We start from the raw sequence: 49,072 nt of genomic DNA, 5'->3' as shown, positions 1-49,072 counted from the left end.
CATCATATCACAAGGATGTAGCTAGAGTAAAGTTAGCGTTGTGGTTTAATAAGGTTGAGCATAAAGAGTCTCCACACTTTAAAACTGTAATAAACACCTTTAAGAATCACTACGAAAGAATACTAAACTTCTTTGAGTCTCGATTCACTAATGCATCTGCAGAGTCTTTCAACGCAAAGCTTAAACAGCTAAGAGCTACTTTCAGAGGAATTACAGACACTAAGTTCTTCCTCTTTAGAGCAACAGAGCTATTTGCTTAATATGTTAAATCCCCAAGAATATGATATGATCCATATTAAATCCCCAAGAATATGATGTGAGCCGGTATGAGCCTTGGGGAGCCCTTTTATTGTATGAGATAAACATATAAAAAGAGAGAACCTAAGTAATTAACTTAGATTCTCTCTATAGAGCGGAAGACGGGGCTCAAACCCGCGACCCTCAGCTTGGAAGGCTAATGCTCTATCAACTGAGCTACTTCCGCAATTTTTAGTGGGCAAAGATGGATTCGAACCACCGTAGGCGTAAGCCAGCAGATTTACAGTCTGCCCCATTTGGCCACTCTGGTATTTGCCCCACTCAATTATTTTTGTAAGGTTTTATTCCTTAATTGCGTTGCAAAGATAACTGCTATTTTTTAAACCTCCAAACAAAATCAATCATTTTTATTGCAGTAATTGCACATTCGTCTCCTTTGTTGCCGTGTTTACCTCCAGCGCGATCTAGTGCTTGCTCCATGTTATTAGTAGTTACTAAGCCGTAAATAACTGGTACATTGCCAGTTTCGTTAAGCGTAGTGATGCCTTGAGTTACTCCAGCACATACATAATCAAAATGTGGAGTTTCTCCTTTAATTACGCATCCTAGAATGATTACAGAATCGACTTCAGTATTATTAATGAACTGGTTTGCTCCAAAAGTTAGTTCAAAACTACCTGGAACAGTTTCTATATGGATGTTCTCGTCAGTGGCACCATGTTTTTTTAGGGTCTCAACGGCTCCTTGTAAAAGTGGTCCTGTTATGTTTTCATTCCATTCAGATACTACGATTCCAAATTTCATATTCTTAGCACTAGGTACTGTTGTAGGATCGTAAGATGATAAGTTGTGAAATGCTGTTGCCATGTCAATTATTATTTAAATTAATCTAAACTAAAAAGCCACCCCTTTTGTCATAAACAATTGAGGTAGCTTTATATAATTATGAAAGATATTTATCAATTCAGTTGAGTTGTAGCTCTTTCGATGTATTTGTCGATATCAAAAGAGATAGGAGAATCAAAATAGTTATTCTTGATTATTGTATATTGCTCAATAGCTTCTTTGTATTTACCATTGCTTTCCAATAGGATACCTGCTTGGCGAAGAGCTACAGGGCTAATTGTTGAATTGTTAGCTAGTGAAGCAGACTTTTTAAGCGTTTCAATCGCTTTGTCCACTTGATTCACTTCAACATAACAGTTGCCTAATGCCATAAGGCTAGCAGGATATACCATTAAGTCTTTAGCACTAAATTTTTCTAGGTAATTGATTGCATTCTCGTACTGACCAAGTTTTTGGAATGAAATACCAATATAGTAGTTTGCTAAATTACCAGCTTTAGTACCACTGTATTCTTTTTCAAAACCTATTAAGCCATCAAAAGTAATACTGTCACCATTAAGAGCCAATTCATATTGACCATTATTGAAATATTCTTCACCTAGAAAAATTGCTACCTGAGCTTTTTCTTCTTTAGGCGTAGCATAAGCATTTTTGTAGATCAAAAACACAGCTATAATAACTAAAATACCAATGAAGCCACCGATGAGACTTTTCTTGTTTTTAGAAAGAAATACTTCTGATGTACCAAGAGCTTCTTCTACATTTATATTGCTCTCTTCGTTTTTGTGCTTTGTCATTTTATATGTCTATTTTATTAATTTCAACTTAGTGTATTTTGGATAACAAAAGTACTTTTTTTATAGATATAAATAAAATTTAGTTCTATCTTTTTTCTAGTTCCTCAGCGAATGCATATTATTCTTTGTATTTTTGCAGCCAAACACGGAATCAAAATGGTTATTACGCATATATCGGTCTTGAATTATAAGAATTTAGCTGAAGCTGAATTGGATTTGTCTTCAAAATTGAATTGCTTTTTGGGCGAAAATGGCATGGGTAAAACAAATATCCTTGATGCGATATATTATCTCTCTTTTTGCAAAAGCTCAATCAATTCAGTTGACTCTCAAAATATCCGTCATGGTGAAGATTTCTTTGTTATTCAAGGCTTTTATGACTCTGTTGAGGGAATTACTGATGAGGTTTACTGTGGTCTTAAGCGCAGGAAGAAAAAGCAATTTAAGCGTAATAAGAAGGAATATTCAAGACTTTCTGACCATATTGGATTGATCCCCCTTGTTATGGTTTCTCCCGACGATTCTCAGTTAATCCAAGGTGGGAGTGAGGAGCGGAGACGTTTTTTGGATGTGGTTATCTCTCAATACGATAAGGAATATTTAAATTCTCTAATTCAATATAATAAGGCTATGCTTCAACGGAATAGTTTGCTGAAAAGCGAAAATCCCGTTGATCATCAGTTGTTTGAGGTGCTTGAAGAGTTGATGGCTGAGGCAGGTACTCGTGTCTTCCAAAAAAGGAGTGAGTTTATATCCTCTTTTATTCCAATGTTTCAAAGTTATTACTCAATTATATCGCAAGACAAAGAAACGGTATCCTTAGAGTATAAATCGGATAGTTTTGAACAAAACCTGTTAGAAACTTTGCGTGAGAGTAGATCTCGAGATTTAATTGTGGGTTACTCTCTTAAAGGTATTCACAAAGATGATTTGATTATGTCTTTGGGCGACTTCCCCATCAAGCGCGAAGGTTCTCAAGGACAGAACAAAACTTATCTTGTAGCTTTGAAGTTGGCTCAATTTTCTTTCCTCAGAAAGATAAGTAATAAGGTACCTTTGTTGTTACTTGACGATATTTTTGATAAATTGGATGCGCTGCGTGTTGAGCAGATTATGCACTTGGTTTCGGGTGATGAGTTTGGGCAAATCTTTATAACTGATACCAATCGAAGTCACTTAGATCAGATCTTACACAAAGTGCAGAGTGATTATAAGTTGTTTACCGTAAGAGATGGAGCAATTAAACTCGAAGAAGAAAATCATTATGAGAAGAAATAACGCCGAGCAAATAGGTTCGATATTAAGACGTTACTTACGTCAAGAAAGTTTGGAGTCTCCTCTTAATGAGCAGCGACTGCTTGACTTATGGCCACAAATGTTAGGCCCTTCAATGGCTAAATACACCCGTCAAATCTATATTCGTAATCAGATTCTTTTTGTCAGCCTATCTTCTGCTGCTCTTCGTCAAGAATTAATGATGGGGCGTGAACTTCTTGTAAGGAAGCTCAATGAAAAAGTTGGGGCCAATGTGATCACAAACATCATCTTTCGCTGATATTTTCTATTCTATTTCTTGCTTAATATTACTTTACCTTTTTATTGGTGATGACCTTATTCATTGGGATATCTGTTGATTCTGTAGGGATAGTTTGTTCTCCTTGGTATTGAAAACCAAAGCATAACCCAATTTTAGGAGCGCTAATATTGGGCAGTAACTTGTCGTAATACCCTTTTCCGCGACCCAGTCTGTTTCCATGCTCATCGAAAGCCATTCCAGGAACTACTACTAAGTCTATTTGCTCGTAGGTGGTGAATAACTCTCCACATGGTTCCAAAATCCCATATGCTCCTTTTTTAAGATCTTGAAGGCTTGCATACTTTCTTAACTCTAGAATATCACCCACGACTACTGGCAATATAATCTGCTTTTGTTTGCTAAATTCTTGAACGAGCTTATGCGTGTTAACCTCATCGGGTAGGGAGTAGTATAACAAAACAACTTGTGCTTTGACCCACAAGGGGGCAAGCACAAGTTGTTGGATAATATCTTCAGAGAGAGCTATAAGCTCACTCTTACTGTATGTGGCTTTACGACTATTTACTAACTGTCGTAGAGCCTTTTTTTGTTGTCTCATCGGTTGTAGCAAGTTTTTCTGCAGGTGGTTTAGGGAATGATTCTCCTTTTTCAAGTACTTCCAATGCTTTTTGGAAAGTTGAATCCGCTTTGTTAATATACTTGATATGTGCCTCTATACCTAGAATGTTATATATAATGTTTGAGAACAGTGTTCTTTCAATAAAGTCTTTAGACTTATTGATCAGAAGATTTCTTCTCTGCACACCTTTTGAATCGGCAAACTGAACAAAGCGATCAAATATATGCTGTTTGAGCAGATACTTTTCAAGCTCTTCTTCATTGGTGTATTGGCTTAGCTTTTCTCTGTTTTTGTCGGTGTATTGGAAACTAAACTGCAAGATGAGTCTGCGCTTCAATACTTCGTTTAGATATGTATTGGTTTCAATCATATCTTGAGGGACAAATATATCGGGCATTACACCACCTCCACCATATACCTCACGGCCATTTAGTGTGTGGTAGAGTAAGCTGTCGTCTAGTTTAATGCTATCTTTAGAGTAGAGCTCTCCGTGCTCAATGCGGTGTAGTAAGTCCATTTGGTACTCTTGCTTGTCTCCTTTGGTATAAGGGCGTTGAATTGAGCGTCCAGATGGAGTATAATAGCGAGCAATCGTAAGACGCAGTAAAGAGCTATCGTTAAATGCAATTTCTTGTTGAACCAGTCCTTTGCCGAAAGATCTTCTGCCAATGATTGTTCCTCTATCGTTGTCTTGAATAGCAGCTGCAAATATTTCACTTGATGAGGCTGATGCTTCATCGATAAGAATTACAACTGGTATATTTTGGAATCCTCCCGACCCATTTGAATAAATGTTTTGACGACCCATTTTACGGCCTTCTGTAAAAACAATTAATCTTTCTTTGGGTAAGAATTCATTCACGATTTTGGCTACAATATCTAGATAACCACCAGTATTACCTCTTAAATCTATGATAACACCTTCACAATTTTGGTAGAGTAGAAGTGCCATAGAGTTGATTAGCTCGACATAAGTTGTACGGCCAAACTTGCTCAATTGTATGTATCCAATTTTATCATTAACCATGTAGGTAGCATCAATCGTATTCTGAGGGATATCGCCACGCGTAACTACAAAGTTGAGTAAGTCGGGTTCTCCGCTACGTTGGATTCCCAATTTGACTTGTGTGCCTTTAGGGCCTTTAAGAGTGCGTAGGGCTACTCGGTTATTGATCTTGCTTCCTACAAATAGGCTATCATCAACAGTAATTATTCGGTCCCCTGCAATAATTCCGACCTCTTCGGATGGACCTTGCTTAACCACACTATTGACGTAGATCGTATCTTCTTGGATCGTAAATTGAATACCAACTCCACTAAAGCTACTGTCTAGTTCCGATCCTACCTCTTCAGCATATATCTTGGGGATGTACACACTATGTGGGTCTAGTTCAGAGATGATATGAGGTAAAGCATCTTCTACCAACTCTGACATGTCTACTGTGTCGACATAATTCTCATCAATGATTCGAATAATGCTATTTAATTTGTTTGTCGGCGTTTGTGTTATAAAAATGCTTTTATTATGTGGTGAAGCATAATACATTCCTATAATTACACCTATAACGATACATATAGCTGCTATGATGGGTGTAAATACAGACCATTTTCTTTTACTCATATTCTCAGAATTCTTTTATGTTTTTAGTATTGCTCGTGATCTAGAAATACGACTTCGATACCTGCTCTATCCAACAGTTCAATTCCGTCATCGAGTCTATAGCTCTCGGAATAGACTATGCGTTTTATTCCCGATTGGATGATTAGTTTAGCACATTCTATACAAGGTGCTGCGGTAACGTATAGTGTAGCTCCATTGCTGCTGTTGTTTGAACGTGCAATTTTTGTAATCGCATTAGCTTCAGCATGAAGAACGTATGGTTTGGTTTTATTGTTTTGGTCTTCACAAATATTTTCAAAGCCTGAGGGAGTACCGTTATAGCCATCAGAAATGATCATTTTGTCTTTTACTATCAAGGCACCGACCTTTCTTCTAATGCAGTATGAGTTTTCAGACCAGATAATTGCCATTCGTAAATAACGAGAATCTAACTCTTTTTGTTTCTTGTTTGTTTCACTATCCACTTCTTCTTAATCTTTAAGAGTAATAAAGCCAATGAATTTTTTTACATTTTTATTTTCCTTGTCGTAGAACACAGAAAGGCTTTGGTCATCTCCTTGGTATTTGTATATTCTAAAGTTACTGTTGCCTTGTAATGCTCTGATAAATTCTTTGGCGAGTCTATCTGTTTCGCTGGCAGGCGTAATGTCGGCATTAAGCATCATTGACATTTCTTGATTTTTACCATTTGCAGACCATTTGCCTTTGAGAATAGTCTTAACCGCTCGACCTTTGAATGTGCCATGTATTCTACCGTTTTCGGGTTCTTCTTCGTAGTCAAATGTGATTTCATAGTTACCCGGTTCGTCTCTAAGCCTGACACTCTCTTCTTTAGCTTTTGCATTGCCATCCCAAAGATCTTGTTCTCTAGGATTGGTTTCTGTAGCTTCAAGTAGCATAGTCATCTTCTTGGTGTCCTTAGTAAATATCTTGACTACATCATCCGTATCGTTACAGCTACTCAGAGCTGTAACGATAAGAACGAGTGTTAATATGCTTGTAAGTCTTTTCATTTAGAAATTCCATTACGTTTTAGTAGTGCATCAATGCTAGGTTCTTGACCTCTAAAGTTTTTGTAAAGTATCATAGGGTGCTTTGTACCACCTTTAGATAGGATCTCTGTTCTGAATAAGTTGGCAGTAGCAGTATCAAATATTCCGTTTTCTTGGAATGCTGCATAAGCGTCTGCATCTAGTACCTCAGCCCATTTATAGCTGTAGTATCCTGCCGCATAACCCCCAGCAAAGATATGTCCAAACTGTGTGCTCATACATGCATTATCTATCACTGGTAAAACTTGTGCTTCACCCCAAGCTTTTTGCTCGAAATCTATAACATCTCCTTCAAAAGGTTCTTCTTGTGTATACCAAGCCATGTCAAGTAGTCCAAAGCTAACCTGTCTCATGCAACCGTAGCCTACGTTAAAGTTAGCAGCATCGACGATTTTTTGAACCATGCTATCAGGCAATACCTCGCCAGTTTCATAATGCTTAGCAAAGGTGTTTAAGTAGTCTTTCTCAGTTAAGAAGTTCTCCATAAGTTGAGAAGGAAGTTCCACGAAATCACGATAAACGCTAGTCCCACTTAGGGACTCGTAAGTTGTGTCGGCAAAGATACCGTGAAGTGCATGTCCAAACTCATGAAGGAAGGTATTTACTTCATCAAAAGTTAGTAGTGCAGGTTTGTTAGCAGTTGGCTTCGTAAAGTTCATCACAATAGAGATATGTGGGCGACTATTTTCACCTGTGGCTTCGTCAATCCATTGATCTTTGTAGCTTGTCATCCATGCACCAGCACGTTTGCCAGCTCTAGGATGGAAATCGGTATAAAGTACTGCTAAGAAACTTCCGTCCTTATCAAATACATCATACGCATGTACATCTGCATGATAAACGGGAATATCTTTATTTTCTTTGAAGGTCACACCATAAAGTTGAGTTGCTAGGCCAAATACTCCTTTTTTTACATTTTCTAGTTCGAAGTAGGGGCGTAATTGTTCCTCATCAAAGTTGAATTTCTGATTTTTAAGTTTCTCAGAGTAGAATGACCAATCCCAAGGCATAAGTGTAAAGTCTGCTCCTTGAGTTATTTTAGCTAGAGCCTCTACTTCTGCTACTTCTTTAAGAGCTGTAGGTTTATAGGCTTCAATTAAATCGTTGAGTAATTTGTAAACATTATCACTATTTTCAGCCATACGCTTTTCAAGAGTAAAATCTGCATACGATTTGTAGCCCAAGAGTTGTGCAATAGCCATCTCCGTATTTACAATTTCTTTTACTACTTCTAAGTTGTTGTACTCGTTGTCATGTGTACATTTCGTATTGTATGCCAAGTAAAGTTCCTTTCTAAGATCTCTGTCTTCTGCATAGCGTAATAAAGGGATATAGCTTGGTGCGTCAAGTGTAAAGACCCAACCTTCAACTCCTTTTTCAGTAGCTGTTTCTTTGGCAGCTTCGATAGCGCTCTCTGGTAACCCAGCAAGTTTAGACTCATCGCTAATTACGAGTTGGTAATTATTAGTCTCTTTGAGGTTGTTTTCACCATAAGTAAGTCCTAGTTGGCTTAATTTTTGAGTCAACTCTCTATATTTTTCTTTTTGAGCACCTTTAAGGTTCGCGCCGCTTCTGATAAAACTATCGTAAACCTTATCTAATAAAACGAGCTGCTCTGGATTTAAGTTGGCCGACTCTTTTTGATCATAAACTACTTTGACACGCTCAAAAAGTGCTTGGTTAAGGCTAATATTATTGCTGTGCTCACTGAGTTGTGGCATAACTTCTTGTGCAATGACTTGGAGCTCATCGTTGGTTTCTGCACTTCTTAGGTTAAAAAACACCGTAAGTGTTCTGCTTAGTAAGTCACCAGATTTTTCGTAAGCAAGAATAGTGTTTTCGAAAGTTGGAGCTTCAGGGTTAGATGTAATTGCATCTACTTCGGCTGTTTGCTGTTTTATGCCCTCTTGGATAGCAGGCTTGTAGTGTTCATTCTTTATTTTATCAAAAGGAACGGTAGCATGTGGGGTGTTATACTTCTCGAAAAAAGGATTCTTTTGTGAGCAAGATATATTCATAAGGCAGCATAAAGTTAGTAATAAGCTTATTTTCTTCATCTTTTGTTTTAAATTTAGACTGGTGGATAGTATTTGTACAAAAATGGGAAAAAGAATTGAGCTTTTAAATAATATAGTCGAACTATTTAATTAAAGAGATAATTATCTCTTTTGTGAGCATAAAAAAAGGGTGTCAACTGACACCCTTTTTTGTATAGTTATTATTTCTAATTACTTGTTAGCAGTAGCCATGTGTGCAACTAGATCTAGTACTTTGTTTGAGTAACCAATTTCGTTATCGTACCAAGATACAACTTTCACGAAAGTATCAGTAAGTGCGATACCAGCTTTAGCATCGAAAATAGAAGTACGAACATCACCTAGGAAGTCAGAAGAAACAACTGCGTCTTCAGTGTAACCAAGGATACCTTTCAATTCATTTTCTGAAGCTCTCTTCATTTCAGCACATATTTCAGCATAAGTAGCTGGTTTTGCTAAGTTAACTGTTAAGTCAACTACAGAAACGTCTAGAGTAGGAACACGCATAGACATACCAGTTAATTTACCGTTAAGTGCAGGGAATACTTTACCTACAGCTTTAGCAGCACCTGTTGATGAAGGGATAATGTTACCAGCAGCAGCACGACCACCTCTCCAGTCTTTCATAGAAGGACCGTCAACTGTTTTTTGAGTAGCAGTAGTAGCGTGAACAGTAGTCATAAGACCATCTGTAATACCCCATTTGTCGTGAAGTACTTTAGCTAGTGGAGCTAAACAGTTAGTAGTACATGAAGCGTTAGAAACGAATTTCTCGCCTTTATAATCTTTTTCGTTTACACCGCAAACGAACATTGGAGTATCATCTTTTGAAGGAGCAGACATAACTACGTATTTAGCACCTGCATCGATGTGGCCTTGAGCTGATTCTTTTGTTAAGAATAAACCAGTTGATTCAACAACGTAGTCAGCACCAACAGCGTCCCATTTCAAATCAGCTGGGTTTCTCTCAGCAGTAACTCTAACAGCTTTGCCGTTAACAATTAGTAGATTTTTTTCTACATCAGCTTCGATAGTACCATCGAATTGACCATGCATTGTATCATATTTTAGCATATATGCTAAGTAATCTACAGGCATAAGATCGTTAATAGCAACAACTTGAATGTCATTTCTCTTTTGAGCAGCACGGAACACAAAGCGTCCAATACGGCCAAATCCATTAATACCTACTTTAATCATTTTGTTTAAACTTTTAAGGATTTAATTAAATATATTAAAAATATAATTCTTAACTTGTATTTTCGTTATTTGTCGAAGTGCAAAAATAGGTAATTGTTTTTATATTCGCACGTTTAATCACTACTAAATATCAAATTTATGAAAAAAGGTAAGTTCATACAAGAGTTTAAAGACTTCGCAATGAAGGGTAACGTAGTCGATATGGCTGTTGGTGTAATCATTGGGGGAGCCTTTGGCAAAATTGTATCTTCTATCGTTGCAGATATCATAATGCCTCCAATTGGGCTGCTTGTTGGTGGGGTCAATTTTACTGATTTAACATGGGTGCTAAAACAAGCTTATGTTAATGCAGCTGGTACAGAGATACCTGCTGTAACGCTCAATTATGGTAGGTTTCTTCAAAATACATTCGACTTTGTTATCATAGCGTTCTCAATTTTCCTTTTCGTTAAATTACTCAATAATCTAACCAAAAAGAAAGAAGCCGAAAAACCTGCAACTCCTCCCGCACCACCAGCTCCAAGTAAAGAGGAAGTTTTATTGACTGAGATTAGAGATTTATTGAAAGAAAAAAAATAAATTCCCTTTTTATTCAGTACTTTTGTGCCAAATTCAATTCAACTACTTCTGGTTATGCAAGAAAAAATTATTATTCTAGACTTTGGTTCACAAACTACTCAGCTTATTGGCAGACGTGTTCGTGAACTCAATATTTATTGTGAAATTGTTCCTTATAACAAATTCCCTAATGATGACCCTACAATTAAAGGTGTTATTCTTTCGGGAAGTCCTTTTTCTGTCTACGATGACAAGGCCTTCAAAATGGACCTTAAAACTATCTGGGGTAAATATCCTATACTAGGCATTTGCTATGGTGCTCAATTCATCGCTTCAGAGTTTGGCGGAAAAGTTGAACCAGCTCCATCTCGTGAGTACGGTCGTTCGAAATTGGCTCATGTAGATGCTGATAATGTTTTATTGAAAGGCATTAAAACAGGCTCTCAAGTTTGGATGAGTCATGGCGATACGATAACAGCTATTCCCGCAGGCTTTAAGAAAATTGCATCAACAGAAGATGTTGAAATGGCTGCTTATCAGGTTAATGACCAATCGGTTTGGGGTGTGCAATTCCATCCTGAAGTTTTTCACACTGAAGACGGTTTAGCACTATTGAAGAACTTTGTCTTTGGCGTGTGTGGCTGTAAAGGTGATTGGTCGCCAGCTTCATTTGTAGAGCATACAGTAGCCGACTTAAAACAGCAACTAGGTAACGATAAAGTAGTTTTAGCTCTGAGTGGTGGAGTCGATTCTTCTGTCGCTGCAGTGCTTTTACACCGTGCAATTGGTGAAAACCTAACTTGTGTCTTTGTTGATCACGGTTTACTTCGTAAAGATGAATACAAAAACGTACTTAACGACTATCAATGCTTAGGTCTTAATGTGATTGGTGTTGATGCTAGTGAAAAGTTTTATAGCGAACTTGCTGGTATAACTGATCCAGAAGAAAAGCGTAAGATTATTGGCAAAGGATTCATCGATGTTTTCGACGTTGAAGCTCATAAAATACAAGATGTTAAATGGTTAGCTCAAGGCACAATCTACCCTGATGTGATTGAGTCACTCTCTATAACAGGAACAGTAATTAAAAGTCATCATAATGTTGGTGGTTTACCCGAAAAGATGAACCTAAAACTTTGTGAACCGTTACGTTTATTGTTTAAAGACGAAGTACGTAAGGTGGGTCGAGAATTGGGCATGCCCGATCATTTGATTATGCGTCATCCTTTTCCAGGTCCAGGGCTTGGTGTACGTATCTTGGGTGATATTACTCCCGAGAAGGTGCATATTCTACAAGAAGCTGATCATATCTACATTCAGGCACTTAGAGATTGGAATTTGTATGATCAGGTTTGGCAAGCAGGTGTAATCTTGCTTCCTGTACAGTCTGTAGGTGTAATGGGAGATGAGCGTACATACGAACGTGCTGTAGCGCTTCGTGCAGTATCTTCAACTGATGCTATGACAGCAGATTGGGTACATTTACCCTACGATTTCTTAGCTAAGGTTTCGAACGATATTATCAATAAGGTAAAAGGTGTAAACCGTGTAACTTATGATATCAGTTCTAAGCCACCTGCTACTATTGAGTGGGAATAAAACATAGATACTTAACTCGAATTAAGTACTTAAAGCTAGTCTCAGAAAATGAGGCTAGCTTTTTTATTAAATGAGTAAGTAATTTACTAAGTCCGAGCTAGTGGCAAGGGCTAAACTACCTACTCATTTTGTGTTTTCTTTAACTCAATCTCCTTTGTGTTGATAACTTTAAGTTTTTTTACGCTCCCTCTTAGCTCGCAAATATTGTGGAGATTATAAAAAATATGCACCTTGTAGGCATCACTTTAAATAATCTCATATCTACATATTAACTCCCAAAAACAGATATTGCGGTCTCTTCTAATATTATAAGACTTCAAAATCCTTCGTTTAGATACCGTCAGACTTAGGCTTTTTATACAAGGCAGTTGAAGCTAAATTAGTTATAGTAGCTCCAGGTTTTTAATTTGAACAATCTTTCGCTTTAAACAGACTTTTGATTGTTCTTCGAGCATGTTCAGCATACGTGATACATTAAGTCGTGTATCATTGAGTTGGAAAGCCAAATCCTTCATAGTGATATGCAGGGTAATTTCTGAGCAAGTAGGCTCAGTTCGTTGTCTGATAAAGCATTTAAACCGATCGGCTAGCTCATTGCAGGTCTTATGATTCCAAAGTAGTTTGTATTGGTTCTGTGAGATGCAACTTAGTATATTAATATAGTTAAGCTCAAAGATGGGATAATTCATTAAGTCTGCCAAAACAAAACGTTTATCGATAGTTATGATGTCAATTGGACTAAGGCTTGTGTAGGAAGATTGATACTCGGTATCTTTACCGAAGAGTGACTGAGGCTCAATGATGCTGGGGGCTTCTAAAACTTGCTCTACGATATAGGTCTTGTCTGAGCTGATTGTTTTTTTAGAGATTTTGCCATCAAGAATGTAGAATAAAGAATTACAATCTTGACCTTGTTGAGCAAGTAATATATCAGCTTGTTTTGAGGCAAACTGAAAAACAACCTTTTCGATAATTTCAGTCAGTTCTTTTTGACTTAAACCTTGAAAAAGCGGTAGCTGAAGAAGTTTTTTGTACATCGGTTGCATGCCTAATTCCTTTTTAACGAGAGGGTTTAAGCAAATGTAATTAAATCTTATCTTTTTTCGATATATTATTAGAGATATATCTCCGTAATTTTTTATCTTGGTAAGGCACATGAGTGCTTAACCTAAATCTTGTTGTTATGCTAGGATCACTGAGTTTGCAGCAGACCTTGAGCGCCTTCTTTATCCTATTTGGGATAATTGATATTACGGGTTCGATTCCTATTATTCTAAACTTAAAGGCTCGAGGTAAAAAAATCTATCCTCTACGGGCTACACTTTTATCTTTTGGTTTGCTTCTTGTCTTTTTCTATGGTGGAGACTTGATGCTCCAGCTCTTTGATATTAATATTCACTCCTTTGCCATTGCTGGTGGGTTAGTCTTATTTATCATGGCCATTGAAATGCTTCTTGATATTGAAATATTCAAGTATAAAGGCCCTTCTGATGAAGCAACTATTATTCCTCTTGTTTTTCCACTTGTTGCAGGACCTGCTGCATTTACGACTTTATTAACTCTTCGATATACCTTTGATAGTATAAATATTATTTCTGGTCTGACCCTAAATATGGTTTATGTTTTTTTGGTGCTAAGTGCTACCACGCTAATACAAAGAATTCTTGGTGATACGGGTATTTATATTGTGCGTAAGTTCTTCGCTATTATTTTGTTAGCCATTTCTGTTGAGATTATAGTATCAAATATTTTTGCGTTAGTTCAAGGCACTTGATTCTCTTAACAATTTCGATAAATTATTGTTATATAAGCATTGAAAAACAATTAGATATTTTTTTACTTAATAAATAAATTATACATACCTTGGAATAGAGATGATTTAGTTCATCCTTAAGAAAACTATGAAAAACAATGATAAATATATAGAATATGAGTTATTTACGATTTGACCGAACTTTAATGATAAATCTCGAGGAATCTCTTCCTCGAGAGGTTCTGCGAAGTAATAAATCTGGAGCTTATCACCTAACGACAATTGTGGACTGTAATACCCGAAAGTATCATGGCCTTCTTGTTGTTCCTATACCTGAGCTTGGACCTGAAAATCATGTATTACTCTCGTCACTTGACGAAACTGTAGTACAGCATGGAGCAGAATTTAATCTGGGTCTGCATGAGTATCACGGAAAATCCTTTAGTCCCAATGGGCATAAGTATATCCGTGAATTCGATTGCGAAACCATTCCTTCCACTACTTATCGTGTGGGAGGTGTTATTCTTAAAAAGGAGAAGATTTTCGTTCATCATGAGAATCGGATCCTGATTCGTTACACTCTTTTGCAAGCACACTCAAAGACAGTCCTAAAGTTTAAACCCTTTTTGGCCTTTCGAAAAGTAACAACTTGTACACGTGAGAACAACGATATCAACAAGAGCTACGACGTAATTCAAAATGGTATCGCTACTAGTCTATATCCTGGTTATCCGATGCTTTCTATGCAGTTTAGTAAGACTACCGATTTTCAATTTACCCCCGACTGGTATCGTAATTTTGAATATAGAAAGGAGCGTGAGCGTGGTTACGACTATACCGAAGACCTGTATGTTCCTGGCACTTTCGAGGTTCCGCTTAAAAAAGGTGAGTCTATCGTGTTTTCGGCAGGACTCTCCGAAATTGACTCCGATACGCTTAATAAGTTATTTGAGGATGAGGTCAAAAATCGAACTCCTCGCAACAGTTTTAAACATTGTTTGATTAATTCGGCTCATCAATTCTATAATAAACAAGGTGATCGAAGTTATCTTCTTGCAGGCTATCCATGGTATAATATCCAACGAGCACGTGATTTGTTTGTTTCCTTACCAGGTTTAACTCTTGGGATTGACAAAATTGATGAATTTGAGGCTGTTATGGATACTGCAATTGAGCGTGTTCAAGCCTTTATGGATTCGCAGACAGATGACATGCAGTTGCATGATATGGAAGACTCGGATGTCTTATTATGGGCTATTTGGGCTATCCAAGAGTACTCTAAAGTGGTTACTCTTAGTGTTGCCAAAAAGAAGTATGTTGAGTTTGTATTAAAGATTATTCATTACATACGATCGCATAAGCATCCAAATTTATTTTTACATGCTAACGGTTTGTTATATACCGAAGGTAAAGAACATCCTGTGACTTGGATGAATTCGATTGTAGATGGAAAACCAGTAACTCCACGAACGGGCTATGTGGTTGAAATTAATGCTTTATGGTATAATGCACTGCGTTTTGCCGACAGTTTTTATGAACTCGATAATGAGGAGGTTCCGTTCTATCTTTCTCAGCTTATCGACTCACTTGAGCATAGTTTTCCAGCTACATTTTATAATGAGCATGGTTATCTATTTGACTATGTTGATGGTAATCATACCGACTGGAGTGTACGCCCCAATATGGTATTGGCAATAGGGCTTGAGTTTTCGCCTTTAAATAAAAAACAGAAGAAAACAATTCTAGATATTGCGACTCGTGAACTACTAACCCCAAAAGGTTTACGTAGTTTGAGTCCTAAGAGTGCTGGTTATAATCCCCTATACGCGGGTTCAGCCCGAGATCGATTCTTGGTTTACCACCAAGGAACAGCTTGGCCTTGGTTCATGGGTTTCTATACCGATGCTTATCTAAAGCTTCATAAACGTGGTGGTGTCTCTTTTATCGAGCGACAACTGATTGGTCTAGAATCTGAAATGACTCATAACTGCATCGGTTCACTATCCGAGATGTATGATGGAAACCCTCCTTACAAAGGTAGAGGAGCAGTATCTTTTGCTATGAATACGGCAGAAGTACTTCGTGTGTTGAAAATATTGTCTAATTACTATTTAGAGTAGGAGGGATTTAATGAAAGTATTAATGTTTGGATGGGAATTTCCCCCACATATATTAGGCGGGCTAGGTACTGCTAGTTACGGCATGACCAAAGGTCTTTCTCAGCTTGAAGATATGGATATCACTTTCTGTCTTCCAAAGCTCACTGGCGATGAGGAGCAAGGCTTTGTTAAGTTGGTTGGTATGAATAATACCCCGGTTGTTTGGAAGGATTTAGATTACGATTATATCAAGAGTCGTCTAGGTCATCTGATGGATCCCCAGCTCTATTTTGATTTACGTAATCATATCTATTCTGATTTCAGTTCTATCTATACCAATGACTTAGGTTGTATATCTTTTTCAGGAAAATACCCTGAGAACATACAAGAGGAGATTAATAACTACTCTATTGCAGCTGGCGTAATTGCTCGAAAAGAGGAGTACGATATTATTCATTCGCACGATTGGGTGACTTATCCTGCTGGGATACATGCCAAGCTAGTTTCGGGTAAACCCTTGGTTGTTCACGTGCATGCAACAGATTTTGATCGTAGTCGTGGCAATGTTAACCCCATGGTCTTTAATATTGAGAAGAACGGAATGGACTATGCCGATCACATACTTTGTGTGAGTGAGCATACTCGTCAAACCGTAATCAATAACTATAATCAGTCGCCCTCTAAGGTATCTGTTTTACACAATGCTGTAATGCCTTTATCTCCAGAGATTGAAGCTATTAAACCTAAGAAGTTTGAAAAAGATAAGCTTGTTACTTTTTTGGGACGAATAACACTTCAGAAAGGCCCTGAATATTTTGTTGAAGCTGCTGCACTCGTGCTTCAGCGGATGAAAAATGTTCGCTTTGTAATGGCTGGTAATGGAGATATGATGAATGACATGATTCTTCTAGCTGCTCAAAAAGGAATTGCTGATCGTTTTCACTTTCCTGGCTTTATGCGTGGTAAAGAGGTTTACGAAGTTTTTAAGGCAAGTGATGTTTACGTCATGCCTTCGGTGTCGGAGCCTTTTGGAATCTCCCCACTCGAAGCTATGCAATGTAACGTGCCTACCATAATATCGAAACAATCAGGTTGTGCTGAGATCTTGTCTAAATGTGTTAAAGTTGATTATTGGGATATTTCAGCCTTGGCAGATGCTATTTATGGCATTTGCTCTTATCCTGCATTCTATGAATACCTCAAAGAGGAGGGCAAAAAAGAAGTCGACGAGATCAAGTGGGAATACGTGGGCGAGATATTAAACAATAAATATAAACAAATAATAAATAGAGGAGCATGAAAACAATTTGTCTGTACTTTGAGATACACCATATAATACATTTAAAGAGATATCGATTTTTAGAAATAGGTTCTGATCATTATTATTACGATGATTATACCAATGAAACTTCTATTAGTGATGTTGTGGAGCGCTCTTATGCGCCAGCACTTTCGGCTATGCTTGAAATGATTCAGAAATCAAATCAGAAGTTCAAAGTTTCTTTTTCTATCTCGGGTGTTGCCTTAGAGCAACTCGAAGAGTATGCTCCATCTATTATTGATCTCCTACAAGAGCTCAGCAATACAGGCTGTGTGGAATTCTTAGCCGAACCATTTTCTCATGGGCTTTCGTCATTAGCTCACGAAAATACATTTAAAGAAGAGGTGATGCGACAAGCTAAAATGATTCAAGATCTTTTTGGTCAGTATCCGAAGGTTTTCCGTAACTCTGGTCTTGTTTATTCTGACGAAATTGGCGAACTAGTTTCTAGCTTAGGATTTGAAGGAATGCTAACTGAAGGAGCTAAACATGTTTTGGGTTGGAAGAGTCCTCACCATGTTTATAATAATGTTTTTAACCCTGACTTTAAGCTATTATTGAGAGATTTCAAACTCTCAGATGATTTGAGTCTGCGTTTTTCAAACAGTTCGTGGTCAGAATATCCTCTATATGCAGATCGTTATGTTGACTGGATTCACCAGTTGCCCGAAGATGAGAAGGTGGTTTGTATCTTTATGGACTTAAAAGCCATTGGTGTGTTCCAACCCTTATACTCTAATATCATAGAGTTTTTCAAAGCTTTACCAGCAAGTGCTGAGGCGCGAGGAATCAAGTTTGCAACTCCCTCAGAGGTTATTCGTGAGCATAAATCTTTTGGCGCCTTGTCTTCACCTTACCCTGTTTCGTGGAATGACGAAGAGCGTGATACGAGTTCTTGGCTTGGTAACGTGATGCAGCGTGAGGCCTTTAAAAAGCTTTATAGTATCGCTGATCGTGTTTTAATATCGAGTGATAGGCGACTCAAGCAAGATTGGAACTACCTGCAGGCTAGTGAAAACTTCAGGTTTATGTCAACCAAAGATACAGGGCTTGGGGTTTATCGAGGAATCTATGACTCGGCTTATGATGCCTTTACTAACTACATGAATATCTTGAGTGATTTCATAGCGCGTGTTGATGCACTCTATCCTGAAGAGTTAGGTACAGAAGAGCTTAATGCACTGATAACAAGCATCCAGAATCAAGGAGAAGAGATTGCTAAGTTACATGAGGAGATTAGTCATTGGGAGGGAAAATATGGAAAGCTCTCTAAGGTCAAATCAAAAGCAGATGCCCGTAGAGTGAAGAAAGAATAGAAAAAAAGAGAGAGAGTATTACAATCGTAATACTCTCTCTGTTTTTGAATATATCGTAAATTAAAATCTTGTGATTTTATATGTTATTCTTCTGTAACAAAGTTTTTGGGGTTCTTGCCTTTAAAGCCTTTAAAAAAGTCTTTGATAATAGGCATATCTTGATCGATATCTCCCGATGGTATAAGCTCTTTACCAACAGTTATCTTTTTTTTATCGTAGTCGATTCCAATTAAGATGATCGGAACATTAGCTCCTTGAGCAATATAATAAAAGCCTTTTTTCCAATTTGGATTAGGCTTTCTGGTACCCTCTGGTGTAATTGCTAAATTGAAATAACTATGATTACTAAATCTTTGGCTCATTTGGTCAACAAGTGAGGTCTTCTTTCCTCTGTTTACAGGGATACCACCCATGCTTCTGAATATATAGCCTAGGGGGAAGAAAAACCACTCTCTCTTCATCATAAACTTAACTCTTCGCCCATAAGCACCGTAAAATATCTTACCATACATAAGGTCCCAGTTGGAAGTGTGCGGAGCAACACATAAAACACATTTGTCAGGGATGTCGACCTTGAATTCAGCTTTCCATCCCAAAACACGCTCGAAAATAAATTTGAGTAATCGTTGTTTCATATTTCAATAAAAGTATATAAAAAATGAGGTTAGAAATATCTTAATATTATTTAATATCTCTAACCTCATTTGTAAGTGCATGCAATATTAGCTTAGATTTGTAAGTCTAGCTATTACGTCACTAACGTCTTTAGAGAATTTTTCGCGGAAATCGCGGTAATATTTTTTCTCGTTACCTGGTTCAGTATAACTAATTCTACTCACATAATGCATTTTCATTTTGAATAGATCTTCGAATATGTCATTAAGCTTTTGTTTGTCTAATTTGGGGTTTATCAACTCCTGAATAACGCATTCAGTAACTAATTCGTCAATAATGTAGTTGACGGTTTTCTTGAGTTTTCTTCTACTAGCCATAATTTTATAGATTGTATTGTGAAACAATAAGTAGCAAATATACTGCTTTATTGGGTCATTAGACTGTTTTGTGAATTTTTATTGAGGTTAGTTTCAATTTAGCAGCCTTAAATTATTGGTAAAGTCGTGATATTTTGGCTTATATAAAAGAAAAATGGGTGTTATAATTGTTATATCTTGTGAATGGCTAATTTCTTATCAGTTCGAAAGCGGGTACTAATTCCCCACTCAATGAGTAGGGATTCCTCAGAATGTTTGCCTGCAAGCTTTTTTAGAGTCGTCTGAGAGGATATACGAGCTCAAACGACTTTGGTTCAATGTTTGCTTTATAATTATTGATTTAAACGTTTAGATATATATTAATTCTTTGCAGTTATGGGTAAAAAGGGAAATAACTTTTTTAAGAAATCTATTTCATATATAATGGCACGAAAGGTTTTAGTGTCATTGATAGTGATTTGTGGTGCTATTATTCTTTATTATGTGATTAATAGTAAACCTAAGATTAAAGAGGTTTATCCCACAGTGAGTGTGCAAAAAGTTCAAAAAGAAGATATCTCTATATATGGTGAATATGTAGGTCGTATCAGAGCGCACCAATTTGTTGAAGTGCGTGCACGTGTTGAAGGCTATTTACAGCAAATGCTCTTTAACGAGGGCAGCTCAGTGGTAAAGGATCAAAATCTTTTTGTTATTGACCAAACCATGTATAAGGCCAAAGCAGAAAAAGCCCGTGCTCTGCTCAAAAAAGATGAAGCTCAGGTTTTAAAAGCTAAGCGTGATTACGAACGTATTAAACCTCTTTACGAGCAAAATGCGGCAAGTAGGCTTGACTTAGATAATGCTGAGGCGGCTTACGAAAGTGCCAAAGCAACACTACTTATGAGTAAGGCCGATTTGACGCAGGCAGAATTAGAACTTAGCTATACCTTAGTTAAGTCTCCCATAACAGGGCAAATAAGCCAGCGTAATGCCGATTTGGGTACGCTAGTTGGCCCTTCGAATAAATCACTTTTGGCTACGGTTGTAAAGAGTGATACGGTGTTGGTTGATTTTAGTTTGACTGATCTTGATTACCTTCGTAGTAAGAAGAGAAATGTAAATTTAGGTCGTGTTGACTCGACTAGATCTTGGCAACCCAACGTTACCATAACTATGGCTGACCAATCTATCTATCCCGAAAGAGGATTTGTTGATTTTGCTGAACCTCAAGTAGACCCTAATACAGGAACTTTTGGTGTTCGTGCCGAAATTCCAAACCCTAATGGTGTACTTCTACCTGGACAGTCCACTCGTGTACAATTACTACTCGATTTGATGGAGAATGTATTAGTTGTTCCTCAGAAGGCTATTATCACCGAGAAGGGTGGGGCTTACATCTTTGTGATTAATAAAGATACTGTTGCCAAAAAACTATTTATAGAACTAGGCCCTGAAGTTGACAACAAGGTTGTTGTGGAGCGAGGGTTAAGAGAGGGTGAATTAATAGTAGCCGAAGGGCAGCATAAATTGACTCCCAACATGAAGGTGAACATTGTTGAGCCTCTAGTTGAAACTCCAAAAGTAGAGCAAAAATGAAAGTAAACTTTTTTATAGATAGACCAGTATTTTCGGCTGTATTATCCATTATTATTGTGATTCTGGGTTTAATTGGGCTGAATATGCTCCCTATTGATCAATATCCTCAAATAGCACCTCCTGTAGTGAGCATTAGTGCTTCTTATCCAGGAGCCAGTGCTACTACGGTATCGCAAGCTGTAGCTTCACCTATAGAACAAGAACTTAACGGTACTCCAGGTATGGTTTACATGAGTTCAAGTAGTTCAAATTCGGGAGGTTTCTCGGCAGCTGTTACGTTTGACATCTCAGTAAATCCTGATATTGCTGCAATTGAAATTCAAAACCGTGTAAAACTGGCCGAATCTCGCTTACCTGCTGAGGTAGTTCAGAATGGTATCTCGGTTGATAAGCAATCGTCAAGTCAGCTAATGACTATAACTTTAAAGTCTGACGACGATAAGTTTGATGAAATTTACTTGAGTAACTTTGCAACACTTAATGTAATCGACCTTTTGCGAAGAATTCCTGGTATCGGTCGAATCTCGAATGTGGGTAGCCGTTACTATGCTATGCAGATATGGGTTCAACCCGATAAATTAGCCAATTTCGGTATTACTGTCAACGACCTTAAAAGTGCGCTTAAAGAGCAAAATACGGAGTCGGCAGCAGGTATATTAGGTGGTCAACCTGTCGAAAATCTTGATATAACAATTCCTATAACTACACAAGGACGTCTTTCATCGGTTGCTGAATTTGAGGAAATTGTACTACGTGCCAATCCTGATGGTTCTATTATCCGTTTACGAGATGTGGCAAGAGTTTCTCTTGAAGCCTCTTCATATTCTACCGAAAGTGGTATTAATGGTGAGAATGCAGCAATTCTAAACGTTTATTTGCTGCCAGGAGCCAATGCTGTTGAAGTATCTCGACTCGTTCGTGAAGAGATGGACAAGATTAGCCACAATTTCCCTGATGGTTTGTCATATGATGTCCCTTTCGATGTGACCGACTATATCTCACAGTCTATTAGAGATGTTTATCAAACACTATTCGAAGCTTTAGGACTGGTTATTTTGGTAGTATTCCTCTCTCTTCAGAGTTGGAGAGCTACTCTAATTCCTGTTGTTGCTGTACCGATTTCGTTGATTGGTACCTTCGGTCTGATGCTTGTATTTGGTTTCTCTCTAAACTTGCTTACTCTACTGGGCTTAATTTTAGCTATTGGTATTGTTGTTGATGATGCCATCGTGGTAGTTGAGAACGTGGAACTTATTATGCGTGAAGAGAAGTTGAGCCCTTACGAAGCCACTAAAAAGGCGATGAGTGGGCTGACTGGTGCTTTGATTGCTACCTCCTTGGTGCTTGTTGCGGTGTTTGTTCCTGTAAGTTTTCTTTCGGGCATTACTGGTCAACTCTATCGTCAGTTTACCATTACGATTGCTGTTTCAGTGATTATATCTACAATTGTAGCCTTGACACTTAGCCCAGTGATGTGTTCGCTTATCTTGAAACCTGATACAGGTAAGAAGAAAAATATTATCTTCCGTAAGATTAACTATTGGTTAAACAAGAGTAACCTCAAGTACATTGGGGTAATTAAGAAATCTGTGAAGTATCCTAAGCGTGTAATGGGTGTGTTTGGGATGATCTTAGTACTTATTTTTGTGCTTAATCGCGTAGTTCCGACCAGCTTTATGCCCAAGGAAGATCAAGGATTTTTTAAAGTGGAATTGGAATTACCTGAAGGTGCTACCCTTGAGCGCACGCGTAAGGTTACCGAAAGAGCTATTAACTTTTTAATGTCACTTCCTTCTGTTGATTATGTTCAGAATGTTACGGGTAGTAGTGCTCGTGTAGGAACTAGTCAGGCAAGAAGCTTGATGACTGTTATTCTTAAACCTTGGGATGAAAGAAACCACGTCACTATTGATGAGGTTATAAGTCAGGTTCGTACTGAGCTTTCAACTTATCCTGAATCTAAGGTTTATATTATGACACCTCCTGTAGTACCTGGTTTGGGATCTTCGGGTGGTTTTGAAATGCAGATTGAAGCTCGTGGTGATGCTACGTTTGAAGACTTAGTCGTAGCTGTTGATACGCTGCTACACTATGCTTCTCAGCGTAAAGAATTAGTTGAGGTTTCATCTTCGCTTCAAGCTGAGATTCCACAACTCTTCTTTAATGTAGATCGAGATCGTGCTAAATTTCTGGGTATCCCGGTACCTGATATTTATTCGGCGATGAAGGCTTATACAGGTTCGGTGTATGTGAATGACTTTAATATGTTTAATCGTATTTATAGGGTTTATATACAGGCTGAGGCTGAGTATCGTCGTAATAAGGGCAATATTAATTATTTCTTTGTTCGTGCTAGCAATGGGGCTATGGTTCCGTTGGCCGCTTTAGGTCAGGCTGAACTTACTGCAGGTCCAGGAAGTATGACACGTTTTAACATGTTTACCTCTACTTTGGTGACTGGGCAGGCTGCTCATGGTTATAGTTCGGGTCAAGCAATGAAGATCATGGAAGAGATTGTTGCTCAACACCTTCCCGAAAACATTGGTGTGGAGTGGAGTGGCCTCTCTTATCAAGAGCAAAAGGCGAGTGGCCAAACAGGACTTGTGCTAGCTTTGGTATTCTTGTTCGTGTTCCTATTCCTTGCGGCACAATACGAAAGTTGGTCTGTGCCTATTGCTGTACTATTGACCCTGCCTGTGGCAGCTTTGGGTTCTTACTTCGGGGTTTGGATTACAGGACTTGAGAATGACATCTATTTCCAAATTGGTCTGGTGATGTTAATGGGACTTGCGGCTAAAAATGCTATTCTTATTGTGGAGTTTGCTAAGGTGCAGGTTGATAAGGGCGAAGATATTGTGCAATCAGCTATCTATGCTGCTCGCTTGAGATTCCGTCCTATCTTGATGACTTCACTAGCCTTTATTTTAGGTATGGTTCCTATGGTTTTGGCTTCTGGTCCTGGCTCTGCAAGTAGAAAAGCGTTGGGTACGGGAGTCTTCTTTGGAATGATTTTTGCAACGGTGCTCGGTATTGTATTTGTACCTTTCTTCTTTATCTTAATATATAAACTGAAAGCTAAGTTACAGAAGCGTAAAAAAGTAGTGAAATGAAAAAATATAGATATATATACTGTTTAGTTGGGGTGCTATGTATGGGCTTCTTACTTTCATCTTGCAAGGTAGGTCGTTCCTATAGTCGACCAGAGATGGCTCTACCCGACAGCTTGTACTTTAAGAAAGATAGCCTGAGTTTGGCTGATTTTGAGTGGTGGCAAGTGTATACTGACCCCCAACTGGTTGCACTTATTGATCAAGCTTTAACTTATAATAAAGACGTTTTAATCGCTGCTGCTCGTGTAAAAGAGTTTGCTGCGCTTAAACGAATTAACACAGCAAACCTATTGCCACAGTTTAATCTGGATATATCTGCTGAAACTAAGTCTCAAAAAGATGACGGAAAACGAACATCCAAGGAGACTTATAAAGCTTATGCGGAATTATCGTGGGAGCTGGATCTTTGGGGGAAACTTCGTTGGTCAAGAGAATCAGGTATTGCCGAATTTCTTTCAACCCTAGAGGCTCAACGAGCCTTGCAACTCACTATAATCTCAGAGGTAGCATCCTCTTATTATGAATTGATTGCGTTAGATGCTGAGATGCATATTCTCTCACAAACTTTGGAAGATAGAAAAGCAAATATTCGTTTGGCTCGTATTCGATTTGAAGGTGGATTAACTTCGGAGATTCCTTATCAACAAGCACAGGTTGAGATGGCTCGTACGGCTACTATGATTCCTGAGCAGGAGTTGGCAATCAAGATTAAAGAGAATGAACTTGCCTTTTTGATTGGTTCTTTCCCTAAGGAAATTCGTCGTACGGAGACACTGAGCTCTTTATTTAATATGGACGATCTTCCTTATGGATTACCTTCCCAACTGCTACAACGTCGCCCTGATATTCGTCAAGCAGAGCAAAGTTTAATTGCAGCTCATGCTAAAGTAGGAGTAGCCTATACTAGTATGTTCCCGAGTTTGAGTTTGACAGCCGAATTTGGTGCTAATAAGTCGGGTCTTTCATCATTTCTAAGAGCTCCTTATAGTCTAATTGAAGGTGCACTTGCTGGTCCATTGTTCAATATGGGTAAGAATAGAGCTGCATGGAAAGCCAAAAAAGCGGCCTTCGAACAATCTTTATACGATTATGAGAAGACCGTATTAAACGCCTTTATGGAGACTCAAAATGCAATTCTTGATTACGATAAACTGCGTGAGGTACATAAGCTTAAAGCCCACTTGGAGCGTGCAGCTCAGAAGTATGTTGAGTTTGCTCATCTACAATATATCAACGGTTCGATTGGTTATTTGGATGTGCTAGATGCCCAACGTGGATACCTAGACGCACAGATAGGTTTAAACAACGCGATACGTGATGAGCTACTAGCAGTCATTCAATTGTATAAATCGCTAGGAGGAGGTTGGAATTTAACATCTCAAACTAAAATTCCTGATTAAACTTTTTATTTCGATAAAAAATAGCGATTTTTGTTATCAAATAGATGAATTTACTAACTCCAATTTAATACAAAGAATTTAGAATGACTAAAAGTGCATTACAAATAGCTAGAGCTGAATATCAGCCTAAGCTTCCGAAAGCTTTAAAGGGTTTTGTTAAAGTGGTTGAGGGTGAAAAGACTCAGTCTGTAGCTGATCAAAAAGAGATTGAAGGTTTATTCCCACACACTTATGGAATGCCTATTCTTAAGCTAGAAGAATCAAGTGAGATACCTCACTTCCCTGCAATTAATGTAGGTGTAATTCTTTCTGGAGGTCAAGCTCCAGGTGGTCACAATGTGATTAGTGGTATTTTCGATGGTGTTAAAAAGCTTAATCCTGATAGCAAAGTTTATGGTTTTATCTTAGGTCCTGGTGGACTTGTAGATCATAACTACAAAGAACTAACTGCAGATATTATTAATGAATACCGTAATACTGGTGGTTTTGATATCATTGGTTCGGGTAGAACTAAACTTGAGCACGAAGATCAATTCGACAAGGGTCTAGAAATCCTTAAAGAACTTGGTATTAAAGCTCTTGTAATGATTGGTGGTGACGACTCAAACACTAACGCTTGTGTTCTTGCTGAATATTATGCAGCAAAAGGTGCAGGTGTACAAGTTGTAGGTTGTCCTAAGACAATTGATGGTGACTTGAAAAACGAGATGATTGAAGCTTCTTTTGGTTTCGATACAGCTTGTAAAGTATATTCTGAAGTTATTGGTAATATTCAAAGAGATTGTAACTCAGCTCAAAAATACTGGCACTTCATCAAGCTAATGGGACGTTCTGCTTCTCATATTGCGCTTGAGTGTGCTCTACAAACTCAACCAAACGTTTGTATCATTTCAGAAGAAGTTGAGCAAAAAGGTCAATCTCTTGATGATATCGTTACATACATTGCTGGGATCGTTGCTAAACGTGCAGCAAAAGGTGACAACTACGGTACAGTACTTATCCCAGAAGGTCTTATTGAGTTCATTCCTGCAATGAAGAAACTTATTGCTGAGCTTAACGACTTCCTAGCTCACGATGACAAATTTGCTACTCTTGATGTTGAAGAAGAGAGAGCTTATGTAACTGCTAATCTTTCAAAAGAAAATGCAGCTATCTTTGCTAGCTTGCCAGCAGGTGTAGCTCGTCAACTTACTCTTGATCGTGACCCACACGGTAACGTTCAGGTATCACTTATCGAAACAGAAAAGCTTCTTTCTGAGATGGTAGCTGATAAACTAGAAGCTTGGAGAGCAGAGGGTAAATACAATGGTAAATTCTCTCGCCAACACCACTTCTTCGGTTACGAAGGTCGTTGTGCAGCTCCTTCAAACTTTGATGCTGACTACTGCTATGCTTTAGGATATACAGCTTCTGCTCTTATCGCTAATGGCAAAACAGGTTACATGTCTTCTGTACGTAACACTACAGCTCCTGCTGCAGAGTGGATTGCTGGAGGTGTGCCAATTACTATGTTGATGAACATGGAACGTCGTCACGGTATGATGAAACCAGTTATCCAAAAAGCGCTTGTTGAATTAGATGGTGCTCCATTTAAAACATTTGCAGCTAACCGTGAAGACTGGGCTCTTAACACTTGCTACGTATATCCAGGTCCTATCCAATACTTTGGTCCAACTCAAGTTTGCGATCAACCTACAAAAACATTGGTATTAGAACAAGGAAAATAAGTTCTAAACCATTTATATATTAAGCCGATAACTAAAACTATGTATTCATAGCTGTTTAGTTATCGGCTATTTATTGTTTACATGGTAAATAAGAAATCCCCCTCTACTGCAAAAGCAAAACCAGTACTCAAGAAAGTGAGTCAGCGTAAAACTACTGCTAAGGCAGTATCCCAAAAAACAAAACCTATCCCAAAGAGGTCTTCCAAAAAGACTTCAAGTAAATCTTTTGTGCTAACCAAAGCTGTTCGCAATCTTATAGCTTTGCTTATCACTGTTGTTGTGTGCATACTTTTTTATCTGTTTTATGTTCGTCCATATGCTTACCGATGGATGCCTTGTTATGGCCTAAAAAGTTATGATGTATGCATGCCTTATGGTTATACTGTTCATGGCATTGATGTTTCGCGATATCAGGGTAAGATTAATTGGGATACGCTCTATACGCATCAAGCAGCGAAAGCTCCTCTTAATTTTGTTTTTATGAAAGGAACGGAAGGTGGCGATTTCAAAGACGTTACCTTTGATGATAATCTTCGAAATTCTCGTAAGTATGGTTTTATATCTGGAGTATATCATTTCTTTTCACCAAGAACCAGTGCTAAAAAGCAAGCTAAATTCTTTATCAATACTGTCAGACTAAAATCGGGAGATCTTCCGCCTGTGCTTGATGTTGAAGTGATTGGTAAATCCTCAAAAGAAGCCTTTAAGGATAGTGTTGCTTTGTGGCTCAGTATCGTAGAGCGCCATTATAAGCAGAAACCAATTATCTACACTTCTTATAAGTTTAAGAATAAGTACCTCAATGATTCTATATTTAATACCTATCCCTTTTGGATTGCTCACTACTATGTTAGTGCTGTTAAATATACAGGGTCATGGCAGTTTTGGCAACATTCCGATGTGGGGTTAGTACCTGGCATCGATAAAGAGGTCGACTTAAATGTCTTTAATGGTTCTCTTGAAGAGCTTAAGGCAATGCGATTGCCTTAAGCTTTAGATTCATTTGATTTATAAAATTATCTTGTAACGGCTAGGCATGCCCAATTGTTGCGAGAGTTAGTACCAACAAACTTGAGTCCTAAACTTTCTGCTTTTTCTTGCAGAATGGCAATGTCTTCGGTATAGAATCCACTCATCAATAGTTTTCCTCCAACATTTAGTCTTTTTACATACGACTCCATATCGGCAAGCAAAATATTTCTATTGATATTAGCAATCACTAAATCATAATTAAGGTCTAGTTTACTCAATAGGTCAGCATCTCCATGGTGGATATCAATGTTGTCTATATTGTTGAGTAGGCAGTTGTCTTTCGAGTTCTCAACGCACCATGTGTCTATATCAATGGCAGTAATGGGATTAGCACCTCGCTTATGTGCCAGAATTGCTAGTATAGAGGTTCCACAACCCATATCGAGTACAGCTTTATCTTTTAGCTCCATGTTTAGCAGCTCGTTGATGATTAGGCTGGTTGTTTCGTGATGTCCTGTTCCAAAAGCCATTTGGGGGTTAATGATAATATCATACTTAACCTTTGGGATGCCTTGGTGGAAAGTGCTATGGATGGCACAGAGGTCGTCGATAATGATGGGTTGGAAAAAGTTCTTTTCCCACTCTTCGTTCCAATCTTTATCTTCAGCCTCAGTATAGCTATATTCTATTTTGTCGATCTCAATAGGGAAATTAGCTAAGGCTTCTTTGAGTGTCGTTTCATCAAAAAGATCAACAGGAATATAGGCTTTAAGTGGTTTTTCTTCGGGTAAGAAGCTATCAAAACCTACTTCACCTAGAATGGCCATCAATACATCGTCTATAATATCAGTCTTTGGGGCGTATTTGAATATGAATTCGTAGTATCTCATTGTATAATAATTGAATGTATGTCCTAGCACTACCAATTGTAGTGTTGGTTTGTTGATTATATACAAAGATAATTTTTATATCATAATTTCTTCTTGAGCGATTGAGATATATTTCAATAAAACGGACGCCGTATTTATTCGAAATATAGTTCCAAGTCGCTCCAAACTAAGAAATAACCTCCCTAAAGCCTGTGGCTTTTGTGAAAATAGGGAAATCCCTAAAACCCTTTGGGGATAATATTTATAATATACACTCAAACAAATATATATTTGCTATCGTTAAGATAACAAGATTAAACAAACGGAGGATATATGAAAAAGCTATTAATTTTTATAGGTATACTGGTAGGGGTTCCGTTTTGTATTCATGCCCAAAATGAGATGTATTTCTTTTCTTCTTCTAAAAATAAAGAAAATTCTGAGAAAAGTACATTAACTAAGAAGCAAAAAGAAACTCCTGAAAAGCCAAGAGTTCAAACTGCTGATGATCAAGTGAGACATTTTTATGTCCCATCTGCAGGCTCAACAAAAGTAGTTCACGAAAGTGAGCTATCTAGAGATGCATTAGATGAATATAATCGTCGTGGTCAGGTGCTGATTGCTGGAGATGATGAATATGGATATATACCACCTACTCAAGATGGGGAGTGGTTAAATCGTGGTTACGAAGGCTCTATGTCTGACTACCAAGATGCTGAACGTATAATAAGTACAAGAGATAGACGTTATGCTATCGATGTAAATAGTCCGTACTATTATGATATGGTTTACGGTGCTAACAGTTGGGATTGGAATGTTTATGTAGACAATAGATATGCCTATGTATTCCCAAGACAAACAAATGTTATGTGGTCTTCATGGAAATTTGGCCGTGGTAGTCGATTCGGAATGAGTTTTGGCTATAGTGGATACTACGATCCTTGGTACTCATCTTATTATCCTGGTTACGGATATGGTGGTGGTTATTATGGTGGTTGGGGCTACCCATCTTACGGCTGGGGTGGATACTCACATTGGGGTGGATGGTACGATCCTTATTACCCATCGTATGGATGGGGTGGTGGATACTACTATGGTTCATCTCGACGAAGAGGATACCGTGATAATCGCAGATATGATTCAAGCTCTTCAGGTAGAAGAGACTCTGGATATAGCTCAAGCAGTAGTTCTAGTTCTGGTTCAAGATACGATAGAGCTAACACTTCTAGTCGCCGAAGAGTCAGTTCAAGTAACTCGGCTACTCAACGTCCCGGTGTAACTACAAGTACAGCAAGGCCAGGTCAATCTAATAATTCATCTGGAACAAGTACAACAAGAAGACGTTTCAATGATTTAAGAACAACTAATAACAGCAGTAGTACATCTACACCATCGAGCAATACTCGTGAAAGAGTGAATAGTGGTTCTTCATTCCGATATACACGTCCAAGTAGTACACGAAATAACACTAGCCGTCCTGCTGGTAGCTCGAGTTCGACTTATCAAAGATCTACTAGTGGAATGAACAGCACTTCAACTAGAAGAGCTCCAAGTAGATCAACTGTTGAGTCAAACTCTTCTAGATCTAGAAGCACTAGCACTTTTAACACTAATAGTAACAGCTCTAGTAGAAGTAACTCTTCTTATAGCAGTGGTGGCGGTAGTAGCTCGAGAAGTAGCGGTGGATCTAGTTCATCTGGAGGTTCTTCACGTAGACGATAATTTAATTTAGATTAGTATGAAAAAATATATAGTTGCAGCAGGATTGGTATTGATGAGCTTTTTGAATCTAAAAGCTCAGTCAATCTACGATGCAGAGCTCTTTGCAAATAAAGAGTTATCTGGTACGGCTCGCTTTGTCGGTATGGGTGGAGCTATGGGTGCTCTTGGAGCCGACATCTCTACTATGGGTGTAAACCCTGCAGGTATCGGTCTATACAGAAGCAATGATTTTAATATCGGCTTTGGCTATACCAATACGGAGATAAAAAGTGATTATTTAGGAGATAAATTCACTCAAGATAAAAACCGTTTTAATATGCCAAACCTAGGTTTTGTAATATCTACCCAAATGGGATATTCAGGCTTAAAATATTTAAACTTCGGTTTTAATTATACCCGTGCAAAAGATTTCAATTCGAACTTGAAAGTTGGTGGACTAGTTAATAGAACAGCTGATGGGCATGTTATTTCTATATCTGATTTTATGGGAAAGCAGGCGGCTGATATGTTCAATGGAGGTAGTGGTCCCAATGTTGCCGATCTTATTAATGATAACGAACCTGTTTATAGATATACCGATATCGGCTGGATGGGTGCTTTAGGTTATGCAGGTGGTTTTATTCAAGCTGTTGATGGTGGAAGTGGTTTCCAATCCTACCTACCACAACCTAGTTCGGATTTTCGATCAAGTGCCCGTGGAGGTATTGACCAATACGATTTTAACGTGTCGGGTAATGTCTCTGATCGTTTCTTTTTTGGATTGACAATTGGAGCTTACGACTTAAACTATCGAAGAAATACATATTATCTTGAGGATTATGGTTATAACCAATATGGTTTGCTAGAAACTAATCGTGAAGTCGATGGTTCAGGAGTGGATTTTAAGTTTGGAGCTATCTTTAGGCCTATTGAATCGTCGCCATTCCGAATTGGGCTAGCTATCCATACCCCAATATTCTATAATCTGAAACAATATACAAACTCCTTCGTAGAGACTCAAATTTCTCTATCAGGACATGACGAGGCTACTTTAGCTGACAGACGTTCAGTAAATCCCAATGAGTTGAATTTGGATGGTTATGACTATCAGTTCAATTATGATTTACAAACGCCTTGGAAGTTCAATTTTAGTTTAGGACACAATATAGGAGATTTTCTAGCAATTGGTGCAGAATATGAACTGCAAGACTTTTCATCTATGAAGTTTAGATATGATGATGGAGGTGGTTCGATAGTCGACTATAAGAATAATGCTTCTGACTTAAAGACAGTACATACAGTACGTCTAGGTTTAGAGTATCGCATAGTACCAGAGTTTGCATTTAGAGCTGGTTACAATTATCAAACAGCTGCATTTAATAAAAATGCATACAATTATGTTCCCACTAATTCTACTCAAACTGACATCCAGTTTGCTAATAATAAAGACCGCAATACCTTTACTATGGGTTTAGGTTATGCAGGAAAGATGTTTTATGCCGATTTAGGCTTTAAATTCGATTGGTACAAGAGTGATTTTAGACCCTTTGACGATACAGAGTTGAACTTTACTAAACTCACCACCAATAGAAGTCAGATATTATTAACTCTAGGAATGAGATTATAATTAATTTGATGTTTTTACAAAATGTTGATTTGATTGAGAGTGTGCTTTTACTTTTGCACACTCTCTTTTTTTGCCTTAATTTTTGTAAGATTAGATATTGGCTTGACTATTGTGAGTAAGTCGCTTTATCCGTCCCGCTAGGTGGTTTGACTCGAGTGACTTACTCGTTTATTATATTAGGAGTAACAGCTGCTATGAGGTATATAAATAAAGGCATTGAACTACTGTTAGTCCAATGCCTTTACTTATTTTATTTTAGAATCAGCTGAATTTAATATTCAGTTTTATCTTCTTTTTTAGCCCAGATATTGAAGGCTTCAAGCGCTTCTTTACCTAAAAGCTCTTCGGATTTAAGCTTTCTATCCTCTTTTTTAAGCTCTAATTCTTCGTAGATAAACGAATCGTCGAAGCCAATCACTTTGGCATCTTCTTTGGTGTTGCCATAATAAAGTTTGTCTAAACGAGCCCAATAGATTGCGCCAAGGCACATGGGGCAGGGTTCGCATGAACTGTATATTTCGTAACCACTCAAATCAAAAGTGCCAAGTTTCTTTGCAGCATTACGTATAGCACTAACCTCAGCGTGAGCTGTAGGGTCGCACGAGTCGGTAACACGGTTAACTCCTGTAGCTAAAATCTCGCCATCTTTTGCAATAACTGCTCCAAATGGGCCACCATCTTGATTGAGGTTCTCAATCGATAGGGCAATTGCTTTACGCATTAACTCTTCTTTCGTCATAATATTTATAATTTACCTAAAATTTTATCCATAACCCAGTTTACGGTGGTTGAGCTGTATTCATCGCATTTGCAGACAGATTTACCAAGTAGATGGTCTACAACCGACTGTATTAGGGGCTGTTGTACATACTGTGGATTATTTATAACAAACTCTTCTCGCCCTTGTTCGTTATGAAGGGCTATGGGTTCAAATGAGAATACTGAAAAGCAGATCTGTCCTTTGTTGCCTATAATTTCAATACGGTCTTCTTTGGCCGATTCGTGGGCCACAAAGCACCAAGAACCACTACCGATTAGGCCCGAGTCAAATCTAAAGCAAGCACTGATCGAGTCTTCAGCTTCATAGAGACCACCAAGGTTGTTTTTAAAGCCTTTAGCATCGAGAATGCACCCAAACATATCCTCGAGTAGATCGATCTGGTGTGGTGCTAAATCGTAGAAATAGCCTCCTCCTGCAATATCTGCTTGTACACGCCAAGGTAGATTGTCTTGATTGTAGTCGAGGTCACGTGGAGGTTGTGCAAAACGAACTTGGACATTGATAACTTTACCAATAGCTCCTTGCTCAATTAACTCTTTTACCTTCATAAAATAGGGCAGATATCTTCTGTAGTAGGCTACAAAACAAGGTACACCTTCTTCCTCAGACACCCGATTGATTCGGCAACACTCTTCATAAGTTGCAGCCATTGGTTTTTCTATATAAACAGGTTTACCAGCTTTGAGAGCCATAACAGCATAAGTTGCATGTGAGGATGGGGGTGTAGCAATATAAACGGCATTTACATCTGGATCGTTAATAAGTTTCATGGCATCATCATACCATTTCGGAATATTATGCTTCTTGGCATAGTTTTCTGCCTTAGCCATATTCCTACTCATAACGGCCACTACCTCTGAGTTTTGCACGTTTTGGAAAGCTGGACCACTTTTATATTCGGTTACTTCTCCGCAACCAATAAATCCCCATTTAATAATCTTATCTGTCATTTTTTTCATCATCGAGTTCAGACAAATATAGCTATATATCTGTTATTTATCGAATTTTAGGGTGTTGATTAATGTGGATAAATGAGTCTGAAGAGTGTTAAACTTTATTTATCAGTTTTGCCCAATTGGATTAGCAGGGCTTTGTTTCTGTAGTATTTAGCATAGATTGTTTGATATGTTTCGCTCTTGGTAAATTGTTCAATCCAAGTATTTAAGCTATCCAAGAGTTGAGGTGTATCTTTATGGACTGCCCACGAATAGAGTTGGGTAAAACCAATGGCTAGTTCTATGTCTAGGTGAGGGATGCTATCTTTGGCTAGGGTAGCTATTCTTTCGTCGCATATTGCATAGTCAATATCACCGTGAGCTACCATAGCGATGAGTTGCTCTTCTCCATAGCGATTTACCTCACGAATATAGATTGTGTCGGCTATTTCGTTACTTAAGTTTTTAAGGCGTAGGATGGCTGGTGAATCCTTGACAACATAAATCTCTTTCTTGCCGAGCTTTACTTGATTATCAATAAAGATATCATCGGTTAGTGTTGTGCTATCTTTGCGTTGAACTAAGACCTGTCTATTTTTGAGAATAGGGTAGGTGAAGTTCACTTGCTCTTTAAGATCACTACTTACTGGCAGACTGCTTGCAATAAGATCTGTTTTACCATCTATAAGGTCGGTTAGTTGAGTAGAAAAGTTTACGATAGGAGTTATAATAGCCTCGATGGGTTTATCCTTAAAAATAGCCTGTATGACTTCGTATTGGAACCCTTGTATGCTATCATCTCTAAAGAAATAATCAATTGCATTGTAGGATGTTGAGATGTGAATAACACCACTCTCTTGAATTTCATCCCAATCTTTTATATCCGATGAGGTTAGTTTGCCCCAGAGGAAATAGATTAACACTCCTATAAATGATAGGAGTCCAATTCGGATTATTTTCTTTTTGCGATTGAGCATAATTGTTTAGTCATAAAAATTCCAAGAAATTCCCAACTTAAAGAGTCTCGGATTGATCGGATAATGTGGGCTAGTGAATGCATTATTATTACCCATACCTTGATTAACGTGATACATCATTGCAAAAATACGTGTCTGCTTGAGTTGTATATTTGCATAAACATTGATCACGGGGTAAGCTCCGATATTAACACTGCCCTCATCTGGCTGCACGTGGAATTGCTGAATACCTGGCATATAAGCAAGAGCTTTATATTTCGTGGTATATCGTACGTCAGCACCCAATTGGACCGATAACACTTTTTTGGCTATCTTGGTTTCGATATAGAGGTTGTGGTATAGCGTAATGCTAGGCAAGGGTATAATATCTCTTTTACTAGACTTCTGCCAAGTTACCTCATTGTCGAGGTGAAAGATTCCCAACTTAAAGTTCTGATTTAGTGTGGCTCCCAAAATCTGAATGTTGTCAGAATACTGTAGTGGCGTGCCTTCAGGCCCTAAGTAAGTATAGTTTTTTAAGTTCTCGGCTGCTACTCTAATCTTAGATTGCCATTTCGGAAAACTGATTTCACCACCAATCTTTTGTGTGAATTCATCCTTAAGTTTTGGCATACCATTTTTCCCTTCATCCCAGTAGTAGTGGTTGGCGTGGTAGTGCCTCATGTAAAAGTGTGGACGATTATTACCAATATTTGCAAAAGCTTTAATGATTAGAGTGTCTTTTCTGAATTTAAGATTTAAATCAGCATCAGCATCAATATTAAAATTACCAGTGTATTTTTCAGACAGCCCAAAGTCGGCCATTGCTCTATAATTAAGTATCTTTCCTTGTCGGCGGGCAAGTTCAGCTCCGACAAACAAAATTCCTTCTGTATATTTTGCTTGACGAGTAATGTCTTTGGTCGGTAAGGTGTATCTATTGGCCTTATAGGTAAAGAATGCTGTAAGTCCTGCTTTAGCATATTTATTAAAGCCTTCGGCTAGGGCTATTCCAAGGGTGTTGTGATAGCCAATGTATGTATTGATGTCATTGCTCGAATTGCCATCTAAATTGATATAGGTGTTCGGAAAATAGCCTTTAGGTTCATCACGAGAGATGAAACGATGCTTATTGCGTTCGACCTTGAAGGTGTGTATGAAGCTGGTTACAGGAACAAACTTTGTAACTACAGAATCTTTTGGTTGCGGAGCAGGCAAGTGCTCGTGTTCATGTTCATGATCAGTTTCATTATGCTCATCATCGTTGTGTTTAGCAAGCAAAGTTGTGTCAAGGGGTGCAGTTACAACCTTAGTTTCTTTGGTAAAACCTATATTATAGCGCTGGTTGTAGTATACATAAAAGTCACTATTACGGTTCCATGCACTGTTTAGGTTGGTCGGAATATTTTGACTTTCGTATTTCTGCTTACCATCGGCCATGTCTTCGGGCTTAGTAATGTATCTATCATCAGTAATCCCTCCATTTTCAGCCATTTTAAGCATGAAGTTGTTGTACATGAAATAGGCTTCATATCGGTCTCCTCGGTAGCTACCAAATATACCCCCATTGAAAAATGCAGTACTTTGATGATTATAATAACCTCTACCATAGAGGTAGTCAATATTAAAACCAAAGGCTAACTTTTCGTTTACATTGACAGAGAAATAGGCCTTAAGGCGATCTTCTCCGTTGATCTTATTTCCCGATTTATAATAAGTTAGGTTAGTGTAAGGTATATTGCTATTGGTAAACTTAAACTCTGAGGGTCTAAAATAAAAATGAGAAAAGGGCTTCATGAAAAAAGGAGTATCCTTATCGTAACTCTGATTGAAAAAAATATGGCTCACTCGGGGTGAACCCATATTGCCTAAGTGATTATAGGTATTGGTATAGCCTTCATCCAAATTACTGTTTTGGAAGTTTAGAAAAATCGTGTCAACAGGTACGCGGGTAGGGATACCCAATCTTTCTGAGATTTGCCACATGAAAAGCTTCGGTTCCATGCTTACTATTTCTCCTTCGGTAGAATCTTTTAGATTTTTTGGCTGAGTTGAAGGGTCAAGAGCATTACCATATCGATCGACAGGGTTACCAAATTCATCGTAACGAGGCTTCGTTGGATCAACCTGCGCAACGGAGGGGAGAACACTTCCCCAGATTAATATCGTAAGGAGGATTAAAATCTTTCTCATAATTAGTAGCAAATATACAATAAAAACATTTTCAGTAAAGATTTTGTCTAATCTTTATTCCCCCAAGAGGGGGAATATGAAAAAGGCAGATTATCTTTTGCGATAGTCTGCCTTAACCTTTTATACTTATTCTTAAATTTTGCTATTTAATAATCTGACCTCCTAAGGTAATGGCTTGTTCATTCACTGGAATTAGGTGGTGGTGTCTTTCTGGTAGGGTTTTGAAAAGTCCTTTTAGAACACCTTCAGTTGAAACCATTGGTTTTAACTTTAATAAGCCTCCTAGTACAATCATGTTAAAGGCCTTGCTGTTGTGCATTTCATTAGCAGCATCTATTGCTGCTATGCTATGTACTTTAATGTCAGTTCGGGTTGGTGGATTGATAATAGTTGACTCTTCATAAATAAGTAGTCCACCTGGTTTAACTTTAGATTCAAATTTTTCTAATGAGGGTTGATTTAGTACCACTACGATATCGAAAGTACTAACTATGGGAGATGATATGCGCTCATCGCTAACAATTACGGTAACATTGGCTGTTCCCCCACGTTGTTCAGGTCCATAAGAAGGCATCCAAGTTACCTCTTTGTCTTCCATCAGACCAGCATACGCCAAGATTTTCCCCATTGAGAGGACACCTTGTCCACCAAAACCTGCAATGATAATTTCTTCTTTCATCTTAATTACTTATTTAGCTCCTTACTCTTATCTTTCAAATCGCCTAATGGGTAATAAGGGAACATGTTCTCTACCATCCATTTATTAGCTTCGACTGGAGTCATTTTCCAGCCAGCCGAACAAGTCGAAACAATTTCAACTAGGTTTGATCCGGCTCCATTCATAGAGTTTTCGAAAGCTTTTTTAATGGCACGCTTGGCTTTTCTAATCGCACCTACGGTATGTACCGATTGGCGGGTTACATAGGCAGTACCCTCTAGTTGAGCTGCAATTTCGGTCATTTTGAGTGGATATCCGTGAAGTTCTACCTGACGTCCTGTAGGACAGGTCGCAGTAGCCATCCCCATAAGTGTGGTTGGCGCCATTTGGCCACCAGTCATACCGTATATCGCATTATTGATAAATATGATGGTGATGTTTTCACCCCTATTGAGTGCGTGGATAGTCTCAGCTGTACCAATACAAGCTAAGTCTCCATCGCCTTGGTAAGTAAATACCAAGCGGCTAGGCCAAAGTCTTTTGATTGCTGAGGCTAGTGCTGGAGCTCTTCCGTGTGCAGCCTCTTGCCAATCAATATCGATATAGTTGTAAATGAAAACAGCACAACCTACTGGAGAGATTCCTACAGCTTTATCGGTTAGTCCCATTTCGTCAATTACCTCTGCAACAAGTTTGTGAACCACACCATGACTGCACCCTGGACAATAATGCATATCATTGTCGTTGAGTAAATCGGGTTTTTTATAGACCAGATTTTCGGGTTTAATTATATCTATTATATCCATAGAAGGTGTATTTTTAATTCGTAAATCGTATTATAAACTCCAATACCTTGAAAAATACTGCTGCTGCACATATATATATGAATGTACGATAATCGGCCACAAAGTAGGTGATTATTGCTGCCGCAGCACCAATTAGGAATAGGATATTTAGAGCTTTTCTTATTTTATCTGTAGTCATATTTAGTTGGAATGATAAAAGAGTTTTTAAATAAAATGCTCTTTAAGTGCTTCTACAATTTCGTCAGGATCGGGCACAATACCTCCCAAACGACCAAAGTGTTCAACTTTCACTCTACCATTTACGGCTAATCTAACGTCCTCTACCATTTGACCAGCATTTAGCTCCACAGAAAGGAAACCTTTTACTTTGTTTGCATAGTCACTGATTATTTGAGTAGGGAAGGGCCATAATGTGATTGGGCGAATTAACCCCACTTTTATGCCCTCTTCACGCGCCATCTCAATGGCTTTTTGACTAATTCTGGCCATTGCTCCAAAAGCAACAATTATTAATTCAGCATCTTCGCAAAATAGCTCTTCGTAGCGTACTTCTGCCTGCTCAATTATTTTGTATTTTTCTTGGAATGAGATATTCTTTTGCTCCATAATATTGGGTTGGAGCTCTAGTGAGGTGATAATATTGGGTTTTCTATCTTTTGTCTTACCTGTTGAGGCCCAAGGGCATCTTGCGACAACCTCTTCGTCGGTAAGTCGCTCTTGTTGTGCTGGGAGTACTAGTTTTTCCATCATTTGACCAACAACACCATCAGCAAGCATCATAACCGGGTTTCTGTATTTGAAAGCCAATTCAAAGCCTAAGCCAACAAAGTCGGCCATTTCTTGAACTGAGGCTGGTGCTAGGGTTATTAGTCTGTAATCTCCGTGTCCACCACCTTTCACGGTTTGGAAGTAATCGGCTTGGCTAGGTTGGATTGTTCCTAAACCTGGGCCTCCACGCATTACGTTAACAATAAGACAAGGTAGTTCAGCTCCTGCAATATACGATATACCCTCTTGTTTGAGGCTGATACCAGGGCTTGATGAAGATGTCATTACTTTTTTGCCAGTTCCTGCACCTCCATAAACCATATTTATAGCAGCCACTTCACTTTCGGCCTGAAGTACAACCATTCCTGTTGTATTCCAAGGTTGAATTTCTGTTAGGGTCTCTAATACTTCAGATTGGGGAGTAATCGGGTAACCAAAGTAACCATCTACTCCATATCTTATGGCTGCATGGGCAATTGCCTCATTTCCTTTCATTAATACTACTTCTTCTTTTGCCATATTAAGTCTATTTAGATTCCGTTTTTACTCTATATACTGTGATGCATCCGTCAGGGCAGACAGTAGCACAAGTGCTACATCCGTTGCAGGTGTCTTTTAAAATTGGTTGGGCATAATTGTAACCTCTTAGATTTACCTCCTTAGCTAGTGAAATAACATCAAGAGGGCATGCAACAACACATAGATTACATCCTTTGCATCGCTCAGTATTTACTACAATAGCCCCTTTCATTTTTGCCATACTTTTGAGAATTAGTGATTGAACATATCTTTGTTATAGAAATTCATAATGTCTATAACCATAGCTCTAGCTTGTTTAGCCGGGCTCATTGGGTTGATATCTATAGCGTATTGATAATTGTTAAGTGCTTCTTTCCAGCTTCCTAATTTTCGATAGGCATTCCCCAAAAGATAATAAACTACGTCTTTTGAAATGTCGTCTGAGAATAAAAATTTATTCAGCTCGATAATAGTCCGATTGACATCACCCTCAGTAATCTGTTTTTGAATTTCTTCTATGAATTTCTTATTCATTTTATTCGACTTCGTATAATTCAAAGATAGGGGTATTTTAGTTACACTTGCAATTAATTTATGCATAAACTGCCTTAAAATCTTATATGTTGGTATGTATTTTAATAATATATGTCCCTTTGTTAATACTCTAATTTCTAAAATATACTAAGTTATTCGTATTAAGCTCAATTGTTTTTGTTTTATACCCAAAGTTAAAGGCATAAAAAAAGGATACTGAAACTCAGTATCCTTTTTGATTTATCCTTAATTTTATAAAGGAATCTTATCGATTCTTTTCTGGTGTCTTCCTCCTTCAAATTCAGTGTTGAGGAATATTTTCATAATCTCATCAGCTTGAACTTCGGTAATGAATCTACCTGGCATGACTAAGATATTTGCATCATTATGTAGGCGTGCAAATTCTGCTATTTCTTCTGTCCAACATAGGGCAGCTCTGATGCCTTGATGTTTGTTTAGTGTCATATTGATTCCATTGCCACTTCCACAAACCGCAAAACCCAACTCACATTCCCCAGCTTCAACTGCTCTTGCTAGTGGATGAGCAAAGTCAGCGTAGTCACAGCTTTCTAGAGAGTGTGTACCAAAATCTTTAACATCATATCCATTTTCCTTTAGCCATTCAGCAGCATAAGTCTTTAAGGGATACCCTGCGTGGTCAGAACATAGTCCTATCAATTTCATAATCTTATCTTAATTATAGCATTTCTTTAACTTGCTTGTATACATTCTCAGCAGTGAAGCCTAACTTCTCGTCGAGAATAGTATAAGGAGCAGAGAAACCAAATGAATTTAAACCAAATACTTTACCATGAGCTCCAACTAAACCTTGAAGAGTTACAGGTAAACCAGCAGTTAAGCCAAATACTTTTGCTTCAGATGGAATGATTGATTCTTGGTAAGATTTAGATTGTGAGCGGAATAGGCCTTCAGAAGGAGCCGAAACTACTCTCACTTTGATATTGTCCTTGCGTAATAATTCTGTTCCAGCTACAAGTGTTGCAACTTCAGAACCTGAAGCAACAAGAATAACATCAGGGTTTTCATCAGAGTCAGCTACAATGTAAGCTCCTTTAGCTGCTTGAGCATAGTCGTTACCTTGAGGAAGATTCTTAATGTTTTGACGAGAGAAAATTAGACCTGTAGGGGTAGAAGTATTCTCCATGGCTAGTCTCCAAGCGTGGGTAGATTCTTCAACATCAGCAGGGCGTAATACTAACATAGAGTTATTACCATTGTGGTTTTGAAGTTTCTCCATAAGTCGGATTTGTGCTTCTTGTTCCACTGGCTCATGTGTAGGTCCATCTTCACCGACACGGAAAGCGTCGTGAGTCCAGATAAACTTAACTGGTTGCTCCATTAATGCAGCCATACGAACAGCTGGTTTCATGTAATCAGAGAATACAAAGAATGTAGCACAAGCTGCAATTACACCACCGTGAAGTGACATACCAATACATAGGCAAGCCATAGTAAGTTCAGATACTCCAGCTTGTAAGAAAGCTCCAGAGAAGTCGTCTTTCTTGAATGCTTTAGTTTTGTTTAAGAATCCGTCTGTTTTGTCTGAGTTCGAAAGGTCGGCTGAAGAGACAATCATATTCTCTACCTTTTGAGCCAATACACCGAGTACGGTTGCTGAAGCTGCACGGGTTGCTCCATTTGCTTTTTGCTCTATACTTTCCCAGTCTATTTCTGGTAGATTACCTTCGAAGAAGCCTTGCATTTTAGCAGCTAATTCTGGGTTAGCAGTAGCCCATTTAGCTTTAGCCTCTAAACGTTTTGCTACGATTTGCTTAAGCTCCTCATCGCGTTTAGCATAAAGCTCAGCTACTTCAGGGAATATAGCGAATGGATTCTTAGGATCTCCATTTAAGTTTTCAATTGTTTTGATATAAGCCTCACCACCTAGAGGTGAACCGTGAGTTGAGCAGTTAGCCTCATTGCTAGTTCCGTCTGCTTTAAGTGCACCTTTACCCATTACGGTCTTACCGATAATAATTACTGGTTGACCCTTTACTGCTTGAGCCTGGGTAAGTGCTTTTCTGATTTCTTCTACATCGTTACCATTAATTGTAATGACTTTCCAACCCCAAGCTTGGTATTTCATTTCAACGTTTTCGCTGGTTACTTCATCTGTATCGGTAGATAATTGAACATCGTTAGAATCATAAAACATGATCAAGTTATCTAATCCCAAGTGGCCAGCAATACGACCAGCTCCTTGCGAAATCTCTTCTTGGATACCGCCGTCCGAGATGTAAATATAGATGTTGTGATTCATAACCTCACCAAAGCGAGCTTTTAGGAACTTAGCAGCGATTGCTGCACCAATACCATAGGCATGACCTTGACCTAGTGGGCCTGATGTGTTTTCAATACCTCTTTGAACATCTACTTCTGGATGGCCTGGTGTTGGGCTATCCCATTGACGGAATTGTTTGAGTTCATCTATAGTGAATTTACCTGTCAAAGCCAATGTTGAATATAACATAGGTGACATATGACCTGGATCTAAGAAGAAGCGATCTCTTCCTTCCCATTTAGGATTCTTAGGGTCGTAAGTAAGAAACTCCGAGAATAGCACATTGATAAAATCTGCACCTCCCATAGCACCACCTGGGTGACCTGAGTTAGCTTTTTCAACCATTGACGCAGCTAAAATTCTGATGTTATCGGCTGCACGGTTCATTAGTTTAACGGTATTCATAATTGATTTTTATTTGATTCTATATACAAAGATAGTTTATTTGTTTCAGATAACTAAGTCTGCTTCTATTTTCAGGAGCAGACTTAGTTATCAAAACTCTATAAAACATCTATTTGTTCATTTTAATATTTTACACTCGAAGTAAAGTTCTTTTAATCGAAGTGTTTACGATATTTTTCACTTTTTTATCGTCTGATCGTGATTAGCACAAAAAAAGAGGAACTTGTGGAAAGTTCCTCTTCTATATTAGTATGTAAATTAAGCCAATCTTCTTGCTCCATCGCCGATAACGACATCATAAACTTTTGGCTCTCTACCAAACTTTTCCTTATAAGCAGCAATAGTTTTTGAAATGAAATTCTCGTAAAGCTCGTCTTTGACTAGGTTGATAGTACAACCGCCAAAGCCACCGCCCATTACACGTGAACCACATACACCCGATTCTTTAGCACAATCGTTTAAGAAGTCGAGTTCGTCACAGCTTACTTCGTAAAGTTTGCTCATGCCGTGGTGCGTTTCATACATTTTTTGTCCCACAGTTTTGTAATCTGCAATCTCTAAAGCATCACAAACATCTAAAACGCGTTGGATTTCTTCAATTACGTACTCCGCACGCATAAAATCTTCTTCGGATATTTTAGTTTTCACATCCTCAAGCATCTCCATTGTAGCATCTCTTAAGAACTCTACATGTGGATGATTTTTTTGGATAGCAGCTACTGCTGTCTCACAGCTCTCTCTTCTCTTATTGTAAGCCGAAGAGGCTAACTCATGTTTTACAACAGAGTCAAGTAGCACTAATTTATATCCTTTAGGATCGAAAGGAAAGTATTCGTATTCAAGAGAACGACAATCAAGACGGATTAAGCTTCCCGCTTTACCGAAAATTGAAGCAAATTGGTCCATGATACCACAGTTGACCCCAACATAGTTGTGTTCAGTAGCTTGACCAACCTTAGCCAATTCAAATTTGTCGATTTTACCATCGGCAAATAATTCATTGATGGCAAAAGCATAGGTACTCTCTAGAGCAGCAGATGAAGACATTCCAGCACCCAAGGGTACATCGCCAGCAAAAGCAGTGTCGAAGCCTTTGACTTCAACTCCTCTCTTGTTCATCTCTCTACAAACTCCAAATATATAACGTGCCCAATTAGCCTTCGGTGCCTCAGCTTCAGTTAAACCAAATTCGGCATGTTCATCTAAATCAATAGCATAGGCTTTTACTCTATCAGTTCCGTTAGGTCTGATTTCAGCAATCATGCCTTTGTCTATTGCTCCAGGAAAAACAAAGCCTCCATTATAGTCGGTGTGTTCTCCAATCAGATTGATACGTCCAGGTGAAGCATAAACTAAACCAGGTTCTTTACCAAATTTATTTTCGAAATGCTTTCTTACGTCCTCTTTTTTCATTTTATCCGTGTGTTTTAAAGGTTAGTTTAAGATAGAATAATTTAGCTGTTATTCAACAGGAATATCTGTGTTAACGTTTTTAGAGCCTATTAGAGCGTAATATAATAAGTACGCTGCTCCAGCAAATGTTAACCAGAAGCTAGCCATAAAGCCAAATCCATCAGCTAATAGTCCTTGAATTAATGGCAAGATACCACCACCACAAACTAGAACCATAAATAGACCTGAAGCTAGTGATGTATATTTACCAAGACCTTCAACTGCAAGGTTGAAAATACCACCCCACATGATTGAAGTACAAAGACCGCAAAGCGTTAAGAACATAATGCCAATAGGTACATTTGTAACACCAAATGAGATATCACTAAAGAAAACAGGCATGCTGATATGTGTATCTGCCGAGCTAAACATAGCTAGAATAACAAATACGGCAGCTAGACTCGAAGTAAAGGTTAACATTGCTTTACTTGAAACTTTAGCTCCAACTGATGCGCCAATTAAACGGCCAATAAGCATAAGGAACCAATATGTTCCAACTACTGACCCAGCGATAGTTGTGTCAATTCCTAAACCACCTTCAGCTATACTTGTAGTCATATATAAGTTACTAAAGTTAGGAATACCTACTTCAATACCTACATATACAAAGATAGCGACAGCACCTAAAATAAAGTGTCTGAATGACAATGGGCTATGTTTATCTTTAAGAGCTTTATCCAATTTTTGAGTAGGAATTGGCTCAGGAATATTCACTAATAACAGAACTAAGAATGCTAGTGCAAATACACCCATAGCAATAAATAATGCGGGGTTTGCATCTTTAATTGTTGCTTGAGAAGCATTACCTATAAGGTAACCAATAAGTACAGGAACAATTGTAGCGTTCAAAGAGTTAAACGAACCACCAACTTGAATTAGTTGGTTCCCTTTCTTACCTGCACCACCAAGTGTATTTAACATAGGATTAACTACTGCATTAAGCATACACATAGAAAAACCTGAAATAAAGGCTCCTGACAAATATACAGCAAAGCTACCCGTAGTTCCAGATAAGAACTGGATACCTACACCACAGAAACCTACTGCTACTGCTAATAGAGCTGTTTTTTTATATCCAATTCTTTGTAGCAAAAGACCTGAGGGTATTCCCATAAATGCATAAGCAATAAAGTTGGAGAAATTACCCAACTGGGACATGAAGTTGGATGCGCCGAACTGGTTTTTTACAATAATCCCCATAGGGTTTTGTAAGCCAGTTACGAATGATACCATACCGAAAAGTGCTATCATCATAATGATAGGGACGATACGATTTTGGCTTTGTTTAGTCATAATTCTTGTAGTTGTTATTGTTGTTGTTAATTTATGAAATATTTATTATTTGAATTTGTAAACGGTGTGTTGCGTGTATTTTTCGCCTGGTTCAAGTTTAGCACTTGGAAAATAGGTTCTATTAGGAGTGTCTGGGAAGCACTGCGCTTCAAAACAGATGGCGCTTCTTGCTGGGAACGTTGCTCCATGAGCACCTTTGATACCAGCAAGCCAATTGCCTGTATACAGCTGTACGCCAAGTTCCGTTGTATATACTTCCATTAGTCTACCTGATTTGGGATCCTGACATGTAGCTGCTAATGTTAGTTCTCCAGGCTCAACTTTGTTGAGGATGTAGCAATGATCATAGCCTGCTCCGTTTTTGAGTTGAACAAAATCGTCGTTAATTCTTTCTGCTACACTGTGAGGAGTTAAGAAATCCATTGGTGTATCTTTTACACTAAGTAATTCTCCCGTCGGAATTGAAACCTGATCAATAGGTACGTAGTGATCCGCATTTATTGTAACAACATGGTCTTCGATACTTGGGGTAGGATTAGCTATACCTGCCAAATTGAAGAAACCGTGACTAGTAAGATTCACTATTGTTGTTTTATCAGTAGTAGCTTGGTAGTTTAAATGAAGTGCATTAGACTCGTTGTCTAGTGTATATGTTAGTTCTACTTCTAAATTGCCAGGATAGCCTTCTTCACCATCTTTTGAACTATAGGTGAGTACTAAAGTATTTTTGTTTTCTTGTTTAGCATTCCAAACGCGTGTATGAAATCCTGTTGGTCCGCCGTGAAGAGCATTTGGCCCATTATTAACTGTTAATGAGTAGGGCTTGCCTTCTAGTGTGAATTTTCCTTTAGCTATACGATTTGCATAACGTCCCACAACTGTATTTAGAAAAGGCTCAGGACATTTTAAAATATCTTTAATACTGCTATGTCCGAGAACAATATTTTCATAATTCTTGTTCTTATCAGGAACCATAATCGAAAGAATCATACATCCGTAGTTTGTTATTGCTACCTCCATACCTTGATCGTTGGTAAGGATGTACAAATCAACGGGTTTGCCTTCAACTGTTGTTTGAAAGTCTTCTCTGCTTAGCTTTGACTTGTTTTCAATGTTCATAGTTGCGTTTTTCATTATGGACCAATTAAGTATATTATTCATGCAAATAAAGAGAATTTAAACCTCTCAAACAAATATATCTATCTAAATAAAAATAAAAATACAAGGTCTATTTAACAAGAAATTTGACTTTTGTAGACTAACACAATCTAAATGTCTTTTAATGTGTTTCTTGATTTAAAAAAATACGTTTAGGTATCAATTATATCTTGATATTTTGTGCTATGTTTGTGTGTATTATTATCATAAATCATCAATTAAAAAGTAAAGGAAAATGTATCCGTTTAAATTCGACCCTCTTTTGAAGCAAACCCTATGGGGTGGTGATAAAATCATTCCATTTAAACACCTTAGTGAGCAACTAGAAAGAGTAGGAGAGAGTTGGGAGATTTCTGGCGTAAAAAACAGTGAATCTGTTGTCGCTGAAGGTCCTGATCGAGGACTCACTTTAACACAACTTGTTCGCAGACATCGTCAGGAGCTTGTGGGTGAGGACAACTATGAAGTGTTTGGTGAAAAGTTCCCTTTGTTGATAAAGTTTATTGACGCTAAACAAGACCTATCAATTCAGGTACATCCTGATGACGAATTAGCTAAGAAACGCCATGATTCTTTTGGTAAAACAGAAATGTGGTATGTTGTTGATGCTGATAGTAACGCTAAGCTTCGCTCAGGTTTCTCTAAAGAGATTACTCCCCAAGAGTATAAAGACCGCGTTTATAATAGCACAATTACTGATGTTCTCCAAGAATACAGTATTAAAGCAGGGGATGTATTCTTTTTGCCTGCTGGTCGAGTACATAGTATTGGTGCAGGTTCTTTTATTGCTGAGATTCAGCAAACCTCCGATATTACTTATCGTATCTATGACTTTAATCGAAAAGATGCCGATGGTAAAACCAGAGAGCTTCATACAGATTTAGCGAAAGATGCGATTGATTATGAGGTTCTTAGTGACTACCGTACAGCCTACGAAAAGTTGAAAGATGAGCCTGTTGAACTAGTGGCTTGCCCTTACTTTACGACTTCTGTGTATGACTTAACTGAGGAGGTAACTTGTGATTATGCTGATTTAGATTCTTTTGTAATCTTTATCTGTGTTGAAGGTGGATGCCAATTGGTTGATAACGAAGGTTACGAATTGTCTTTCGAGGCAGGTGAGACTATTTTATACCCTGCTACAACAGAAGAAATTACTGTAATCCCCAATGAAGGTGGTGTGAAGTTTCTTGAAACTTATGTATAATCAGTAATTAAGTTATTGTCTACATTAAATATGACTAATGGTGAACGCGAAAAAGTTTCGACTTTCTTCGCGTTTGTTATTTTAATATAGTTCCAGATCCCCCCTCTACTCGTCTTTATTGGCTGTCATTCCCCTACCTTAATTTTCATAAAAAAACTTATTGATTAAGGCTTACTCTTATCTACCCCTAAAACGAGTAAGTCCCTGCTTGCTTATGACCCACTAGCTTGGATTGAATGACTAGCTCATTTTGGTTTTATAACTTGGACTTGCTAACTTTACCCGCACAACTAGTTAAGGGATAAAAAACTATCTTTATCCAATGAAACAACGAAAAGTATACAACCGAGAGTTTAAAGAAAATGCAGTCAAGTTGAGTTATGAAAGAGATAACTTAAGTCAGTTTGCTCGTGAGTTAGGAATCTCAGTCAAGCAACTCTATAGTTGGCGAAGCCAATACAAGATTAAAGGATCAGAGAGCTTCCCTGGAAATGGTAATACGGCATTGAGTGAGGAT

Annotated in this window: 45 protein-coding genes and 2 tRNA genes; 18 read left to right on the top strand and 29 right to left on the bottom strand. The window is 38.1% G+C overall.

Annotated elements, in window-relative coordinates:
* Nucleotides 1–260 (top strand): transposase (locus tag B091_RS0108045; RefSeq protein ID WP_018109500.1); only part of this gene is annotated, 260 nt, incomplete at its 5' end.
* Between the two features lie 151 nt (nucleotides 261–411).
* Here the strand turns inward: B091_RS0108045 and B091_RS0108040 are convergent.
* From B091_RS0108040 to B091_RS0108025, 4 genes are all read right to left on the bottom strand, one after another.
* Nucleotides 412–484 (bottom strand) — tRNA-Gly (locus tag B091_RS0108040).
* A 9-nt stretch (nucleotides 485–493) separates the two neighbouring features.
* Nucleotides 494–576 (bottom strand) — tRNA-Tyr (locus B091_RS0108035).
* A gap of 54 nt (nucleotides 577–630) precedes the next feature.
* Nucleotides 631–1,125 (bottom strand): 6,7-dimethyl-8-ribityllumazine synthase, encoded by a 495-nt coding sequence (ribH, locus tag B091_RS0108030; protein ID WP_018109499.1) that lies wholly within the window; start codon nucleotides 1,123–1,125, stop codon nucleotides 631–633.
* A 92-nt stretch (nucleotides 1,126–1,217) separates the two neighbouring features.
* Nucleotides 1,218–1,901, bottom strand: a complete 684-nt coding sequence (locus B091_RS0108025) for a tetratricopeptide repeat protein (protein ID WP_018109498.1) — start codon at nucleotides 1,899–1,901, stop codon at nucleotides 1,218–1,220.
* 156 nt (nucleotides 1,902–2,057) lie between these two features.
* Between B091_RS0108025 and recF the strand changes: the two genes are divergently transcribed.
* Entirely contained in the window at nucleotides 2,058–3,179 is a 1,122-nt protein-coding gene (recF, locus tag B091_RS0108020; RefSeq protein WP_025069585.1) for a DNA replication/repair protein RecF, read from the top strand.
* A complete protein-coding gene (locus tag B091_RS0108015; RefSeq protein WP_025069584.1) occupies nucleotides 3,166–3,456 on the top strand; it encodes a DciA family protein in 291 nt (96 codons plus the stop codon). The genes recF and B091_RS0108015 overlap by 14 nt, the downstream gene beginning before the upstream one ends.
* A 28-nt stretch (nucleotides 3,457–3,484) precedes the next feature.
* Here the strand turns inward: B091_RS0108015 and B091_RS0108010 are convergent, their stop codons facing one another.
* From B091_RS0108010 to gap, 6 genes are all read right to left on the bottom strand, one after another.
* Nucleotides 3,485–4,036, bottom strand: a complete 552-nt coding sequence (locus tag B091_RS0108010) for a 5-formyltetrahydrofolate cyclo-ligase (protein WP_018109495.1) — start codon at nucleotides 4,034–4,036, stop codon at nucleotides 3,485–3,487.
* Nucleotides 3,996–5,678, bottom strand: a complete 1,683-nt coding sequence (locus B091_RS0108005; RefSeq protein WP_018109494.1) for a S41 family peptidase — start codon at nucleotides 5,676–5,678, stop codon at nucleotides 3,996–3,998. Before B091_RS0108005 ends, B091_RS0108010 begins: the two co-directional genes overlap by 41 nt.
* Nucleotides 5,679–5,701: 23 nt before the next feature.
* Nucleotides 5,702–6,142 carry a deoxycytidylate deaminase gene (locus B091_RS0108000; RefSeq protein ID WP_018109493.1) on the bottom strand — a complete coding sequence of 147 codons (441 nt, stop codon included), beginning with the start codon at nucleotides 6,140–6,142 and terminating at the stop codon, nucleotides 5,702–5,704.
* A gap of 6 nt (nucleotides 6,143–6,148) precedes the next feature.
* The gene (locus B091_RS0107995; RefSeq protein WP_018109492.1) at nucleotides 6,149–6,691 is read right to left on the bottom strand and encodes a DUF4847 family protein; all 543 of its coding nucleotides are present in this window, start codon (nucleotides 6,689–6,691) and stop codon (nucleotides 6,149–6,151) included.
* Nucleotides 6,688–8,787: a M3 family metallopeptidase gene (locus tag B091_RS0107990; RefSeq protein WP_025069583.1), complete on the bottom strand. Its 2,100-nt coding sequence runs from the start codon at nucleotides 8,785–8,787 to the stop codon at nucleotides 6,688–6,690. The genes B091_RS0107995 and B091_RS0107990 overlap by 4 nt, the downstream gene beginning before the upstream one ends.
* Before the next feature lie 171 nt (nucleotides 8,788–8,958).
* Nucleotides 8,959–9,966 (bottom strand): type I glyceraldehyde-3-phosphate dehydrogenase, encoded by a 1,008-nt coding sequence (gap, locus tag B091_RS0107985; RefSeq protein WP_018109490.1) that lies wholly within the window; start codon nucleotides 9,964–9,966, stop codon nucleotides 8,959–8,961.
* Between the two features lie 138 nt (nucleotides 9,967–10,104).
* On the opposite strand from gap, the gene mscL reads away from it, so the two are divergent.
* Together mscL and guaA are read left to right on the top strand one after the other, a co-directional pair.
* Entirely contained in the window at nucleotides 10,105–10,545 is a 441-nt protein-coding gene (gene mscL, locus B091_RS0107980) for a large-conductance mechanosensitive channel protein MscL (RefSeq protein ID WP_018109489.1), read from the top strand.
* Between the two features lie 54 nt (nucleotides 10,546–10,599).
* Nucleotides 10,600–12,123, top strand: coding sequence for a glutamine-hydrolyzing GMP synthase (guaA, locus tag B091_RS0107975; protein WP_018109488.1), 1,524 nt, complete (start codon nucleotides 10,600–10,602; stop codon nucleotides 12,121–12,123).
* A 383-nt stretch (nucleotides 12,124–12,506) separates the two neighbouring features.
* Here the strand turns inward: guaA and B091_RS0107970 are convergent, their stop codons facing one another.
* Nucleotides 12,507–13,160, bottom strand: a complete 654-nt coding sequence (locus tag B091_RS0107970) for a Crp/Fnr family transcriptional regulator (RefSeq protein ID WP_238319460.1) — start codon at nucleotides 13,158–13,160, stop codon at nucleotides 12,507–12,509.
* A 146-nt stretch (nucleotides 13,161–13,306) separates the two neighbouring features.
* Here B091_RS0107970 and B091_RS0107965 point away from each other — a divergent pair, with 146 nt between their 5' ends.
* From B091_RS0107965 to B091_RS0107950, 4 genes are all read left to right on the top strand, one after another.
* Nucleotides 13,307–13,897: a MarC family protein gene (locus tag B091_RS0107965; protein WP_018109486.1), complete on the top strand. Its 591-nt coding sequence runs from the start codon at nucleotides 13,307–13,309 to the stop codon at nucleotides 13,895–13,897.
* A gap of 155 nt (nucleotides 13,898–14,052) precedes the next feature.
* On the top strand, nucleotides 14,053–15,996 hold the full coding sequence (locus tag B091_RS0107960; RefSeq protein WP_025069582.1) for a glycogen debranching enzyme N-terminal domain-containing protein: 1,944 nt from the start codon (nucleotides 14,053–14,055) through the stop codon (nucleotides 15,994–15,996).
* Nucleotides 15,997–16,006: 10 nt separating this feature from the next.
* Nucleotides 16,007–17,275, top strand: a complete 1,269-nt coding sequence (locus tag B091_RS0107955) for a glycosyltransferase family 4 protein (RefSeq protein ID WP_025069581.1) — start codon at nucleotides 16,007–16,009, stop codon at nucleotides 17,273–17,275.
* The gene (locus tag B091_RS0107950) at nucleotides 17,272–18,612 is read left to right on the top strand and encodes a glycoside hydrolase family 57 protein (protein WP_018109483.1); all 1,341 of its coding nucleotides are present in this window, start codon (nucleotides 17,272–17,274) and stop codon (nucleotides 18,610–18,612) included. The genes B091_RS0107955 and B091_RS0107950 overlap by 4 nt, the downstream gene beginning before the upstream one ends.
* A gap of 83 nt (nucleotides 18,613–18,695) precedes the next feature.
* On the opposite strand, the gene B091_RS0107945 is transcribed toward B091_RS0107950, so the two are convergent.
* Together B091_RS0107945 and B091_RS0107940 are read right to left on the bottom strand one after the other, a co-directional pair.
* A complete protein-coding gene (locus B091_RS0107945) occupies nucleotides 18,696–19,247 on the bottom strand; it encodes a 1-acyl-sn-glycerol-3-phosphate acyltransferase (protein WP_018109482.1) in 552 nt (183 codons plus the stop codon).
* 87 nt (nucleotides 19,248–19,334) lie between these two features.
* Nucleotides 19,335–19,604, bottom strand: a complete 270-nt coding sequence (locus B091_RS0107940) for a hypothetical protein (protein WP_018109481.1) — start codon at nucleotides 19,602–19,604, stop codon at nucleotides 19,335–19,337.
* 423 nt (nucleotides 19,605–20,027) lie between these two features.
* Here B091_RS0107940 and B091_RS0107935 point away from each other — a divergent pair, with 423 nt between their 5' ends.
* The 5 genes from B091_RS0107935 (at nucleotide 20,028) to B091_RS0107915 (ending at nucleotide 28,409) form a co-directional block, all read left to right on the top strand.
* Nucleotides 20,028–21,182, top strand: coding sequence for an efflux RND transporter periplasmic adaptor subunit (locus tag B091_RS0107935; RefSeq protein ID WP_051069811.1), 1,155 nt, complete (start codon nucleotides 20,028–20,030; stop codon nucleotides 21,180–21,182).
* Complete coding sequence (locus tag B091_RS0107930; RefSeq protein ID WP_018109479.1) at nucleotides 21,179–24,292, top strand: efflux RND transporter permease subunit; 3,114 nt, start codon at nucleotides 21,179–21,181, stop codon at nucleotides 24,290–24,292. The genes B091_RS0107935 and B091_RS0107930 overlap by 4 nt, the downstream gene beginning before the upstream one ends.
* On the top strand, nucleotides 24,289–25,692 hold the full coding sequence (locus B091_RS0107925) for an efflux transporter outer membrane subunit (protein WP_025069580.1): 1,404 nt from the start codon (nucleotides 24,289–24,291) through the stop codon (nucleotides 25,690–25,692). Before B091_RS0107930 ends, B091_RS0107925 begins: the two co-directional genes overlap by 4 nt.
* Before the next feature lie 83 nt (nucleotides 25,693–25,775).
* Nucleotides 25,776–27,419 (top strand): diphosphate--fructose-6-phosphate 1-phosphotransferase, encoded by a 1,644-nt coding sequence (locus B091_RS0107920; protein ID WP_018109477.1) that lies wholly within the window; start codon nucleotides 25,776–25,778, stop codon nucleotides 27,417–27,419.
* 81 nt (nucleotides 27,420–27,500) lie between these two features.
* Nucleotides 27,501–28,409, top strand: coding sequence for a glycoside hydrolase family 25 protein (locus B091_RS0107915; protein ID WP_018109476.1), 909 nt, complete (start codon nucleotides 27,501–27,503; stop codon nucleotides 28,407–28,409).
* 26 nt (nucleotides 28,410–28,435) lie between these two features.
* On the opposite strand, the gene prmA is transcribed toward B091_RS0107915, so the two are convergent.
* Nucleotides 28,436–29,281 (bottom strand): 50S ribosomal protein L11 methyltransferase, encoded by an 846-nt coding sequence (gene prmA / locus B091_RS0107910; protein WP_018109475.1) that lies wholly within the window; start codon nucleotides 29,279–29,281, stop codon nucleotides 28,436–28,438.
* A 312-nt stretch (nucleotides 29,282–29,593) separates the two neighbouring features.
* Between prmA and B091_RS0107905 the strand changes: the two genes are divergently transcribed.
* Nucleotides 29,594–30,982 (top strand): hypothetical protein, encoded by a 1,389-nt coding sequence (locus B091_RS0107905; protein ID WP_025069579.1) that lies wholly within the window; start codon nucleotides 29,594–29,596, stop codon nucleotides 30,980–30,982.
* A gap of 16 nt (nucleotides 30,983–30,998) precedes the next feature.
* Nucleotides 30,999–32,588, top strand: coding sequence for an OmpP1/FadL family transporter (locus B091_RS0107900; RefSeq protein WP_018109473.1), 1,590 nt, complete (start codon nucleotides 30,999–31,001; stop codon nucleotides 32,586–32,588).
* A gap of 271 nt (nucleotides 32,589–32,859) precedes the next feature.
* On the opposite strand, the gene B091_RS0107895 is transcribed toward B091_RS0107900, so the two are convergent.
* From B091_RS0107895 to B091_RS0107830, 15 genes are all read right to left on the bottom strand, one after another.
* Nucleotides 32,860–33,327 carry a nucleoside deaminase gene (locus tag B091_RS0107895; protein WP_018109472.1) on the bottom strand — a complete coding sequence of 156 codons (468 nt, stop codon included), beginning with the start codon at nucleotides 33,325–33,327 and terminating at the stop codon, nucleotides 32,860–32,862.
* 5 nt (nucleotides 33,328–33,332) lie between these two features.
* Nucleotides 33,333–34,319, bottom strand: a complete 987-nt coding sequence (locus tag B091_RS0107890) for a Gfo/Idh/MocA family protein (protein WP_025069578.1) — start codon at nucleotides 34,317–34,319, stop codon at nucleotides 33,333–33,335.
* Nucleotides 34,320–34,423: 104 nt separating this feature from the next.
* The gene (locus tag B091_RS0107885) at nucleotides 34,424–35,281 is read right to left on the bottom strand and encodes a transporter substrate-binding domain-containing protein (protein WP_018109470.1); all 858 of its coding nucleotides are present in this window, start codon (nucleotides 35,279–35,281) and stop codon (nucleotides 34,424–34,426) included.
* A 6-nt stretch (nucleotides 35,282–35,287) separates the two neighbouring features.
* Nucleotides 35,288–37,453, bottom strand: coding sequence for a putative porin (locus tag B091_RS0107880; protein WP_018109469.1), 2,166 nt, complete (start codon nucleotides 37,451–37,453; stop codon nucleotides 35,288–35,290).
* Nucleotides 37,454–37,595: 142 nt separating this feature from the next.
* Nucleotides 37,596–38,132, bottom strand: a complete 537-nt coding sequence (locus B091_RS0107875; RefSeq protein WP_018109468.1) for a 2-oxoacid:ferredoxin oxidoreductase subunit gamma family protein — start codon at nucleotides 38,130–38,132, stop codon at nucleotides 37,596–37,598.
* A gap of 5 nt (nucleotides 38,133–38,137) precedes the next feature.
* Nucleotides 38,138–38,917, bottom strand: coding sequence for a thiamine pyrophosphate-dependent enzyme (locus tag B091_RS0107870; RefSeq protein ID WP_018109467.1), 780 nt, complete (start codon nucleotides 38,915–38,917; stop codon nucleotides 38,138–38,140).
* A 13-nt stretch (nucleotides 38,918–38,930) separates the two neighbouring features.
* Nucleotides 38,931–39,095 (bottom strand): hypothetical protein, encoded by a 165-nt coding sequence (locus B091_RS12740; RefSeq protein WP_018109466.1) that lies wholly within the window; start codon nucleotides 39,093–39,095, stop codon nucleotides 38,931–38,933.
* Between the two features lie 26 nt (nucleotides 39,096–39,121).
* Nucleotides 39,122–40,204: a 3-methyl-2-oxobutanoate dehydrogenase subunit VorB gene (locus B091_RS0107860; RefSeq protein ID WP_018109465.1), complete on the bottom strand. Its 1,083-nt coding sequence runs from the start codon at nucleotides 40,202–40,204 to the stop codon at nucleotides 39,122–39,124.
* A 7-nt stretch (nucleotides 40,205–40,211) separates the two neighbouring features.
* Complete coding sequence (locus B091_RS11960; RefSeq protein ID WP_025069577.1) at nucleotides 40,212–40,445, bottom strand: 4Fe-4S dicluster domain-containing protein; 234 nt, start codon at nucleotides 40,443–40,445, stop codon at nucleotides 40,212–40,214.
* A gap of 11 nt (nucleotides 40,446–40,456) precedes the next feature.
* Entirely contained in the window at nucleotides 40,457–40,738 is a 282-nt protein-coding gene (locus tag B091_RS0107855; RefSeq protein WP_018109464.1) for a tetratricopeptide repeat protein, read from the bottom strand.
* A gap of 252 nt (nucleotides 40,739–40,990) precedes the next feature.
* The gene (gene rpiB / locus B091_RS0107850; RefSeq protein WP_018109463.1) at nucleotides 40,991–41,422 is read right to left on the bottom strand and encodes a ribose 5-phosphate isomerase B; all 432 of its coding nucleotides are present in this window, start codon (nucleotides 41,420–41,422) and stop codon (nucleotides 40,991–40,993) included.
* A gap of 13 nt (nucleotides 41,423–41,435) precedes the next feature.
* Nucleotides 41,436–43,445, bottom strand: coding sequence for a transketolase family protein (locus B091_RS0107845; protein ID WP_018109462.1), 2,010 nt, complete (start codon nucleotides 43,443–43,445; stop codon nucleotides 41,436–41,438).
* 258 nt (nucleotides 43,446–43,703) lie between these two features.
* Nucleotides 43,704–44,858, bottom strand: coding sequence for a galactokinase (gene galK, locus B091_RS0107840; RefSeq protein ID WP_018109461.1), 1,155 nt, complete (start codon nucleotides 44,856–44,858; stop codon nucleotides 43,704–43,706).
* A 48-nt stretch (nucleotides 44,859–44,906) separates the two neighbouring features.
* A complete protein-coding gene (locus B091_RS0107835; RefSeq protein ID WP_018109460.1) occupies nucleotides 44,907–46,190 on the bottom strand; it encodes an MFS transporter in 1,284 nt (427 codons plus the stop codon).
* Nucleotides 46,191–46,235: 45 nt separating this feature from the next.
* A complete protein-coding gene (locus B091_RS0107830; RefSeq protein WP_018109459.1) occupies nucleotides 46,236–47,324 on the bottom strand; it encodes an aldose epimerase family protein in 1,089 nt (362 codons plus the stop codon).
* A 259-nt stretch (nucleotides 47,325–47,583) separates the two neighbouring features.
* Between B091_RS0107830 and B091_RS0107825 the strand changes: the two genes are divergently transcribed.
* Both B091_RS0107825 and B091_RS0107820 read left to right on the top strand, forming a co-directional pair.
* A complete protein-coding gene (locus B091_RS0107825; protein WP_018109458.1) occupies nucleotides 47,584–48,555 on the top strand; it encodes a type I phosphomannose isomerase catalytic subunit in 972 nt (323 codons plus the stop codon).
* A gap of 322 nt (nucleotides 48,556–48,877) precedes the next feature.
* Nucleotides 48,878–49,072 (top strand): transposase (locus B091_RS0107820; protein WP_018109457.1); only part of this gene is annotated, 195 nt, incomplete at its 3' end.

The organism is Bacteroides propionicifaciens DSM 19291 = JCM 14649, from assembly GCF_000375405.1.
In the GTDB taxonomy this organism is placed as follows: domain Bacteria; phylum Bacteroidota; class Bacteroidia; order Bacteroidales; family Bacteroidaceae; genus Bacteroides_E; species Bacteroides_E propionicifaciens.
Note: the sequence above shows the minus strand (reverse complement) of the source record. Positions and strands in the feature narration are given on the sequence as shown.

Excerpts from the sequence above, each read along its gene's own strand:
- ribH (WP_018109499.1), bottom strand. The coding sequence starts at position 1,125 with ATGGCAACAGCATTTCACAACTTATCATCTTACGATCCTACAACAGTA.
- B091_RS0108025 (WP_018109498.1), bottom strand. The coding sequence starts at position 1,901 with ATGACAAAGCACAAAAACGAAGAGAGCAATATAAATGTAGAAGAAGCT.
- recF (WP_025069585.1), top strand. The coding sequence starts at position 2,058 with ATGGTTATTACGCATATATCGGTCTTGAATTATAAGAATTTAGCTGAA.
- B091_RS0108015 (WP_025069584.1), top strand. The coding sequence starts at position 3,166 with ATGAGAAGAAATAACGCCGAGCAAATAGGTTCGATATTAAGACGTTAC.
- B091_RS0108010 (WP_018109495.1), bottom strand. The coding sequence starts at position 4,036 with ATGAGACAACAAAAAAAGGCTCTACGACAGTTAGTAAATAGTCGTAAA.
- B091_RS0108005 (WP_018109494.1), bottom strand. The coding sequence starts at position 5,678 with ATGAGTAAAAGAAAATGGTCTGTATTTACACCCATCATAGCAGCTATA.
- B091_RS0107995 (WP_018109492.1), bottom strand. The coding sequence starts at position 6,691 with ATGAAAAGACTTACAAGCATATTAACACTCGTTCTTATCGTTACAGCT.
- B091_RS0107990 (WP_025069583.1), bottom strand. The coding sequence starts at position 8,787 with ATGAAGAAAATAAGCTTATTACTAACTTTATGCTGCCTTATGAATATA.
- gap (WP_018109490.1), bottom strand. The coding sequence starts at position 9,966 with ATGATTAAAGTAGGTATTAATGGATTTGGCCGTATTGGACGCTTTGTG.
- mscL (WP_018109489.1), top strand. The coding sequence starts at position 10,105 with ATGAAAAAAGGTAAGTTCATACAAGAGTTTAAAGACTTCGCAATGAAG.
- guaA (WP_018109488.1), top strand. The coding sequence starts at position 10,600 with ATGCAAGAAAAAATTATTATTCTAGACTTTGGTTCACAAACTACTCAG.
- B091_RS0107970 (WP_238319460.1), bottom strand. The coding sequence starts at position 13,160 with ATGTACAAAAAACTTCTTCAGCTACCGCTTTTTCAAGGTTTAAGTCAA.
- B091_RS0107965 (WP_018109486.1), top strand. The coding sequence starts at position 13,307 with ATGCTAGGATCACTGAGTTTGCAGCAGACCTTGAGCGCCTTCTTTATC.
- B091_RS0107960 (WP_025069582.1), top strand. The coding sequence starts at position 14,053 with ATGAGTTATTTACGATTTGACCGAACTTTAATGATAAATCTCGAGGAA.
- B091_RS0107955 (WP_025069581.1), top strand. The coding sequence starts at position 16,007 with ATGAAAGTATTAATGTTTGGATGGGAATTTCCCCCACATATATTAGGC.
- B091_RS0107950 (WP_018109483.1), top strand. The coding sequence starts at position 17,272 with ATGAAAACAATTTGTCTGTACTTTGAGATACACCATATAATACATTTA.
- B091_RS0107945 (WP_018109482.1), bottom strand. The coding sequence starts at position 19,247 with ATGAAACAACGATTACTCAAATTTATTTTCGAGCGTGTTTTGGGATGG.
- B091_RS0107940 (WP_018109481.1), bottom strand. The coding sequence starts at position 19,604 with ATGGCTAGTAGAAGAAAACTCAAGAAAACCGTCAACTACATTATTGAC.
- B091_RS0107935 (WP_051069811.1), top strand. The coding sequence starts at position 20,028 with ATGGCACGAAAGGTTTTAGTGTCATTGATAGTGATTTGTGGTGCTATT.
- B091_RS0107930 (WP_018109479.1), top strand. The coding sequence starts at position 21,179 with ATGAAAGTAAACTTTTTTATAGATAGACCAGTATTTTCGGCTGTATTA.
- B091_RS0107925 (WP_025069580.1), top strand. The coding sequence starts at position 24,289 with ATGAAAAAATATAGATATATATACTGTTTAGTTGGGGTGCTATGTATG.
- B091_RS0107920 (WP_018109477.1), top strand. The coding sequence starts at position 25,776 with ATGACTAAAAGTGCATTACAAATAGCTAGAGCTGAATATCAGCCTAAG.
- B091_RS0107915 (WP_018109476.1), top strand. The coding sequence starts at position 27,501 with ATGGTAAATAAGAAATCCCCCTCTACTGCAAAAGCAAAACCAGTACTC.
- prmA (WP_018109475.1), bottom strand. The coding sequence starts at position 29,281 with ATGAGATACTACGAATTCATATTCAAATACGCCCCAAAGACTGATATT.
- B091_RS0107905 (WP_025069579.1), top strand. The coding sequence starts at position 29,594 with ATGAAAAAGCTATTAATTTTTATAGGTATACTGGTAGGGGTTCCGTTT.
- B091_RS0107900 (WP_018109473.1), top strand. The coding sequence starts at position 30,999 with ATGAAAAAATATATAGTTGCAGCAGGATTGGTATTGATGAGCTTTTTG.
- B091_RS0107895 (WP_018109472.1), bottom strand. The coding sequence starts at position 33,327 with ATGACGAAAGAAGAGTTAATGCGTAAAGCAATTGCCCTATCGATTGAG.
- B091_RS0107890 (WP_025069578.1), bottom strand. The coding sequence starts at position 34,319 with ATGACAGATAAGATTATTAAATGGGGATTTATTGGTTGCGGAGAAGTA.
- B091_RS0107885 (WP_018109470.1), bottom strand. The coding sequence starts at position 35,281 with ATGCTCAATCGCAAAAAGAAAATAATCCGAATTGGACTCCTATCATTT.
- B091_RS0107880 (WP_018109469.1), bottom strand. The coding sequence starts at position 37,453 with ATGAGAAAGATTTTAATCCTCCTTACGATATTAATCTGGGGAAGTGTT.
- B091_RS0107875 (WP_018109468.1), bottom strand. The coding sequence starts at position 38,132 with ATGAAAGAAGAAATTATCATTGCAGGTTTTGGTGGACAAGGTGTCCTC.
- B091_RS0107870 (WP_018109467.1), bottom strand. The coding sequence starts at position 38,917 with ATGGATATAATAGATATAATTAAACCCGAAAATCTGGTCTATAAAAAA.
- B091_RS12740 (WP_018109466.1), bottom strand. The coding sequence starts at position 39,095 with ATGACTACAGATAAAATAAGAAAAGCTCTAAATATCCTATTCCTAATT.
- B091_RS0107860 (WP_018109465.1), bottom strand. The coding sequence starts at position 40,204 with ATGGCAAAAGAAGAAGTAGTATTAATGAAAGGAAATGAGGCAATTGCC.
- B091_RS11960 (WP_025069577.1), bottom strand. The coding sequence starts at position 40,445 with ATGGCAAAAATGAAAGGGGCTATTGTAGTAAATACTGAGCGATGCAAA.
- B091_RS0107855 (WP_018109464.1), bottom strand. The coding sequence starts at position 40,738 with ATGAATAAGAAATTCATAGAAGAAATTCAAAAACAGATTACTGAGGGT.
- rpiB (WP_018109463.1), bottom strand. The coding sequence starts at position 41,422 with ATGAAATTGATAGGACTATGTTCTGACCACGCAGGGTATCCCTTAAAG.
- B091_RS0107845 (WP_018109462.1), bottom strand. The coding sequence starts at position 43,445 with ATGAATACCGTTAAACTAATGAACCGTGCAGCCGATAACATCAGAATT.
- galK (WP_018109461.1), bottom strand. The coding sequence starts at position 44,858 with ATGAAAAAAGAGGACGTAAGAAAGCATTTCGAAAATAAATTTGGTAAA.
- B091_RS0107835 (WP_018109460.1), bottom strand. The coding sequence starts at position 46,190 with ATGACTAAACAAAGCCAAAATCGTATCGTCCCTATCATTATGATGATA.
- B091_RS0107830 (WP_018109459.1), bottom strand. The coding sequence starts at position 47,324 with ATGAAAAACGCAACTATGAACATTGAAAACAAGTCAAAGCTAAGCAGA.
- B091_RS0107825 (WP_018109458.1), top strand. The coding sequence starts at position 47,584 with ATGTATCCGTTTAAATTCGACCCTCTTTTGAAGCAAACCCTATGGGGT.